Annotated in this window: 59 protein-coding genes (1 of these 59 only partly in view); 41 read left to right on the plus strand and 18 right to left on the minus strand. The window is 64.7% G+C overall.

What is annotated here, in order from left to right:
• Positions 1-152: 152 nt before the first annotated feature.
• The 8 genes from O7A05_RS20320 to O7A05_RS20355 all read right to left on the minus strand — a co-directional run bounded on the left by O7A05_RS20320 (position 153) and on the right by O7A05_RS20355 (position 7,436).
• Positions 153-686: an NADPH-dependent FMN reductase gene (locus O7A05_RS20320; RefSeq protein WP_337094763.1), complete on the minus strand. Its 534-nt coding sequence runs from the start codon at positions 684-686 to the stop codon at positions 153-155.
• A 36-nt stretch (positions 687-722) separates the two neighbouring features.
• Positions 723-1,343 carry a pyridoxamine 5'-phosphate oxidase family protein gene (locus O7A05_RS20325; protein WP_337094764.1) on the minus strand — a complete coding sequence of 207 codons (621 nt, stop codon included), beginning with the start codon at positions 1,341-1,343 and terminating at the stop codon, positions 723-725.
• Positions 1,344-1,396: 53 nt separating this feature from the next.
• Positions 1,397-2,053, minus strand: coding sequence for a septation protein A (locus O7A05_RS20330; protein ID WP_337094765.1), 657 nt, complete (start codon positions 2,051-2,053; stop codon positions 1,397-1,399).
• Between the two features lie 62 nt (positions 2,054-2,115).
• Positions 2,116-3,912, minus strand: a complete 1,797-nt coding sequence (gene ftsY / locus O7A05_RS20335; RefSeq protein ID WP_337094766.1) for a signal recognition particle-docking protein FtsY — start codon at positions 3,910-3,912, stop codon at positions 2,116-2,118.
• A gap of 13 nt (positions 3,913-3,925) precedes the next feature.
• A complete protein-coding gene (mtaB, locus tag O7A05_RS20340) occupies positions 3,926-5,251 on the minus strand; it encodes a tRNA (N(6)-L-threonylcarbamoyladenosine(37)-C(2))-methylthiotransferase MtaB (protein ID WP_337094767.1) in 1,326 nt (441 codons plus the stop codon).
• A complete protein-coding gene (gene dapF, locus O7A05_RS20345; protein WP_337094768.1) occupies positions 5,251-6,135 on the minus strand; it encodes a diaminopimelate epimerase in 885 nt (294 codons plus the stop codon). The genes mtaB and dapF overlap by 1 nt, the downstream gene beginning before the upstream one ends.
• A gap of 72 nt (positions 6,136-6,207) precedes the next feature.
• Positions 6,208-6,369 carry a DUF1328 family protein gene (locus O7A05_RS20350; protein ID WP_031195454.1) on the minus strand — a complete coding sequence of 54 codons (162 nt, stop codon included), beginning with the start codon at positions 6,367-6,369 and terminating at the stop codon, positions 6,208-6,210.
• Between the two features lie 29 nt (positions 6,370-6,398).
• Positions 6,399-7,436 carry an MBL fold metallo-hydrolase gene (locus O7A05_RS20355; RefSeq protein ID WP_337094769.1) on the minus strand — a complete coding sequence of 346 codons (1,038 nt, stop codon included), beginning with the start codon at positions 7,434-7,436 and terminating at the stop codon, positions 6,399-6,401.
• A gap of 127 nt (positions 7,437-7,563) precedes the next feature.
• Between O7A05_RS20355 and O7A05_RS20360 the strand changes: the two genes are divergently transcribed.
• From O7A05_RS20360 to zapE, 3 genes are all read left to right on the plus strand, one after another.
• Entirely contained in the window at positions 7,564-8,001 is a 438-nt protein-coding gene (locus tag O7A05_RS20360; RefSeq protein WP_337094770.1) for a VOC family protein, read from the plus strand.
• 198 nt (positions 8,002-8,199) lie between these two features.
• Complete coding sequence (locus O7A05_RS20365) at positions 8,200-8,775, plus strand: protease inhibitor Inh/omp19 family protein (protein WP_337094771.1); 576 nt, start codon at positions 8,200-8,202, stop codon at positions 8,773-8,775.
• Between the two features lie 264 nt (positions 8,776-9,039).
• Entirely contained in the window at positions 9,040-10,239 is a 1,200-nt protein-coding gene (zapE, locus tag O7A05_RS20370) for a cell division protein ZapE (RefSeq protein WP_337094892.1), read from the plus strand.
• A 58-nt stretch (positions 10,240-10,297) separates the two neighbouring features.
• On the opposite strand, the gene O7A05_RS20375 is transcribed toward zapE, so the two are convergent.
• On the minus strand, positions 10,298-10,726 hold the full coding sequence (locus tag O7A05_RS20375) for a GNAT family N-acetyltransferase (protein WP_337094772.1): 429 nt from the start codon (positions 10,724-10,726) through the stop codon (positions 10,298-10,300).
• Positions 10,727-10,937: 211 nt separating this feature from the next.
• Between O7A05_RS20375 and mdh the strand changes: the two genes are divergently transcribed.
• The 11 genes from mdh to lpdA all read left to right on the plus strand — a co-directional run bounded on the left by mdh (position 10,938) and on the right by lpdA (position 22,877).
• Positions 10,938-11,906 (plus strand): malate dehydrogenase, encoded by a 969-nt coding sequence (gene mdh / locus O7A05_RS20380; protein WP_040996351.1) that lies wholly within the window; start codon positions 10,938-10,940, stop codon positions 11,904-11,906.
• 36 nt (positions 11,907-11,942) lie between these two features.
• On the plus strand, positions 11,943-13,136 hold the full coding sequence (gene sucC, locus O7A05_RS20385; protein WP_337094773.1) for an ADP-forming succinate--CoA ligase subunit beta: 1,194 nt from the start codon (positions 11,943-11,945) through the stop codon (positions 13,134-13,136).
• Positions 13,137-13,141: 5 nt separating this feature from the next.
• Positions 13,142-13,513, plus strand: coding sequence for a cupin domain-containing protein (locus O7A05_RS20390; protein WP_337094774.1), 372 nt, complete (start codon positions 13,142-13,144; stop codon positions 13,511-13,513).
• Positions 13,514-13,516: 3 nt separating this feature from the next.
• Positions 13,517-14,014: a DUF1579 family protein gene (locus O7A05_RS20395; RefSeq protein WP_337094775.1), complete on the plus strand. Its 498-nt coding sequence runs from the start codon at positions 13,517-13,519 to the stop codon at positions 14,012-14,014.
• Positions 14,015-14,026: 12 nt separating this feature from the next.
• Positions 14,027-14,929, plus strand: coding sequence for a succinate--CoA ligase subunit alpha (gene sucD / locus O7A05_RS20400; RefSeq protein ID WP_337094776.1), 903 nt, complete (start codon positions 14,027-14,029; stop codon positions 14,927-14,929).
• 126 nt (positions 14,930-15,055) lie between these two features.
• Positions 15,056-18,043 carry a 2-oxoglutarate dehydrogenase E1 component gene (locus tag O7A05_RS20405; protein ID WP_337094777.1) on the plus strand — a complete coding sequence of 996 codons (2,988 nt, stop codon included), beginning with the start codon at positions 15,056-15,058 and terminating at the stop codon, positions 18,041-18,043.
• Between the two features lie 62 nt (positions 18,044-18,105).
• Entirely contained in the window at positions 18,106-19,392 is a 1,287-nt protein-coding gene (gene odhB / locus O7A05_RS20410) for a 2-oxoglutarate dehydrogenase complex dihydrolipoyllysine-residue succinyltransferase (RefSeq protein ID WP_224633947.1), read from the plus strand.
• 16 nt (positions 19,393-19,408) lie between these two features.
• Positions 19,409-20,182: a DUF4241 domain-containing protein gene (locus tag O7A05_RS20415; protein WP_337094778.1), complete on the plus strand. Its 774-nt coding sequence runs from the start codon at positions 19,409-19,411 to the stop codon at positions 20,180-20,182.
• Entirely contained in the window at positions 20,182-20,694 is a 513-nt protein-coding gene (locus tag O7A05_RS20420; RefSeq protein ID WP_337094779.1) for a hypothetical protein, read from the plus strand. Before O7A05_RS20415 ends, O7A05_RS20420 begins: the two co-directional genes overlap by 1 nt.
• The gene (locus O7A05_RS20425; protein WP_337094780.1) at positions 20,691-21,446 is read left to right on the plus strand and encodes an SDR family oxidoreductase; all 756 of its coding nucleotides are present in this window, start codon (positions 20,691-20,693) and stop codon (positions 21,444-21,446) included. The genes O7A05_RS20420 and O7A05_RS20425 overlap by 4 nt, the downstream gene beginning before the upstream one ends.
• A gap of 24 nt (positions 21,447-21,470) precedes the next feature.
• Entirely contained in the window at positions 21,471-22,877 is a 1,407-nt protein-coding gene (gene lpdA, locus O7A05_RS20430) for a dihydrolipoyl dehydrogenase (RefSeq protein ID WP_337094781.1), read from the plus strand.
• Positions 22,878-23,587: 710 nt separating this feature from the next.
• On the opposite strand, the gene O7A05_RS20435 is transcribed toward lpdA, so the two are convergent.
• Together O7A05_RS20435 and O7A05_RS20440 are read right to left on the minus strand one after the other, a co-directional pair.
• Entirely contained in the window at positions 23,588-24,652 is a 1,065-nt protein-coding gene (locus tag O7A05_RS20435) for a TraB/GumN family protein (RefSeq protein ID WP_337094782.1), read from the minus strand.
• A gap of 101 nt (positions 24,653-24,753) precedes the next feature.
• Positions 24,754-25,692 carry a tyrosine recombinase XerC gene (locus O7A05_RS20440; protein ID WP_337094783.1) on the minus strand — a complete coding sequence of 313 codons (939 nt, stop codon included), beginning with the start codon at positions 25,690-25,692 and terminating at the stop codon, positions 24,754-24,756.
• A gap of 113 nt (positions 25,693-25,805) precedes the next feature.
• Here O7A05_RS20440 and rimM point away from each other — a divergent pair, with 113 nt between their 5' ends.
• Positions 25,806-26,405: a ribosome maturation factor RimM gene (gene rimM / locus O7A05_RS20445; protein ID WP_337094784.1), complete on the plus strand. Its 600-nt coding sequence runs from the start codon at positions 25,806-25,808 to the stop codon at positions 26,403-26,405.
• Positions 26,402-27,100 (plus strand): tRNA (guanosine(37)-N1)-methyltransferase TrmD, encoded by a 699-nt coding sequence (gene trmD, locus O7A05_RS20450; RefSeq protein WP_337094785.1) that lies wholly within the window; start codon positions 26,402-26,404, stop codon positions 27,098-27,100. Before rimM ends, trmD begins: the two co-directional genes overlap by 4 nt.
• Here the strand turns inward: trmD and O7A05_RS20455 are convergent.
• Positions 27,082-27,834, minus strand: a complete 753-nt coding sequence (locus O7A05_RS20455) for a sulfite exporter TauE/SafE family protein (RefSeq protein ID WP_337094786.1) — start codon at positions 27,832-27,834, stop codon at positions 27,082-27,084. The two genes, trmD and O7A05_RS20455, sit on opposite strands and share 19 nt — an antisense overlap.
• A 343-nt stretch (positions 27,835-28,177) precedes the next feature.
• On the opposite strand from O7A05_RS20455, the gene rplS reads away from it, so the two are divergent.
• From rplS to leuC, 7 genes are all read left to right on the plus strand, one after another.
• Complete coding sequence (gene rplS, locus O7A05_RS20460) at positions 28,178-28,699, plus strand: 50S ribosomal protein L19 (protein ID WP_337094787.1); 522 nt, start codon at positions 28,178-28,180, stop codon at positions 28,697-28,699.
• Positions 28,700-28,853: 154 nt separating this feature from the next.
• On the plus strand, positions 28,854-29,273 hold the full coding sequence (locus O7A05_RS20465) for an organic hydroperoxide resistance protein (protein ID WP_337094788.1): 420 nt from the start codon (positions 28,854-28,856) through the stop codon (positions 29,271-29,273).
• Complete coding sequence (locus O7A05_RS20470; protein WP_337094789.1) at positions 29,270-29,770, plus strand: MarR family winged helix-turn-helix transcriptional regulator; 501 nt, start codon at positions 29,270-29,272, stop codon at positions 29,768-29,770. Before O7A05_RS20465 ends, O7A05_RS20470 begins: the two co-directional genes overlap by 4 nt.
• Positions 29,771-29,940: 170 nt before the next feature.
• A complete protein-coding gene (locus O7A05_RS20475) occupies positions 29,941-30,738 on the plus strand; it encodes a transporter substrate-binding domain-containing protein (protein WP_337094790.1) in 798 nt (265 codons plus the stop codon).
• Between the two features lie 260 nt (positions 30,739-30,998).
• Positions 30,999-31,808 (plus strand): amino acid ABC transporter permease, encoded by an 810-nt coding sequence (locus tag O7A05_RS20480; RefSeq protein ID WP_337094791.1) that lies wholly within the window; start codon positions 30,999-31,001, stop codon positions 31,806-31,808.
• Between the two features lie 121 nt (positions 31,809-31,929).
• A complete protein-coding gene (locus O7A05_RS20485; RefSeq protein WP_337094792.1) occupies positions 31,930-32,580 on the plus strand; it encodes a class I SAM-dependent DNA methyltransferase in 651 nt (216 codons plus the stop codon).
• Between the two features lie 462 nt (positions 32,581-33,042).
• Positions 33,043-34,452, plus strand: coding sequence for a 3-isopropylmalate dehydratase large subunit (gene leuC, locus O7A05_RS20490; protein WP_337094793.1), 1,410 nt, complete (start codon positions 33,043-33,045; stop codon positions 34,450-34,452).
• Positions 34,453-34,515: 63 nt separating this feature from the next.
• Here leuC and O7A05_RS20495 read toward each other — a convergent pair whose 3' ends face one another.
• Entirely contained in the window at positions 34,516-34,821 is a 306-nt protein-coding gene (locus O7A05_RS20495; RefSeq protein ID WP_337094794.1) for a hypothetical protein, read from the minus strand.
• Between the two features lie 160 nt (positions 34,822-34,981).
• Here O7A05_RS20495 and O7A05_RS20500 point away from each other — a divergent pair, with 160 nt between their 5' ends.
• Entirely contained in the window at positions 34,982-36,178 is a 1,197-nt protein-coding gene (locus O7A05_RS20500; protein WP_337094795.1) for a GGDEF domain-containing protein, read from the plus strand.
• A 163-nt stretch (positions 36,179-36,341) separates the two neighbouring features.
• Here O7A05_RS20500 and O7A05_RS20505 read toward each other — a convergent pair whose 3' ends face one another.
• Complete coding sequence (locus tag O7A05_RS20505; RefSeq protein ID WP_337094796.1) at positions 36,342-36,695, minus strand: hypothetical protein; 354 nt, start codon at positions 36,693-36,695, stop codon at positions 36,342-36,344.
• 360 nt (positions 36,696-37,055) lie between these two features.
• Between O7A05_RS20505 and O7A05_RS20510 the strand changes: the two genes are divergently transcribed.
• The 7 genes from O7A05_RS20510 (at position 37,056) to O7A05_RS20540 (ending at position 42,389) form a co-directional block, all read left to right on the plus strand.
• Entirely contained in the window at positions 37,056-37,583 is a 528-nt protein-coding gene (locus O7A05_RS20510) for a hypothetical protein (protein WP_337094797.1), read from the plus strand.
• A gap of 226 nt (positions 37,584-37,809) precedes the next feature.
• The gene (gene sdhC, locus O7A05_RS20515) at positions 37,810-38,232 is read left to right on the plus strand and encodes a succinate dehydrogenase, cytochrome b556 subunit (RefSeq protein ID WP_140846371.1); all 423 of its coding nucleotides are present in this window, start codon (positions 37,810-37,812) and stop codon (positions 38,230-38,232) included.
• Positions 38,232-38,627: a succinate dehydrogenase, hydrophobic membrane anchor protein gene (gene sdhD, locus O7A05_RS20520; RefSeq protein WP_337094798.1), complete on the plus strand. Its 396-nt coding sequence runs from the start codon at positions 38,232-38,234 to the stop codon at positions 38,625-38,627. The genes sdhC and sdhD overlap by 1 nt, the downstream gene beginning before the upstream one ends.
• 4 nt (positions 38,628-38,631) lie before the next feature.
• On the plus strand, positions 38,632-40,467 hold the full coding sequence (gene sdhA, locus O7A05_RS20525; protein WP_337094799.1) for a succinate dehydrogenase flavoprotein subunit: 1,836 nt from the start codon (positions 38,632-38,634) through the stop codon (positions 40,465-40,467).
• Between the two features lie 2 nt (positions 40,468-40,469).
• Positions 40,470-40,904, plus strand: a complete 435-nt coding sequence (locus O7A05_RS20530; RefSeq protein ID WP_337094800.1) for a DUF3052 domain-containing protein — start codon at positions 40,470-40,472, stop codon at positions 40,902-40,904.
• Entirely contained in the window at positions 40,904-41,683 is a 780-nt protein-coding gene (locus O7A05_RS20535) for a succinate dehydrogenase iron-sulfur subunit (protein WP_224518034.1), read from the plus strand. Before O7A05_RS20530 ends, O7A05_RS20535 begins: the two co-directional genes overlap by 1 nt.
• A gap of 73 nt (positions 41,684-41,756) precedes the next feature.
• Positions 41,757-42,389, plus strand: coding sequence for a YceH family protein (locus O7A05_RS20540; RefSeq protein WP_337094801.1), 633 nt, complete (start codon positions 41,757-41,759; stop codon positions 42,387-42,389).
• A 219-nt stretch (positions 42,390-42,608) separates the two neighbouring features.
• Here O7A05_RS20540 and O7A05_RS20545 read toward each other — a convergent pair whose 3' ends face one another.
• Complete coding sequence (locus tag O7A05_RS20545; RefSeq protein WP_124998336.1) at positions 42,609-43,034, minus strand: OsmC family protein; 426 nt, start codon at positions 43,032-43,034, stop codon at positions 42,609-42,611.
• 95 nt (positions 43,035-43,129) lie between these two features.
• Here O7A05_RS20545 and O7A05_RS20550 point away from each other — a divergent pair, with 95 nt between their 5' ends.
• The 3 genes from O7A05_RS20550 to O7A05_RS20560 all read left to right on the plus strand — a co-directional run bounded on the left by O7A05_RS20550 (position 43,130) and on the right by O7A05_RS20560 (position 44,492).
• On the plus strand, positions 43,130-43,465 hold the full coding sequence (locus tag O7A05_RS20550) for a hypothetical protein (protein ID WP_337094802.1): 336 nt from the start codon (positions 43,130-43,132) through the stop codon (positions 43,463-43,465).
• Positions 43,462-43,818 (plus strand): YciI family protein, encoded by a 357-nt coding sequence (locus tag O7A05_RS20555; protein ID WP_337094803.1) that lies wholly within the window; start codon positions 43,462-43,464, stop codon positions 43,816-43,818. The genes O7A05_RS20550 and O7A05_RS20555 overlap by 4 nt, the downstream gene beginning before the upstream one ends.
• Positions 43,819-43,961: 143 nt before the next feature.
• Positions 43,962-44,492: a hypothetical protein gene (locus O7A05_RS20560; RefSeq protein WP_337094804.1), complete on the plus strand. Its 531-nt coding sequence runs from the start codon at positions 43,962-43,964 to the stop codon at positions 44,490-44,492.
• A gap of 164 nt (positions 44,493-44,656) precedes the next feature.
• Here O7A05_RS20560 and O7A05_RS20565 read toward each other — a convergent pair whose 3' ends face one another.
• Complete coding sequence (locus O7A05_RS20565; RefSeq protein WP_337094893.1) at positions 44,657-45,934, minus strand: ubiquinone biosynthesis hydroxylase; 1,278 nt, start codon at positions 45,932-45,934, stop codon at positions 44,657-44,659.
• Between the two features lie 103 nt (positions 45,935-46,037).
• Between O7A05_RS20565 and tesB the strand changes: the two genes are divergently transcribed.
• From tesB to xth, 7 genes are all read left to right on the plus strand, one after another.
• Positions 46,038-46,901 (plus strand): acyl-CoA thioesterase II, encoded by an 864-nt coding sequence (gene tesB / locus O7A05_RS20570; RefSeq protein WP_095769566.1) that lies wholly within the window; start codon positions 46,038-46,040, stop codon positions 46,899-46,901.
• Positions 46,902-47,148: 247 nt separating this feature from the next.
• A complete protein-coding gene (locus O7A05_RS20575; protein ID WP_127280023.1) occupies positions 47,149-47,487 on the plus strand; it encodes a P-II family nitrogen regulator in 339 nt (112 codons plus the stop codon).
• A 49-nt stretch (positions 47,488-47,536) separates the two neighbouring features.
• Positions 47,537-48,865, plus strand: coding sequence for an ammonium transporter (locus O7A05_RS20580; protein WP_415927037.1), 1,329 nt, complete (start codon positions 47,537-47,539; stop codon positions 48,863-48,865).
• 265 nt (positions 48,866-49,130) lie between these two features.
• On the plus strand, positions 49,131-49,406 hold the full coding sequence (locus O7A05_RS20585; RefSeq protein WP_140753940.1) for a hypothetical protein: 276 nt from the start codon (positions 49,131-49,133) through the stop codon (positions 49,404-49,406).
• Positions 49,407-49,613: 207 nt separating this feature from the next.
• Positions 49,614-52,292: a DNA translocase FtsK gene (locus tag O7A05_RS20590; protein ID WP_337094805.1), complete on the plus strand. Its 2,679-nt coding sequence runs from the start codon at positions 49,614-49,616 to the stop codon at positions 52,290-52,292.
• Between the two features lie 192 nt (positions 52,293-52,484).
• The gene (locus O7A05_RS20595; protein ID WP_337094806.1) at positions 52,485-53,153 is read left to right on the plus strand and encodes an outer membrane lipoprotein carrier protein LolA; all 669 of its coding nucleotides are present in this window, start codon (positions 52,485-52,487) and stop codon (positions 53,151-53,153) included.
• A gap of 103 nt (positions 53,154-53,256) precedes the next feature.
• A complete protein-coding gene (gene xth, locus O7A05_RS20600) occupies positions 53,257-54,063 on the plus strand; it encodes an exodeoxyribonuclease III (RefSeq protein ID WP_337094807.1) in 807 nt (268 codons plus the stop codon).
• Between the two features lie 35 nt (positions 54,064-54,098).
• Here xth and O7A05_RS20605 read toward each other — a convergent pair whose 3' ends face one another.
• Both O7A05_RS20605 and O7A05_RS20610 read right to left on the minus strand, forming a co-directional pair.
• Complete coding sequence (locus tag O7A05_RS20605; RefSeq protein ID WP_337094808.1) at positions 54,099-54,554, minus strand: Crp/Fnr family transcriptional regulator; 456 nt, start codon at positions 54,552-54,554, stop codon at positions 54,099-54,101.
• A 263-nt stretch (positions 54,555-54,817) separates the two neighbouring features.
• Positions 54,818-54,861 carry the final stretch of a response regulator transcription factor gene (locus O7A05_RS20610; RefSeq protein ID WP_112128661.1) on the minus strand. It continues 640 nt past the right edge of the window, so the window shows 44 of its 684 coding nt (coding positions 641-684); the start codon falls outside the window, past its right edge; its stop codon occupies positions 54,818-54,820.

A 54,861-nucleotide genomic window follows, 5' to 3' on the forward strand; every position in this document is an offset into this window, starting at 1 on the left:
TGCAAGCTTCTGGCCCAGAAATGCTTCCGCCAGGCTCAACTGCCCCGTCTGCTTCACCGCCATTGCGATTCCCTCCGAGCTTCCTTCTCAGGGAATCACAACCAGCCAATTACGCAACAGGCCCACAAGGGGAGAAGGGGAAGTCGCGCCACTCATCGTCCGCCTATAAACCCCACAAAACCCCGCACCGCCTCGCGCATCGCCTGCCGCTTCGTGTCCTCCCTGAGGATCGCCTCCACCTCCGCCGGCTTCTTGCCGAGCAGCGCGATCTCCAGTGCCGTCTCCTCATACATCGCGAACGACATCGTCCGCATGATCTCGGCAAGTGCTGCCCGCGCATAGAGCGAGCGGGGCGAGGCATGCACCAGCATTGCCGGCTTGCCCACCGCCGCGTCGCGCGACACCAGCCAGTCCAGCGCGTTCTTCATGCCGCCGGGCACGCCATGCGCATATTCCGGGCAGGAGACGATGACGCCGTCTGCGCGGGTGATCATCTCGATCAGCTCTGCCGCTTCGGGCGGCGTGCGCTCGCCCTCGTCGTCGGGGTTGAAGATCGGCAGCCGGCCGAGGCCATCATAAACCTGGACACGGCAGCCCGCGGGAGCGTTGGCGGCTAGCGCCGCCACCAGGGCCGAGTTGGTCGAGGCGGCCCGCAGGCTGCCTGAGATGGCGATGATTTCGGTCAAGGGAGAGCCGGACGAAGAGTGAGTCGTCCGGCAAGCCTACCACATGGTCTGGCGGTAATCGTCGTCCAGCTCGCGGTCGATCTCGCCGGCGCTTTCGCTGAGCGCCAGCTGGTCGCGGATGATCTGGCCAAGCGTCGGCAAGGTCGCGCGGTCGTACCAGGTTTCCGGCTTCCACAGATCGGAGCGCATGAAGGCCTTGGCGCAGCGCATATAGGCGGCCTTGACCGTCACCACGATCACGCTCTGCGGCTCCTTGCCGTCGACGGCCAGGCGTTCGCGCAAGGCGGGATCGACGGTGATGCGGGCGTCGCCATTGACGCGCAGGGTCTCGTTCATGCCGGGAATGAGGAAGAGCAGCCCGACCGACGGATTGCGGATGATGTTTTCCAGCGTGTCCAGCCGGTTGTTACCTGGACGGTCGGGGATGGCGATGGTGTAGTTGTCGAGGATGGCGGTGAAGCCGGGCTTGTCGCCTTTCGGCGTCACGTCGGCATTGCCGGCGCCGTCGGAGGAGCCGATCAGTACGAAGGGGCTCTTGCCGATGAAGGAGCGGCAATGGCCGTCGAGGGCTTTGAGCTCTTTGCGGATCGAGCCGTCGGTCGGCCGGGGCGTCTTGTAGATCGTCCTCAGCTCGTCATGCGTGGTGAGGAATTCCATGCTGCCCCCTCATTCTGGCGCAATTCCGGCTGCACGCTTTTCCTGGAACTGCTTTAATTCCCGGCCTTCTCTTCCTTGGCTTTTTCCTCCAGCGAGTGGCGCATGATCAGCGGCATCTGGCTGAAGGTGAACAGCAAAGTGATCGGGATCGTGCCCCAGACCTTGAAATAAAGCCAGGTCGCCTCGGAAAAGTTGCGCCAGACGACCTCGTTGAGCACAGCGAGGAACAGGAAGAACAGGCCCCAGCGGAAGGTCAGCTTGCGCCAGCCCTCGGCATCGAGCTGGAAGGCGGAATCGAAGACGTAGCCAAGCAGCGACCGGCCGAAGGCGAGCCCCCCGAGCAGTGTGACGCCGAACAGCGAATTGATGATCGTCGGCTTCATGAAGGCGAAGGTCTTGTCCTGCAGGTAAAGCGCCAGCGCGCCGAAGACGAAGACGACAATCGCCGAGACCAGCGGCATCAGCGGCAGGCTGCGCGTGAGCAGCCAGGAGGCGCCGAGCGAAAGCGCGGTCGCCACCATGAAGAAGGCGGTGGCGATCAGGATCGGCTCGCCGAGATGGGCGAGCACCGGGAACTTCTCGGCCAGCCACTCGCCGCGGATGGTGGTGAAGAAGAATACCAGACCCGGGCCCAGTTCGAGCAGGAACTTCAAGCCGGGATTCATCGGCTTGCGGCGTGGATCGGACGGGTCGCGTTCGAGGATGTTCATAAAAGTCCTTCTTGCGCATGATCTGGCCGAAAAGCAGGCGGCCTCCAAGATCACGCCTTTGTTCAGGCGACGCCGGCGATCGCTCTCGCAAACTCGCTGGCGGAAAACGGTTCGAGGTCGTCGACCTGCTCGCCGACGCCGATGAAATAGACCGGCAGCCGGTGCTTGGCGGCGATCGCCACCAGAATACCGCCGCGCGCCGTGCCGTCCAGCTTGGTCATGACCAGCCCGTTGACGCCGGCGACGTTGCGGAAAATCTCGACCTGGTTCAGCGCATTCTGGCCGGTGGTGGCGTCGACCGTCTGCAGCACCGTGTGCGGCGCTTCGGGATCGAGCTTGCCCAGTACGCGCACGATCTTTTCCAGCTCGGCCATCAGCTCGGTCTTGTTCTGCAGGCGCCCGGCCGTGTCGATGATCAGCACGTCGGAGCCGGCCTCCTTGGCCTTCTCGAATGCGTCATAGGCGAGGCCCGCCGCATCGGCGCCGAGCTTGGTGGCAATGACGGGCGATTTCGTGCGCTCGCCCCAGATCTTGAGCTGCTCGATCGCGGCGGCGCGGAACGTGTCGCCGGCGGCCAGCATCACCTTCAGGCCGCCATCGGTGAGCTTGGCGGCAAGCTTGCCGATGGTGGTGGTCTTGCCGGTGCCGTTGACGCCGACGACCAGGATAACATGCGGCTTGTGGCTGAGGTCGAGCTCGAGCGGTTTTGCCACCGGCGTCAGCACCTTCTCCACCTCCGCCGCCATCACGGCGCGGACTTCCGCGTCGGAGACGTCACGACCATAGCGGCTGGAGGCAAGCGAATCGGTGACGCGAAGCGCGGTCTCCACGCCGAGATCGGCGCGGATCAGCACGTCCTCCAAGTCCTGCAGCGTGTCCTCGTCCAGCTTTCGTTTGGTGAAGACGCCGGCGATGTTGCCGGTGAGCTCGCGCGAGGAGCGGGCAAGCCCTTCGCGCATGCGCTGGAACCAGGAGCGCCGCGGCGCCGGCTCCGGCGCCTTTACCGGCTCGGCTTTCTGCTCGACCTTTTTTGAGACCGTTACCTTGCCGGCGGGGGGGGCGGGCATTGGCGGCGACGGCAAAGCCTCCGGCTCCGGCGCGATCTCGGCATGGATCGGCTGCGGCTCGACGGGCGCGGGCTGTCGAATAGGCGGCGAGATTTCCGCGTCAGCTTCGGCGGACGGTTCTACAGAGGGCGGCGCCGCTGGCGGAACCTCGATGGGCGCCGGCGTTTCGACCGGGACTTCGGCAGGCGGCGCCGGCACTTCGACCGGTGGCTGCTCAGGCTGCGGTTCCGGACGCGAAGGCTCGATGTCCGGCTGAGTGGGCGCGGGTGCGGGCACTTCCTGCGGAGCAGGTTCGGGTGTCGGCGCGGGCAAAGGCTCCGGTTGTACCGGCGGCACTTCCTCGGGCGCCGGCGGCTCCGGCTTCTCGGGCGCCGGTTGCGGCTCTTCTTCCGGCTCGGGCCGCGGCAGCGGTTCCGGCTCGGCGGGAACGATCGGCTCGGGCGTCGGCGGAATGGTCGGAGCAGGTTCGGGCTTCGGCTCTTCGGGGGCTGGTTGAGGGGTGGGCTCTACCTCCCCCCCGATGGGGGAGGTCCCGAGCGCAGCTCGGGGATGACCTACGTCGGCGCCGTCATCCCGCCTCGCCACTTCGTGGCGACCCTCCCCATCGAGGGGAGGGTAGGATGCAGGCTCCTGCTCGCGCGCCGAAACCTCCGGCGCGGCCTGCTCGGCCTCGGGCTTCAGCGTGTCCAGCGCGTCCCATTTGATCGGCGGCAGCGGAGCCGTTTCGTCGACGCGCTCCTCGACAACTTCTTTCTTGCCGAACGAAAATATCTTCTTGAAGAAACCAGCCATGCGTCTCGCAGTCTCAGGCGGCTTGCGCGGCAGAGGGCGCCGCAATCAGGCGGGCGCCGTCATGGCCGGTGATGGTGGCATCGACGATCTCGCCGGGCGTGCCCGTGTCGATCGCGGCCAGCGTAAAACCTTCGGTGCGGCCGAGCCCGTCGCGCTCGACCAGAATCGACTGCCGCGTGCCCGACAGCGACGACAGGTGCCGCCGATAGGCGGCCTCGCCGGCGGCGCGCAGCCTTGCGGCGCGCGCTTTCACCACCTCGCGGCGGACTGGCGGCATGCGTGCGGCGGGCGTGCCCTCGCGCGGGCTGAACGGGAAGACGTGGAGATGCGTCAGGCCGCATTCCTCGACGATCTTCTCCGAATTCTTAAACATGTCCTCGGTTTCGGTCGGGAAGCCGGCAATGATGTCGGCGCCGAAGACGATGCCCGGACGCAGCTTGCGCACGTCCTCGCAAAAGCGGATCGACTGGTCGCGCAAATGGCGACGCTTCATGCGCTTCAGGATCATGTCGTCGCCCGACTGCAGCGACAGGTGCAGATGCGGCATCAGCCTCTGCTCGGTGGCGATCGCGTCCAGCAGGTCGTCGTCGGCTTCGATGGAATCGATCGAGGACAATCTCAGCCGCTTCACGTCCGGCACCTGGCGAAGGATCGTCTTCACCAGTTTTCCCAGTTTTGGCGCGCCCGGCAGGTCAGCGCCGAAGCTGGTCATGTCGACGCCGGTCAAAACGATCTCGGCATAGCCGTTGCCCGCCAAACGCTTGACCTGCTCGACCACGGCGCCCATCGGCACGGAGCGCGAATTGCCGCGGCCGTAAGGGATGATGCAGAAGGTGCAGCGATGGTCGCAGCCATTCTGCACCTGCACGAAGGCGCGCGCCCGGCCCTCGATGGCATCAACCATATGGCTTGCCGTCTCGCGCACCGAAAAAATGTCGTTGACGCGCGCCTTTTCGGTGTCGTTGACGCCGAAATCGGGCAGCGCGCGATAGGAGTTCGCCTTGAGCTTCTCCTCATTGCCGAGCACGAGGTCGACCTCGTCCATGGCGGCGAAATTCTGCGGCTCGGTCTGCGCCGCGCAGCCGGTAACGATGATGCGGGCCGAAGGGTTCTCGCGGCGCGCCTTGCGGATCGCCTGCTTAGCCTGGCGCACCGCTTCCGCCGTGACGGCGCAGGTGTTGAAGACGACGGCGCCGCCCTGGAGCGCGCCGAGGCCGGCGTTTTCGGCCTCGCGGCGCATCACTTCCGATTCATAAGTATTGAGGCGGCAGCCGAAGGTGACGACGTCGATGCCTTTGCCGGCGGGGGCTTGGGGCGCACCTTTTTCAAGGGCGGACATCAGGCGGCGCTTTCGGTGTCGCGGGCCCAGGCACCGGTCGAGGGGTCGAAGCTGCCGGAAAATTCCCATTCGGCAGCACCGGTCAGGATGACATGATCGTCGTCGCGCCATTCGACATTGAGTTTGCCGCCGCCGGGCGCCAGCAGAGAGACGCTGCGGCCGGTGCGCCTGGTGCGGGCCGCCGCCACCACGGCGGCGCAAGCGGCCGAGCCGCAGGCCTTGGTGAGGCCGGCGCCGCGCTCCCAGGTGCGGATGATCATAGTTTCCGGCGAAGTCACCTGCGCGATGGTGATGTTGGCGCGTTCCGGGAAGATCGGATGGTTTTCGAGCAGCGGGCCGAAGCGATCGAGTTCATAGGACCAGACGTCATTGTCGACCCAGAAGATGACATGCGGGTTGCCCATCGACACCGCCGAGGGCGAATGCAGCACCGGCGCGTCGATCGGGCCGATCTGCAGTTCGATCATGCGGGTGTCGCGGAACTCTTCCGCCAGCGGGATCTCCTGCCAGCCGAAGCGCGGCTTGCCCATGTCGACCGAGATCAGGCCGTCGGCATGCTCCTCGGCATTCAAAATGCCGGCGCGTGTCTCGAAGGTGAAGCGCTTCTGCCCGGTCTCGGCAGCCAGAGCCTGCACGACACAGCGCGTGCCGTTGCCGCAGGCCTGCGCGCTGGTGCCGTCGGAGTTCAGGATGTCGATATAATAGGCGGTGCCAGGCGTCCGCGCATCATGGATGGCCATGATCTGGTCGAACTTGGTCGCGGCATCGGCGTTGAGCGCGATCGCCGCCGCCGCCGTCACCTTGTCGGCGCGGCCGCGCATATCGGCAACGATGATCTCGTTGCCGATGCCGTTCATCTTGGCGAAGGGGGCGGTGCCTGCCATATAACCGGTCATTCCAATCCGTTTGGGCGCTATATGGCGGAAACGGGCGGGAATTACCAGTCCGGCCAGGTCTTACGTGACAGCAAAGACGCCGAGCACGATCAGCAGGAAGATGATCAGCACGATGCCTATGAGGATGCGCGCACCGGTAGCGGCCGCACCTGCAAGCGCCGGCATGCCGAGCAGGCTCGCGGCGGCGGCAATGATGAGAAGAATGATGATCCACCTGATCATGGGAGGCTCCGGCGAATTGCGTCGGCGGATCAACGCGTTTGGCGGGTTTGGGTTCCTTTGTAGATGGCCGGTATATCCCAGACTTCACCGGGCCGCATGGCGCGGAAACGCTCCCGCGGCAGGTCTTCGGCGGCCAGCGCGTCGGCCAGTTTCTGCGCCGGTTCGTCGATCGGCTCGTCGGTAAGATGGAAGGTGCCCCAGTGGCAGCCGGCGGCGAAGGCGGCGTTGCAGAGCTTCATGCCCTGCACGGCCTCCTGCGGGTTCTGGTGCTGCGGCGCCATGAACCAGCGCGGCTCATAGGCGCCGATCGGCAGGATGGCGAGGCGGAAGCCGCCATGCTTTTGCGCCATCAGCCGGTAGTTGATGCCGTCATGGAAGCCGGTGTCGCCGGCGAAATAGATCTTGCTGCCCACCGCTTCGATGACGAAGCCTGCCCACAGGGCCATACGGCGGTCGCGTCCGCCGCGCGCCGACCAGTGATGCGCCGGCTCGACATGGATGGCGGCAGCGCCGATGTCGACCCGGTCGCCCCAATCATGCGCGCCGAGCCGCATGCCGGGCACGGCGCGGCCGATGACGGCGTCGTTGCCGAGCGGCGTGATCACCAGCGGGTCGTGGCTCTGCTTCAGCCGCTTCAGCGTGGCGAGGTCGAGATGGTCATAGTGATTGTGGCTGACCAGGACCAGATCGATCGGCGGCAGGTCGGCAAAGGCAATGCCCGGCGCATTGACCCTTCTCGGGCCGGCAAAGGCGAAGGGCGAGGCGCGCTCCGACCACACCGGATCGGTCAGAATGTTCAACCCGGCGGTCTGGATGAGAAGCGAGGCATGGCCAGCCATGGTGAGCCTGAGCGCGCCACCATCCAGCCGTCGGTCCGGTTTTGCCGGCGGATGGGGGCTTGGCCAGGCGGCCGGCCATTTCGCCCGCTTGCCGCTGAACTGCCATCTCAGGAGGTCGCCGAAGCGCCCGGGCGGCTTGCCGCCGGGGTTGAAGAACAAGCCGCCGTCGAAATGATCGCTGGGCGGGCCGCTGTAATAGCGGTTGGCGGTTCTTTTTCTCGCGGCCATTCACTCTCCCGCCGGCTCGGTCTCTCCTGAGATAAGGACGCGCCCGCCTGGCGCAAGCATTTTGCCGGCGAATGCCAACGGGCGAAGGCCGCTTCATTTAGGATCGGGAAAGAGGGGGATAACCGCCATGGCGATGAAGCGAACCAAGACACCGTGGATGAAGGCCGAGGATTTCGGCCGCTCGCTGCCGTTTGGGGTCGGCGTCAACCTTCTGGTCACCGACATGGCGGCGATGGAGGCTTTCTGCCGCGACGTGCTCGGCGCTCGGATCATCTATGCCGACGAGGATTTCGCGGCGGTCGAGCTTTTGGGCTCGGTCTTCATGCTGCATGCCGACCATTCCTATCTCGACAATCCGATGACCGGTATCACTTCCGGCGCCGAGACACGCGGCGCCGGTATAGAGCTGCGCCTTTACGGCGCCGATCCGGATGCGGTCGAGAAAAAGGCGGCGGCGCTCGGCCACATCGTGCTGGCCGGCTCGATCGACAAGCCGCATGGCCTGCGCGAATGCTACATCGTCGGCCCGGACGGCTATGTGTTCGTACCGAGCGCCCGGATTTGATGGCGATATTTCAATAGCTTGAGTGACCGAATCGAGCGTCGCCCCCGGTGGCTGTCCGCTCGCTGCGATAAATTTGCAACAGCCGGCTCGAAAACCCTATTTTAACCATATCGGGTTGAAATTCTGCCACCTTCGCCGTCTTGGTGAAGCGAAGATTACGCGGATGGCTCCCCCCGGCCGGATCCGACGGAGGTTTTGATGAATTTTTCGATGACCCGCCCCTTTTCGCGGCCCCGCCTCTTTTCGAAGAGCAGCCTTGTGGCCGTATCGCTGGCCGCGCTGGTTGCGAGCGGCTGCTCGACCTCGCGCTTCTCGTCGATGGACGACCAGCAGCCGGCGCCGCTGACGCCGGCGCCCTCCGGGACGGTGACGCAGAATCAGCTGCCGCCGCCGGCTTCCCCCGGCACCACCGATCCGTCGCAATTTCCGACCGCGCCGAAGAACACCCAGGTCGCCTCACTGCCGCCGGACGGCGCGGCGCCCGCCGGCGCCACCGATCTCACCGCGACCAGCGTCGCCGGCGTGTGGAACGTCAATGTCTCCGGGCAGAGCTGCAAGGTGGCGACGCCACAGACCAAGTTCGGTGCCGGCTACCGCGCCGGTCCGCTGCACTGCCCGGCGCCGATCGACGGCATCAAGTCGTGGAATGTCGCCGGCAAGCAGCTGACGCTCTACGACGAAAATGGCGGTACGCTGGCCAGGCTCTATTCGTCCGGCGGCGAAAAGTTCGACGGCCAGACTTCCAACGGGCAGCCGATCTCGCTTACAAGATAACGCGAGGGTGTGCTGATATTCAGGCGAGGCCGGCCTGCAAATGCCGGCTTCCTGCGCTTCCGGCCTTCGCCGGCCGAAGCACTTAGGAGTGGCGTGGCAGTTAAATTAAGGCTATGGCCGGCGAAGGCCGGTGCTCTCGTACTTCAAGTACGCTCCGCTCCGGTTCTCGGAACCCGCCATTTTCGACTCGGCCTGACCTGAATCTCAACACACCCTGGCCCTTCCTCAGGCGTTCCGCGCAAAAAAATGCAAAAGACCGGACCCATGCATCTGCGCGACGGTATCCAGACCCACGCGACCGTCAGGCAGCGCTACGACCATCTCGTCCAGAGCGGGGCGGTCGGGCGCGACCCGGCGCAGGAGCGGATCGTCGCCGCGCTCGACCGGTTGATCGACGAGATCTCGGCCAAAAGGCTGGCGCATAAATCGAGCGCGCTGGGCTGGCTGTTCGCGGCCAAGCGTCAGCCGCGCGATCCGGTCAAAGGCCTCTACATCCATGGCGGCGTCGGTCGCGGCAAGACCATGCTGATGGACATGTTCTACGAGCTGTTGCCGGTCCGGCGTAAGCGCCGCGTGCATTTCAACGACTTCATGGCCGATGTGCAGGACCGCATCCAGAAGCACCGGCAGGCGCGTAAGGAAGGCGCGGTCAAGGAAGACGACCCGATCCCGCCGGTGGCGCGGGCGCTGGCCGATGAAGCCTGGGTGCTGTGCTTCGACGAGTTCTCCGTCACCGACATCGCCGACGCGATGATCCTGTCGCGCCTGTTTTCGGCGCTGTTCGCCAACGGCGTGGTGCTGGTCGCCACCTCCAATGTGGCGCCGGAGAACCTTTATCGCGACGGGTTGAACCGCCAGCTCTTCCTGCCGTTCATCTCGCTGCTCGAGCGCAATGCACATGTGATGACGCTGGATGCCGAGAAGGACTACCGCCAGGAAAAGCTCAACCGCCAGCCGGTCTATGTCACGCCGGACGACGCCGCGGCCGAGCGCGCGCTCGACGAGGCCTGGAAGGCGATGACGCATGGCCAGCCGACCGGCGAGGTGACGCTGACGCTGAAAGGTCGCCAGCTTGTCGTGCCGCGCGCCGCCGGCGAGGCCGCGCGCTTTTCCTTTGTCGACCTCTGTGAAAAGCCGCTCGGCGCGCGCGACTATCTGGCGATCGCCGGCCGTTTCTCGACCGTTTTCATCGACCATGTGCCGGTGCTCGGCGAAGGCAAGCGCAACGAGGCCAAGCGCTTCATCCTTTTGATCGACACGCTCTACGACCACCGCGTGCGGCTGGTGATGAGCGCCGCGGCGCCGCCCGAACGGCTCTATACGGCCAAGCGCGGCACGGAAGTGTTCGAATTCGAGCGCACAGCCTCACGCCTGGTCGAGATGCAGAGCCGCGACTGGCTGGACGGCTGGGCGGAGCGGCGGCAGGTCGAGGCGTCGGTGGAGACAACACAGGCGCAGGCATAGGTCTTTATGCCGAAGGCCGATTCTACAAACGTTCCGTCACCCCTCTGTCCTGCCAGCGTCAAAGCCTGTAGACATACATCACGAAATCCTCCGCCCTCCCGTGCGGCTCCTTCCGCGTCTCATACAGCGCCCGCGCCGGCTCGTTATCGGGCTCGGTGCCGACCCAGGCTTCCTCGCAACCGTGGGCGCGGCCGATCTCGAACATGGCGTCGAGCATTTTTTGCGCGATACCCTTCCGCTGGAAGGGCGGCGCCACGCCGACCTCATCGATATAGAGCTCGCTCATCTTGTCGGGATGGCGATGAATGACAGCGGCGCATTGGCCGACGACAATGCCGTCGACCATGGCCACGATCATGAAATGGCCGGGCGAGTTGAGATAGGCAGCGAGACGGTCCGGTCGCACCGGCTCGTCGAACACTTCCTCGGCGACCCGCATCACAACAGCGTCATCGCCGGGATGAAGCCTTCGGATTTCGACGTTCATTGTTTAAATTCTCCTCAGTCGGTTCATGAATTCTGACGTTTACGTAATTCCCGAAGCATCTAACCGATTGAAAACACTGAGGTCAAAATAATCGTTTGAATTTTTCTTTGGCCGGCGTTATTCGGTGCGGCCAAATCTCGCGGTTTCCCGCATCCTTTCGGCCTCCCCGGCCCGTCACGACTTCGTCACAGACAAAGGAAAACATCCTCACATGGCACGCAACAAGATAGCGCTCATCGGCTCGGGCATGATCGGCGGCACGCTCGCCCATATGATCGGCCTCAAGGATCTCGGCGACGTGGTGCTGTTCGACATCGCCGAGGGTATTCCGCAGGGCAAGGGTCTCGATATCGCGCAGTCTTCGCCGGTCGACGGCTTCGATTCCCGGCTGACCGGCGTCAACGACTATGCCGGCATCGAGGGCGCGGATGTGTGCATCGTCACTGCCGGCGTGCCGCGCAAGCCCGGCATGAGCCGCGACGACCTTCTCGGCATCAACCTCAAGGTGATGGAACAGGTCGGCGCCGGCCTGAAGAAATATGCGCCGAAGGCCTTCGTCATCTGCATCACCAACCCGCTCGACGCGATGGTGTGGGCGCTGCAGAAGTTCTCCGGCCTGCCGACCAGCCATGTCGTCGGCATGGCCGGCGTGCTCGACAGCGCCCGCTTCCGCTACTTCTTGGCCGAGGAGTTCAAGGTCTCGGTCGAGGACGTCACCGCCTTCGTGCTCGGCGGCCACGGCGATTCGATGGTGCCGATGATCCGCTATTCGACCGTGTCCGGCATCCCGCTGCCCGACCTCGTCAAGATGGGCTGGACCTCGAAGGAGAAGCTCGACCAGATCGTGCAGCGCACTCGCGACGGCGGCGCCGAGATCGTCGGCCTGTTGAAGACCGGTTCGGCCTATTACGCACCGGCGGCGTCCGCGATCGCGATGGCCGAATCCTACCTCAAGGACAAGAAGCGCGTGCTGCCCTGCGCCGCGCACCTTTCCGGCCAGTATGGCGTCAAGGGCACCTATGTCGGCGTTCCAGTGGTGATCGGCGCCGGCGGCGTCGAGCGCGTCATCGAGATCGATCTGTCAAAGGCCGAGCAGAAGATGTTCGACAATTCGGTCGCGGCCGTCCAGGGCCTCACCGAGGCCTGCACTAAGATCGCCCCGCACCTCGCCGGCAAATAATCTCGCGGCTAGCAACCCTCCCCGGAGACCAAGCGCATGAACATCCATGAGTATCAGGCCAAGGCGCTGCTGAAGACCTTCGGCGCGCCGGTCGCAAGCGGCGTTCCGGTGTTCAAGGCCAGCGAGGCGGAAGCCGCCGCCAAGGCGCTGCCTGGCCCGCTCTATGTCGTGAAGAGCCAGATCCATGCCGGCGGCCGCGGCAAGGGCAAGTTCAAGGAACTCGGCCCCGACGCCAAGGGCGGCGTGCGGTTGGCGAAGTCGGCGGCGGACGTCGTGGCCAATGCCAACGAGATGCTCGGCCACACGCTGGTCACCAAGCAGACCGGTCCGGCGGGCAAGCAGGTCAACCGCCTCTATATCGAGGACGGCGCCGACATTGCCCGCGAGCTCTATCTGTCGATCCTAGTCGACCGTTCGGTCGGCCGTATCGCCTTCGTCGTCTCCACCGAGGGCGGCATGGACATCGAGACGGTCGCGCATGACACGCCCGAAAAGATCGTCACCGTCGCCATCGACCCGGAAAAAGGCGTGACGGCGGATGACGTCAAGAAGCTCAATGCCGCGCTAAAGCTCGACGGCGATGCGGCGAAGGATGGCGGCACGCTGTTCCCGATCCTCTACAAGGCCTTCGTCGAGAAGGACATGAGCCTGCTCGAGGTCAACCCGCTGATCGTCATGAAGGACGGGCATCTGCGCGTGCTCGATGCCAAGGTGTCGTTCGACAACAATGCGCTGTTCCGCCACCCGGACGTGATGGAATTGCGCGACACGACCGAGGAGGACGAGAAGGAGATCGAGGCGTCGAAATACGACCTCGCCTATGTCGCGCTCGACGGCAATATCGGCTGCATGGTCAACGGCGCCGGCCTTGCCATGGCGACGATGGACATCATCAAGCTCTACGGTGCTGAGCCGGCTAATTTCCTCGACGTCGGCGGCGGCGCCTCCAAGGAAAAGGTCACGGCGGCGTTCAAGATCATCACCAAGGATCCGGCGGTCGAAGGTATCCTGATCAACATCTTCGGCGGCATCATGAAATGCGACGTCATCGCCGAGGGCGTGATCGCCGCGGTCAAGGAAGTGGGGCTGAAGGTGCCGCTGGTCGTGCGGCTGGAAGGCACCAATGCCGAACTCGGCAAGAAAATCATCAACGACAGCGGCTTGAACGTGGTGTCGGCCGATGATCTGGATGACGCGGCCAAGAAGATCGTCAAGGCGGTGAAGGGTTAAAGCGGATGCCTCCGCGCAAGATAAACCTGGTCGAGGCTGCGGATCAAAAGATCGCCAAGGTTTTCGATCCGCATGTCGCCGGCGACGTCAATGACAGCCAGGCCAAGGTCGCCAAGTTCGGCGAGGTCTTCGACTGGCACGCGCACGACAATGAGGATGAGGCCTTCCTGGTGCTGCGCGGCAGGATCGCCATCGATTTCCGCGACGGGCCGGTCGAGCTCGGCGAGGGCGACTTCATCGTCGTGCCGCGCGGCGTCGAGCACCGGCCTCGCTCGCTGACAACCGAACCTGTCGTGTTGATGTTCGAGCCGGCGACGACGCTCAACACCGGCAATGCCAAGAGCGACCTCACCGTCACCGATTTGAAGCGGCTCTGAGCCATGAACGCGTCGCCCTTCTCCTCCCTCTCGGACGGCTCCCAACGCCTGCAGGCGCTGGTCGGCGCGTGGCGCGGCGAGGAAGAGGTCGCGGCCACGCAATGGACCGACGCCGGGACGGCGACTTCGGAAGTTCAGACCGAGGCTGAGTTCGGCGGCCTGTTCGTGGTCCAGCGCTATCGCCAGCGCCGCGACGGCACGGTCTCGTTCGGCGCGCATAATGTGTTCGGCTTCGACCAGCAGAACGATGTCGTCACCATGCACCAGTTCGACTCGATGGGGTTCGTGCCGATGTCGCCGGCTACCGGCACGTGGAACGGCAGCGAGCTGATGCTGGAACGGTCGTCGCCGCGCGGCGCCGCGCGCGCGGTGTACAGCTTTGACGGCGCTGACGCCTACCGCATGAAACTTCAGTTCAAGCCCGCCGGCAGCGATGCATGGCAAGACATGGTGAGCGGCCTCTACCGGCACATTCCGCCTTCCTCGATCAACGGTTTTTAGAAAAGGGCCACGATGTCCATTCTCGTCGACAAGAATACCAAGGTGCTGGTCCAGGGTCTGACCGGCAAGACCGGCACGTTCCACACCGAGCAGGCGCTGGCCTATCACGGCACCAAGATGGTGGGCGGCATCAACCCGAAGAAGGGGGGCGAGACCTGGACAGGTTCCAAGGGCGAAAGCCTGCCGATCTTTGCTACCGTGGCCGAGGGGAAGGCAAGGACCGGCGCCAACGCCTCCGTCATCTATGTGCCGCCAGCGGGCGCGGGCGAGGCCATCATCGAGGCGATCGAGGCCGAGATCCCGCTGATCGTCTGCATCACCGAAGGCATCCCGGTGATGGACATGGTCAAGGTCAAGGCGCGGCTCGACCGCTCCACCTCGCGGCTGATCGGCCCGAACTGCCCGGGCGTGCTGACGCCCGACGAATGCAAGATCGGCATCATGCCCGGCAACATCTTCCGCAAGGGCTCGGTCGGCGTTGTTTCGCGCTCGGGAACACTTACCTATGAGGCAGTCTTCCAGACCACCAATGTCGGCCTCGGCCAGACCACGGCGGTCGGCATCGGCGGCGACCCGGTCAAGGGCACCGAATTCATCGATGTGCTGGAGATGTTCCTCACCGACGACGAGACCAAGTCGATCATCATGATCGGCGAGATCGGCGGCTCGGCCGAGGAAGACGCCGCGCAGTTTCTCAAGGACGAAGCCAAGCGCGGCCGCAAGAAACCGATGGCGGGCTTCATCGCCGGGCGCACCGCGCCGGCCGGCCGAACCATGGGCCATGCGGGCGCGGTGATCTCGGGCGGCAAGGGCGGCGCGGAAGACAAGATCGCGGCGATGGAATCGGCCGGCATCAAGGTATCGCCGTCGCCCGCACGTCTCGGCACGACGCTGGTCGAGGCGATCAAGGGTTAAAGGGAGTAGGGAATAAGGGAATAGGGCAGTAGGGAAAGATCAGCGGCAAAAATGCCCTACTCTCCTACTGCCTTACTCCCCTACTCCCTTCCACAAAAGGAGACGGAGCCAGGCTCCGCAGACAAAATGGCAAGACAAGATCAGGCCAACGACCAATTCTCGCTCACCTCATTCCTCTATGGGGGCAATGCCGGCTATATCGACGCGCTCTATGCCGCCTATGAGGACGATCCAGCCTCCGTCGACCCGGAATGGCAGGATTTCTTCGCCGCACTGAAGGACGACGCGGGCGATGTCCGCAAGAACGCCAAGGGCGCGTCCTGGGCGAAGCCTTCCTGGCCGCTGCAGGCCAATGGCGAGCTGGTCTCGGCGCTCGACGGCAATTGGGGCCTGGTCGAAAAGGCGATCGAAAGAAAGGTCAAGGAAAAGGCTGTCGTCAACGGCGCCGTGCTTTCCGACGCCGACGTGCACCAGGCGACGCGCGATTCCGTGCGCGCCATCATGATGATCCGCGCCTACCGCATGCGCGGCCACCTGCACGCCAACCTCGACCCGCTCGGCATCGCCAAGCCGCTCGAGGATTATAACGAGCTGTCGCCCGAGAATTACGGCTTCACCGAAGCCGATTACGACCGGCCGATCTTCCTCGATAATGTGCTGGGGCTCGAATTCGGCACCATTCGGCAGATGCTGGACATCCTGACCCGCACCTATTGCTCGACGCTCGGCGTCGAGTTCATGCACATCTCCGACCCGGAAGAGAAGGCCTGGATCCAGGCGCGCATCGAAGGTGCCGACAAGGAGATCACCTTCACCGCGACCGGCAAGAAGGCGATCCTGTCGAAGCTGGTCGAGGCCGAGGGCTTCGAGCAGTATATCGACGTCAAGTACAAGGGCACCAAGCGTTTCGGCCTCGACGGCAGCGAGTCGCTGATCCCGGCGCTGGAGCAGATCGTCAAGCGCGGCGGCCAGCTCGGCCTGAAGGAGATCGTGCTCGGCATGGCGCATCGCGGACGCCTCAACGTGCTTTCCCAAGTGATGGCCAAGCCGCACCGTGCCATCTTCCACGAATTCAAGGGCGGCTCGGCGGCTCCCGACGAGGTCGAAGGCTCGGGCGACGTGAAGTACCATCTCGGCGCCTCGTCGGACCGCGAGTTCGACGGCAACAAGGTGCATCTGTCGCTGACGGCCAACCCCTCGCATCTGGAAATCGTCGACCCCGTCGTGATGGGCAAGGCGCGCGCCAAGCAGGATCAGTTGTCCGGCCGCGAGCGCGGCGAGATCGTGCCGCTGTCAGAACGCGCCAAGGTCATGCCGCTGCTTTTGCATGGCGACGCCGCCTTCGCCGGCCAGGGCGTGATCGCCGAGATCCTCGGCCTGTCGGGCCTGCGCGGGCATCGCGTCGCGGGCACGCTGCATTTCATCATCAACAACCAGATCGGCTTCACCACCAATCCGCGCTTCTCGCGCTCTTCGCCCTATCCGTCGGATGTGGCCAAGATGATCGAGGCGCCGATCTTCCACGTCAACGGCGACGATCCGGAAGCGGTGGTGCATGCCGCGAAGGTCGCGACCGAGTTCCGCATGAAGTTCCACAAGCCGGTGGTCGTGGACATGTTCTGCTACCGCCGCTTCGGCCACAATGAGGGCGACGAGCCGTCCTTCACCCAGCCGATCATGTACCGCAATATCCGCAACCATAAGACCGTGGTGCAGATCTATGCCGACCGGCTGATCGCCGAAGGCCACGTCACCCAGGCCGAGGTCGACAAGATGCGGGCCGACTGGCGCGCGCATCTCGAAGCCGAATGGGAAGTCGGACAGCACTACAAGCCCAACAAGGCCGACTGGCTGGACGGCGCCTGGTCGGGCCTGCGGACCGCCGACAACCAGGATGAACAGCGGCGCGGCAAGACCGCCGTGCCGGTGCGCACGCTGAAGGAGATCGGCAAGAAGCTGACCGAGGTGCCGAAGGATTTCGAGGCGCACAAGACGATCCTGCGCTTCCTCGAAAACCGCCGCCAGGCGATCGAGTCGGGCGAAGGCATCGACTGGTCGACGGCCGAGGCGCTGGCCTTCGGCGCCATCCTGCTCGACGGCAATCCGATCCGGCTGTCCGGCCAGGATTCGGAACGCGGCACCTTCTCGCAGCGCCATTCGGTGCTTTACGACCAGCGCGACGAGACCCGCTACATCCCGCTGAACAATCTCTCGGCGGCGCAGGCCGGCTACGAGGTCATCAACTCGATGCTCTCGGAAGAGGCGGTGCTCGGCTTCGAATACGGCTACAGCCTGGCCGAGCCCAAGGCGCTGACGCTCTGGGAAGCGCAGTTTGGCGACTTCGCCAATGGCGCCCAGGTGGTGTTCGACCAGTTCATCTCGTCGGGCGAGCGCAAGTGGCTCCGCATGTCGGGTCTCGTCTGCTTGCTGCCGCATGGCTATGAGGGCCAGGGGCCGGAGCACTCGTCGGCGCGGCTGGAGCGCTTCCTGCAGCTCTGCGCGGAAGACAATATGCAGGTCGCCAACGTCACCACGCCGGCTAATTATTTCCATATCTTGCGCCGACAGCTGAAGCGCGACTTCCGCAAGCCGCTGATCCTGATGACGCCTAAGTCGCTGCTGCGCCACAGGCGCGCGGTGTCGACGCTGTCGGAGATGTCGGGCGAAAGCTCGTTCCACCGACTGCTTTGGGACGATGCGCAGCTCTTGGCCGACCAGCCGATCAAGCTGGCGAAGGACTCCAAGATCCGCCGCGTCGTGCTGTGCTCGGGCAAGGTCTATTACGACCTCTATGAGGAGCGCGAGAAGCGCGGCGTCAACGACATCTATCTACTGCGCGTCGAACAGCTCTATCCGTTCCCGGCCAAGGCGCTGATCACCGAGCTGTCGCGTTTCCGCAATGCCGAGATGGTGTGGTGCCAGGAGGAGCCCAAGAACATGGGCGCCTGGTCGTTCATCGATCCCTATCTCGAATGGGTGCTGGCGCATATCGACGCCAAGCATCAGCGGGTGCGCTACACCGGCCGGCCGGCCTCGGCCTCGCCGGCGACAGGGTTGATGTCGAAGCATCTCAGCCAGCTGGCCGCGCTGCTCGACGACGCGCTCGGCGAATAAGGGCGCTGGGCGGGTAAGAAGACCGGACGAAACAGACCTCAAGAAGACAACGGACAGGCACAATGGCTACCGAAATCCGCGTCCCCACTCTCGGCGAATCCGTCACCGAGGCGACTGTCGGCAAGTGGTTCAAGAAGGTCGGCGACGCGATCGCCGCCGACGAGCCCCTGGTCGAGCTCGAAACCGACAAGGTGACGGTGGAGGTGCCCGCCGCGGGCGCCGGAACGCTGGCCGAGATCGCGGTCAAGGAGGGCGAGACGGTCAATGTCGGCGCGCTACTCGGCTCGATTTCGGTGGGCGGCGCGGCTTCCGCTCCCGCGACGAAGCCGCAGGCGGTGGCGCAGGCCTCCAGCCCGGACGCCGCGTCCACCACCAAGCAGGCCGCGGCCGAAACCGCCAAGATGGCCGGCGACGCCGGTCCGGTCGAGCCGCGCACCATGCCGCCGGCACCGGCCGCGGCCAAACTGATCGCGGAACATAATCTCTCGGTCGACCAGCTGTCAGGTTCGGGTAAGCGCGGCCAGGTGCTGAAGGGCGATGTGCTCGACGCCATCGCCAAGGGTGCGCCGTCGCAGCCGGCCGAGACGCCGAAGGCAGCTCCGGCGCCGGCGCCCGTCGCGGCCCGCGCGCCGTCCACGGCCGAGGATGCGCCGCGCGAGGAGCGCGTGCGCATGACCAAGTTGCGCCAGACCATCGCGCGCCGCTTGAAGGAAGCGCAGTCCACCGCCGCCATGCTCACCACCTTTAACGAGGTGGATATGAGCGCGGTGATGGCGCTAAGGGCCAAATACAAGGACGTGTTCGAAAAGAAGCATGGCGTGAAGCTCGGCTTCATGGGCTTCTTCACCAAAGCGGTGACGCATGCGCTGAAGGAGATCCCGGCGGTCAATGCCGAGATCGACGGCACCGATATCATCTACAAGAACTTCGCCCATGTCGGCGTCGCCGTCGGCACCGACAAGGGCCTGGTGGTGCCGGTGGTGCGCGATGCCGACCAGATGTCCATCGCCGAGATCGAGAAGGAGATCGGCCGGCTGGGCCTCGCCGCGCGCGACGGCAAGCTGTCAGTGGCGGATATGCAAGGCGGGACGTTTACGATTTCCAACGGTGGTGTTTACGGGTCGCTGATGTCGACGCCGATCCTGAACGCGCCGCAGTCGGGCATTCTCGGCATGCACAAGATCCAGGAGCGGCCGGTGGTCGTCGGCGGCCAGATCGTCATCCGGCCGATGATGTATCTGGCGCTCAGCTACGACCACCGCATCGTCGACGGCAAGGAAGCCGTGACCTTCCTGGTGCGCGTCAAGGAAAGCCTGGAGGATCCCGAGCGGCTGGTGCTCGATCTGTGATCGGAGCAGATCCGCAATGAGCGGCTGGCTGGAACGGTTCGGGTTCGGACTCGGCCGGACGGCACGCGGCTTGCGGCGCAGCATCTTCGTGCTTGGCCTCTCCGCCGCCATCCCGTCGCCTGCAATGGCCGCCGACTGGGATCCGGCAACGGCCAGCAGCAATTTCGGCATCTTTGCGCTCAGCGACGCGCAATTGGCGGAGCGCAAGATCACCGTCACGTCGATCGGCGAGCTCGAACTCCCGACCGGCGAGATCATCGCCTGCGACCCTCTGATCACGACCGACGACTGGCCGGCGCGGGCCCGCAGGGTGAAGCCCGGGCACTATCCGGTCACGCTGTTCGAGGCGCAGGGTCGCGTGGCCGCAGCGTTCCTTCGCTTCCGACCCGGCATACCGGTGCGCTGGGAGCTCGCCACCTTGCCCGGCCAGGACGTTTCGACGCTGAACGGCGACGAGATCTTCGGCTATCCCGTCGACGCCGGCCTCGGCTCGTTCATGGACAAGGCGGCGATGGCCCTGATGTCGGCCGCGCAGGACAAGCTCAAGCCCGACCAGAACTATTATGACGATGTGCTGGCGGCCGAGTTCGCGCCCAACCAGGACCGGTTCGTCATCCACCGTCCGGCCGCCGGCAATCCGGTCAACATCGCGATGTTCTGGAGCGGCTGGGGCGATGGCTTCTACCCATCCTTCTGGGGGCTGGACGCGGCAGGGCAGCCGGTAGTCCTGATAACCGATTTCGGCGTGCTCGAAAACGCCGATGGCCGCGAGAGCGACCAGGCCAAGTGATGACGAATGCCGCCTCGCCCATGATCGGATTGATGGCCGGATCGCTGGCGCTCACAGCGGCGAATTCCAGCGCCCAGGCCGCCTGTCCGATCCAGCTTGCCGTCTATGGCGAGGCAAAGAGCGGCGCCGAGATCGACTTCACCCCGACTGGCAGCTCGGCGACGATCACCAACTCCTTTCGCATGATCCTCGACAACAATACCGTGCTCGACGGCATTGCCATGTGGACCGAGGGATCGGCCGCGCGGCCGCATGGCTCGCTGATGTACAAGTGCCCGACCGGCGACGTCACCGGCGAGGAGCTTGCCGCCTGCACGGTCTGGGAAGGCGTCGTCTACAGCGCCGACGACAAGGGCACGATCGGCCTGCTGCCGGCCGAAGGTGCCGACGCGCCGAAAAGCCTGATCTTTCCCGACCTCGGACCGTCGCTCGAAATGTCGGCCGCTTACGGTCCCGCCGGCTTCTCCAAGGTGCCGTGGGACGTCTTTATCCTGAAAGGCTGCCAGGAATGAGCACCGACAAGAAGACGCTGCTGGTCACCGGCGGCAGCCGCGGCATCGGCGCCGCCATCTGCCGGCAGGCGAACCAGGCCGGCTACCGGGTGGCGGTCAACTATGTTTCCAACCAGAACGCGGCGGACAAGCTGGTCGCCGAGCTGAAAGCCGTTGGCGGTGATGCTTTCGCGGTTAAGGGCGATGTCGGCAACGAGGCCGATGTCCTGGCGATGTTCGAAGCCGTCGACCGGGCCTTCGGCCGGCTCGACGCCTTCGTCAACAATGCCGGCATCGTCGACGTCAAGGCGCGGGTTGACGAGATGAGCGTAGCGCGGCTGGAGCGCATGATGCGCATCAATGTCGTCGGCTCCTTTCTTTGCGCCCGCGAGGCGGTGAAGCGCATGTCGACGCGGCACGGCGGCAGGGGCGGCGCCATCGTCAACCTATCCTCGGCGGCGGCCAGGCTGGGATCGCCCGGCGAATATGTCGACTATGCCGCCTCCAAGGGCGCGATCGACACCATGACCATCGGGCTGGCGCGTGAGGTGGTTCTCGAAGGCATCCGCGTCAACGCGGTCAGCCCCGGCGTCACCGAAACCGAAATCCACGCCTCGGGCGGCCAGCCCGACCGGGTGGCGCGGATGCAGGACGCGCTGCCGATGAAACGCGCGGGAACGGCGGACGAAGTCGCCAGCGCGGTTCTTTATCTAATGTCGGATGCGGCCTCCTATGTAACGGGCGCGATCCTGAATGTGAGCGGCGGCCGCTGAGGGCCAGACCAGAAGGACACCATCATGGCTTATGACGTCGCAATCATCGGATCGGGACCGGGTGGCTATGTCTGCGCCATCAAGGCTGCGCAGCTTGGGCTGAAGACGGCGGTGGTCGAGAAGAACGCCACCTTCGGCGGCACCTGCCTCAACATCGGCTGCATTCCCTCGAAGGCATTGCTCCACGCTTCCGAGATGTTCGCCGAGGCCGGCCATGCTTTCGATACGCTCGGCATCGAGCTGCCGGCGCCGAAGCTCAATCTGAAGAAGATGATGGCGCATAAGGACGCGACGGTTGCGTCCAACGTCAACGGCGTTGCCTTCCTGTTCAAGAAGAACAAGATCGATTCCTTTCGCGGCACCGGCAAGGTGATTTCCGCAGACAAGGTTTCGGTGACCGGCGAGGACGGCAAGGTCGAGGAGATCGAGACCAAGAACATCGTCATCGCCACCGGCTCGGATGTCGCCGGCATTCCCGGCGTCAAGGTCGATTTCGACGAGAAGGTAATCGTCTCCTCCACCGGCGCGCTGTCGCTGGCCAAGGTGCCGGCCACCCTCGTGGTGGTCGGCGGCGGCGTCATCGGGCTGGAGCTCGGCTCGGTGTGGGCCCGGCTCGGCGCCAAGGTCACGGTGGTCGAGTTCCTCGACAACATCCTCGGCGGCATGGACGGCGAGGTGTCGAAGCAGTTCCAGCGGCTGCTTTCCAAGCAGGGTTTCGAGTTCAAGCTCGGCGCCAAGGTCACCGGCGTCGCCAAGGCCAAGAAGGGCGCCAGCGTCACCTTCGAACCGGTCAAGGGCGGCGCGGCGGAAACCATCGAGGCTGATGTGGTGCTGGTTTCCACCGGGCGGCGGCCCTATGCCGACAGCCTGGGGCTGAAGGAAGCGGGCGTCGAGGTCGATGAGCGCGGCCGCGTCAAGACCGACGGGCATCTCAGGACCAATGTTCCCGGCATCTATGCCATCGGCGACGTGATCGCCGGGCCGATGCTGGCGCACAAGGCCGAGGACGAAGGCGTGGCGGTGGCCGAGACGATCGCCGGCCAGGCCGGCCATGTGAACTACGACGTCATCCCGAGCGTCGTCTACTCCAGCCCGGAAATCGCTTCCGTCGGCAAGACCGAAGAAGAGCTGAAGAAGGCCGGCATCGACTACAAGGCCGGGAAATTCCCGTTCAGCGCCAATGGCCGCGCGCGCGCCATGCTGCACACCGACGGCTTCGTGAAGATCCTGGCCGACAAGGCGAGCGACCGCGTGCTCGGCGTCCATATCGTCGGCTTTGGCGCCGGCGAGATGATCCACGAGGCGGCGGTGCTGATGGAATTCGGCGGTTCGTCCGAAGACCTGGCGCGGACCTGCCACGCGCATCCGACGATGTCGGAGGCGGTGAAGGAAGCGGCGCTGGCCACGTTCTTCAAGCCGATTCATATTTGACGTAGGTCAGGCGCCGAACGCATACGAGTTCGTCATCCTATGGCGAAGAGCGGAGCGACGCAGCGCAGACCATAGGATTCTGCCGTGACGCCAAGGCGTTGCGGCGGCTCAGAATTCTGCTGCGGTTGCACTCGATGGCAGCGGTCACGGCATGGATACCCGGGTCAAGCCCGGGTATGACGAAGGCGTAGTTGCCCCAAACAAAACGGCCCGCCTTTGGCGGGCCGTTTGTCGTCAAGCTGTAGCCAGATTACTGGGCCGGCGCAGGTGCCGGAGCCGGGGTCGGCGTAGGCGTAGGCGTAGGCGTAGGCGCCGGAGCTGGCGTGGGAGCCGGGGCAGGCGCCGGAGTTGGTTCGGGCGCCGGAGCGGGCGTTGCAGGCGCCGGGGCAGGCGTGCTGGCCGCCGGCGGCTCAGCCGGGGCCGGGGCATGCTCGCCGCCGCTTCTGCCAAAGACATAATACGCAACAATGGCCAGGATAATGACAACAAGGGCGATCAGCCACCCGCTGCCGCCACCACCGCCGCGCGATGTGGGAGGCGTGCTCGAAGGGGTGTAGGGATCGTTAGGGTTCGCCATGAAACGTGTCCTCCTTGGATGAAAGTCATCAAAATAACAGCCATCAACGCGCTGAGCCCGCAACGGGTTTCACGCGAACGGACGGAAAGCGCTGAAAGACCGGCGTTTTCAGGTCCGCCAGCCGCCAGACGACTCAGTTGACGGCGGTAACACTATACCCTGCCTTGCGAAAATCCTCGACCAGTCCTTCCGGACCGGGCAGATGCATGGCGCCGACGGCCATGAAGACATTGCCCTTGGCCAAAATCGGCCCGGCATGCGCCGCCATCACCTTGTTGCGGCTGGTGATCATGGTCTGCTCGAAGGCGGCATAGCCGGCCTGGTCGTCGGCGGCGTCGGGCAGCACCGCTTTGAAGAGCGGCCAGAACATGCCGACCTCGCCGCGCTGGTAGAGCACGATCATCGTTTCGTTGACGTCGTTCACCTTGTCGCCGAGCTTCATCGTCTCGACCAGGCTCTTCATGTGGAATTCGAGCGGCAGCGAGGCCATGGCGCGCAACTGATCGACGGCGGTCTCGAGCCCTTCGACGTCCTTGCCCGAGGCCTTGGCCTCCGAAGCCAGCTTGACGTCCAGCACGGGTTCGCCGGCGCTCTGGCGCGCCACCTCGCAGGCCGGCAACGCCATCATCGCCGAGAGGATCCACGGCTTCATCTTGGCGACCGTCCCCGGCGGAATGCCGCGCGCGTCGAGCCCCTTGTTCAGCGCCGCCGCATCGTCCGGCGACAAGAGCGACGACAGGGTGGTGTTGTCGGTGAACATCATCAGGCCGGGTTCGCTCGCCATCGCGGCCATCATCTTGGCCTTGTCCATCGCGTCGGTCGTCTCGATGACGACGGTGCCGGCGCCGTCATAGGCCTTTTGCGCGGCGGCCGGCAGCGTGGTGACGCGCGTATCGGTCATGTGCATGGTGCCGAACAGGTAGGACGGTTCTTCGCCCGCTTTCTCCAGCTTCCACAGCAAGCCCTTGCCATTGGGAACGGCCGCGGCTTCGGTCTCGACCTTCTTGAAGGCGGCGGGATCGTTCTTCTCCAGCGCGGTCAAAAGATCGGTGCCGGCGCAATTGGGCGCCTCGGCATGGGCCCGGCCGGCGAGCAGCAGAACGGCGAGGAAAGACAGGAAAAACAGCAGGTTCAGCGCTGCAAGCAGCTTCAACGAGACAAGGGCCGCGCGGTCGGCAATGGCGATGACGCGTTTCATGAAGAAGCGTCTTAGCGCTGAAAAGCGGCAAAACGGTTAATCAGGAGACTGAAATTGTCTCTGGTCCGGTGAGCCGCGGGCTTCGCGTCACCCCAGCGGTTTCACGCTCTTGGATGCGCCTTCTCATAGATATCGAGCAGCCTCGCAGTGTCGACGCCGGTGTAGATCTGGGTGGTCGACAAGCTAGCGTGGCCGAGCAGCTCCTGGATGGTGCGCAGGTCGCCGCCGCGGCCGAGCAGATGGGTGGCGAAGGAATGCCGCAGAGCGTGCGGCGTGGCCGTGTCCGGCAGGTTGAGCGCCGAGCGGAGCTTCGCCATCTCGCGCTGGACAATGGCCGGGTTGAGCGGGCCGCCACGGGCGCCGCGGAACAGAAGGCCCTCGGGACCGATATGGAAGGGGCAGAGCCGGCGATATTCGGCGACCGCCCTGCGAGCCACCGGCAGCACCGGCACCAGCCGCGTCTTGCCACCCTTGCCGGTGACGCGCAGCACGGTGCCGGCTTCTGTCGCCAGATCGGCGCCGGTCAGGCCGAGCGCTTCGGAGATGCGCAGGCCGGAGCCGTAAAGCAGCGTCAGCACGGCGGCATTGCGGGCGGCGATCCATGGCTCTTCCGCGAGCTGGCCCTCCACCGCCACGACTTGTTTCGCGTCGTTTGCCGTCAGCGGCTTGGGCATTGACTTCGGCTGGCGCGGCGCGCGCAATGCCGCAGCGCCCGCCGCGTTGACCATCCCGCGTTTTTCGAGAAAGCGAAGCAGCGAGCGGATGCCAGCAAGGCCGCGTCCCAGCGTGCGGGCGCCGGCGCCGGTATTGCGCCGCGCGGCGAGGAAGCCGCGCAAATCGGCCGGCCGCAGGTCGGCGATGTCGGAGATACCCGGCGGGCCGCCGCAATGTCCGGTCAAAAAATGCAGGAATTGACGCGTGTCGCGCTCATAGGCCTCGACCGTCTCCGGCGATAAGCGGCGCTCATGCGCCAGCGTCTTCAGCCAAGTCTCGCGCGCCGCCTGGAGGTCGGGTTTGGCCGGGATGAGGAATTCCTGCATGGGCTTTTTCCGTTTTTTGGCAGTTTCGGACGTGCGGGTTAGGAAGCGGTGAAGAGGCCGTCATTGAAATGACGGCTTGAGGGGATTAGAGCAGGGCAAAGGAAGCGCCGCCGATGTCGAAGCTCGAAAACCCCGTACAGATGGCCGTGATCGGTGCCGCGCACGGCATCAAGGGCGAATTGCGGGTGAAAACCTTCACCGGCGATCCGCTGGCGCTGGCCGATTACGGCCCGCTCCACGCCAAGGACGGACGCACCTTCCATATCACCGATATCAGGTCAGCCGGCACCGTCGTGGTCGTGCGCTTCAAGGGCATCGGCGACCGCAACGCCGCCGAGGCTTTGGCCGGCACCGAGCTTTTCGTCGACCGTTCGGTACTGCCCGACGACGGCGAGGAAGACGAGTTCTATCACGCCGATCTCATCGGCCTTGACGTCAAGGATGATACGGGTGTCATCGGCAAGGTCGTCGCCGTGCACAATTTCGGCGGCGGCGACATACTCGATGTCACCCTTGCCGGCCGCAAAGGCGTGCTGATCCCGTTCACGCAGGCCGCGGTGCCGCATGTCTCGATCGCCGACGGATTCGTGGAGGTCAACCCTCGGGCGGCGGGGCTGGTGGAAGACGAAGAAGACGACGAAGCGCTCAGGGATGCCGGCTTCGACCCAAAGGGTCGGCCGCGCGGGCCGAAGGATGCCGGGGGCAACCGTTGAGCTTTGCCGCTTCGGTGTTGACGCTCTATCCGGAGATGTTCCCGGGCGCGCTCGGCCTGTCGCTCGCCGGCCGCGCTTTGGAGGCCGGGACTTGGTCGCTCGAAGCGATCCAGATCCGCGATTTCGCCACCGACAGGCATCGCACCGTCGACGACACGCCGGCCGGCGGCGGCGCTGGCATGGTGATGCGCGCCGATGTACTGGCGAAGGCGATCGACCATGCCTCGACGCCGGGCGATAAACGTCCAAGGCTGCTGATGAGCCCGCGCGGCAAACCGCTGACGCAGGCGCGCGTGCGCGAGCTCGCCGCCGGCCCGGGAGCGGTCATCCTGTGCGGCCGCTTCGAAGGCGTCGACCAGCGGCTGATCGAGGCGCGGGGACTGGAGGAAGTCTCGATCGGCGATTTCATCCTATCGGGCGGCGAGCCGGCAGCCCTTGTGCTGCTCGATGCCGTGGTGCGGCTCTTGCCCGGCGTCATGGGCAATGCCGTCTCGGGCGAGGAAGAAAGTTTCGAGAACGGCCTGCTCGAACACCCGCACTACACGCGGCCGCAGGAGTTCGAAGGCAGGCCGATTCCGGACGTGCTGATCTCCGGCAACCACAAGAAGATTGCCGAATGGCGGCGCGCCGAGGCCGAGAAGCTGACACGGGAGCGGCGGCCGGATTTGCTGCGCGCTCAGCCCTTGGTGAAATAGTAAAAGGCCAAGAACAGGCCGACGGCGACTACGAAGCCGCGCACGATGCCTTGCGGCACGCGCTTGGCCATCCAGACGCCGGCATAGCCGCCCAGCGCGCCGCCCGGGATCATGACGATCGCCTGCGGCCAGGCGACGACGCCGCCCGAAACGAAAACCAGGATGGCGATGGCGGCGATGACCACGGCCAGCATGTTCTTCAGCGCGTTGAGCCGGTGATAGTCGCCGGCCTGCGTCAGGCCGAGCGTCGCCAGCATCATGACGCCCATGCCGGCGCCGAAGAAGCCGCCATAGACGGACGTCGCGAACTGGGCGAGCGATCCGGCGAATGAGCCGACCTTGGCTTCGGCGCCAGGTTTGGGCGCCGGTTTCAACCATGGCCCGGCCGCGAAGAGCGCGGTCGCGGCGATTAGCAGCCAAGGCACCAGCGCGCGGAAAGACGGATTGGAGAGCGCAAGCAGGATGAGCGAGCCGGCCAGCGCGCCGAAGGCGGAGATGACGCAAAGCAGCAGCGCCTTGCGCCAGAAATGCCTGATGTCATCGAGATAGGCGAGCGTCGAGGTGATGTAGCCGGGAAACTGCGTTACCGAGGAGGTGGCATTGGCGACGATCGGCGGCACGCCGACCAAGCTCATGGCGCCGAAGGTGACGAAGGTGCCGCCGCCGGCGACGGCATTGACCGCGCCGGAGACAAAACCTGAAAGAAAGAGCAAGGCGGCATCGAAAAAAGTCATTTCCCCGCTTAGGAAGCTTGCAAGCCGTGCGCAACCCGGCACGGCCGCAGCAAACATGGGGCCATGGACGCAAAATATGCCCCAAAGCCCTTGTTTCGGTGCATGTCGTCATTCCGGAACCGCGCACACTTCCGGGCGACATGCATTAGGGCGTGACAAAGCGGCAAAATGGCTGTATGTGCCCGCCCGAACCGGAAGAACGATCTTCTGGACCCGTCAACAAGTGCGGTGTAGCCGTCCCTGCCCGATGTTTCGACAAAGGGCATAGCCGAGCGGTCGTTGGAACTGCAAGGCGAGCTGAGGACGCTCTGACTGTCGGAAGAACAAGAAGTGGATATTTGAGATGGATATCATCCGTCAGCTCGAGGCCGAACAGGCCGCCAAGATCGAAGCCAAGCGCAAGCTGCCCGAATTCCAGCCCGGCGACACCGTGCGCGTCCAGGTGCGCGTCACCGAAGGCACCCGCACCCGCGTCCAGGCCTATGAGGGCGTCGTCATCGCCCGCGCCGGCTCGGGTTTCCAGGAGAATTTCACTGTACGCAAGATTTCCTACGGCGAAGGCGTGGAGCGTGTTTTCCCGGTCTACTCGCCGATGGTCGAGGGCGTCGAGATCGTGCGCCGCGGCAAGGTCCGCCGCGCCAAGCTCTATTATCTGCGCGACCGTCGCGGCAAGTCGGCCCGCATTTCGGAAAACACCGGCGTGCGTGCCCGCAAGCTGAACGATGAAGAGCGCGATGCGCTGAACGCCGAGCGCGCCCGCATCGAGGCCGAGAAGGTCGCCGCCGCCCAGGCGCTGGCCGCCGAGACGGCAGCCAAGGAAGCCGCCGAGAAGAAGGCTGCCGCCGAGGCCGCTTCGGCCGAATAAGGTTTTTGCCAGACAGGTGTTGGAAAGGCGGCTTCGGCCGCCTTTTTCGTTTTCACTGAGCTGTGATCGCGCGCCTCGAGAAAACCGATCCGGCGGGTTGACGGTATTATCTTGTACACTAAATAATCGTGTACAATATAAATGGAGATTGAAAATGTCTGCACTCTATACGGCCCAGGCTCACGTCAGCGGCGGCCGCAACGGTCACGGCGAGACCAGCGACGGCCTGCTCAAGGTCGATCTGGCGATGCCGAAGGAACTTGGCGGCAAGGGCGGCGCCACCAATCCCGAGCAGCTTTTCGCCGTCGGCTATGCGGCCTGCTTCGAGAGCGCGGTGCGTTTTGTCGCCCGCCAGCAGAAGCTGCCGCTGCAGGACGCTTCCGTCACCTCCACCGTCAGCCTTTATCCGAACGACCAGGGCGGCTTCAGGCTCGGCGTTTCGCTGGCGGCGGAGATCAAGGGGCTTGATCAGGCGGGCGCCGAGGCGCTTGTATCGGAAGCGCACAAGATCTGCCCTTATTCCAACGCCGTCCGGGGCAATATCGACGTGGCGCTCTCGGCAAAGGCTGCATGACAACGAAGGCCGAAACAAGGACCAAGCAAACCCCGGCGCAAGACGCCTGGGCGATCGAAGTGCCGCGCCTCGACCAGCAGCTCTGCTTCGCGCTCTATTCGGCAAGCGGGCTGATGACCAAGCTTTACCGGCCGCTGCTTGATCCGCTCGGCCTCACCTATCCGCAGTATCTGGCGATGCTGGCGCTGTGGCAGCATTCGCCGAGCACGATCGGAGAACTCGGCGCAGCGCTGGGGCTCGATTCGGCGACGCTGACGCCGCTGATCAAGCGGATGGAAGCGGGCGGCCTGGTGACGCGCCGGCGCGATAGCGCCGACGAGCGCCGCGTGCTGGTCGAGCCGACCGCGAAGGGCGAGGCGCTGCGGGCGAAGATGAAGGACGTGCAGGAGGGGCTCAACTGCGGCATGCCGCTGGAGCGGGCCGAGCTGAAAGCCCTGCACGGCACGCTGACACGATTGGTCGCCGGGTTGCGCGGGGCCACGGCCGATCGGGACTGATCGCGACAAAGGCCGTCCTCGAAACCATCCTTGAAGAGCACCGGATTGCGCATTCACGCGCCGCGGCAGTGCGGAGCGGCTTGCAAGGCGCTTGCGGCAAGCTAAAGTCGGCGCCGGATTTTTCCCGGCCGCGAGATTGTAGCGCAGCCGATCACCTTTGGAGATTTGTCATGACCAAGTCGAAACTGCTGCTGGCCGCCATGGTGGCCTGGCTTCTCGCGCCTGTCGCGGCGCTCGGCGGCAACCTGCCCGATCTCGGCGGCAAAAAGGTCGTGGTGGTGACGGAAAACGCCTATCCGCCGCTGCAGTTCATCGACAAGAAGACCGGCAAGCAGATCGGCTGGGAATATGACGCGATGGACGAGATCGCCAAGCGGCTGAATTTCAAGGTCGAGTACCAGAACACCTCCTGGGACGCGATGATCCAGGCCGTCTCCGACAACCAGTACAACATCGGCATGACCGGCATCACCATCAAGGACGACCGCAAGGAGAAGGTCGACTTTTCCGATCCCTATATGCGCTCGGAGCAGTTCATGCTGGTGCGCGGCGACGAAAGCCGCTTCACCGACGCCAAGAGCTTCGCCGCCTTCAAGGACGGGCTGATCGGCGCCCAGCCCGGTACCACGCCCTTCTACACCGCCGTCTACAGCGTGCTCGACGGCAATGAGCAGAACCCGCGGATAAAGCTGTTCGAAACGTTCGGCGCGACCGTGCAGGCGCTGAAATCGGGCGACGTCGACGTGGTGCTGACCGACGGCACCGCCGGCAAGGGCTATGTCGATGCCTCCGAAGGCAAGCTGAAGCTGATCGGCGGACCGCTCGGCACCGAGGATTTCGGCTTCATCTTCCCGAAAGGGTCGGACCTGGTAAAGCCGGTGAATGCCGCGATCGCTTCGCTCAAGGCGGACGGCACGTTGGACAAGCTCAACAAGAAGTGGTTCCTCGATTACAAGATGGGGCAGTGAGCTCGTCTTGTTGCGCGCAGTGAGTTTGCAGGAATTGCGCTGACATTGCGCCCAGGCCCCCCTCTCTGCCCTGCCGGGCATCTCCCCCTCAAGGGGGAAGATTGGCAGCTCCGCCGACGGTGCTCCTCATTCAACGTTGGTGATTGGCGAAAGCCCACGCGAAGTTCGATCTCCCCCCTTGACGGGGAGATGGCCGGCAGGCCAGAGAGGGGGCCCTGGGCGCTACCTTCTCGAGACGTCCGCTCCATCGGCATCGCCTGATGCCACCCGCGTCCACCTCCAAACCCGAATTCCCCTGGTGGCTGGCCGCTGCCCTCGTGCTTGCATTGGCCGCCGCTGTCGCCATCGCCTCCAGCGACCTCTATGCGCAAGTCTTCGCTACCGTCGCCAAGGGTATCGGCGTCACCATCTTCGTCACGGCAGTCGCGTTCGCGCTTGCCTCCGCGCTTGGGCTTGGCATGGCGCTGATGGCGCTGTCGGGATCGCAGTGGCTGCGCCAGATCGCGCGTTTCTATGTCGAGATCATCCGCGGCGTGCCGATCCTGGTGCTGTTGTTCTGGATCGCCTTTGCCGGCGCGCCGGCCTTCGTCGCCGCCTGGAATGCGCTGACCGCGCCGCTGCAGAGCGCCGGCCTGATGGGCGAGCTCCTGGTGCGCGACGTGTCGCTGCTCTGGCGCGCCATCATGGCTTTGACCATCGGCTATTCGGCCTTCATCTCGGAAGTGTTCCGCGCAGGCATCCAGTCGGTCGAGAAGGGCCAGATCGAGGCGGCCAAGGCGCTCGGGCTCAGCCGGGTTCAGCGCTTCCGGCTGATCGTCTTCCCGCAGGCGATCCGTACCATCCTGCCGCCGCTCGGCAACGACTTCGTCGCCATGGTCAAGGATTCCTCGCTGGTCTCGGTGCTCGGCGTCGCCGACATCACCCAGATGGGCAAGGTCTATGCCGCGGGCTCGTTCCGCTTCTTCGAGACCTATTCGATCGTCGCTTATATCTATCTGATCCTCACCGTCGGCCTGTCGCTGGCGCTGCGGTCGCTGGAACAGCGGTTGCGCCGCCAGCATCAGGAATAGCCGGCAGCAAAAGTCCGCGCTGCCTCTTTGTTTTTGACGCAATTCCGGACGGAAAACCGGTTCCCACTTTTCCTGGAATTGCTCTAGCTTGGGTCATGTGCATCCGGCGGAGGAGACGCCCATGAATTTCGACAAGGCCAATGCGGCGCTGGATTCCGTCTATTCGGCCGACTCGCCGGAAGGGCTCGCCAAGGCCTATGCCGACTGGGCGGCGACTTACGATAGCGAGACTGCTTCGCTCGGCTACCTTCTGCCGTTCCTCATCACCGCCTGGGTGGCCCGGCACGTGCCGGCGGGCGAAGGTACGTTGCTCGACGCCGGCTGCGGCACGGGCCTGTCGGGGCCGTCGCTGAAGGCTCTGGGCTACGGCGACATCGCCGGGCTCGACCTCTCCGACGACATGCTGAAGATCGCCGGCAGCCGCCAGGCCAATGGCAAGCCGGCCTATAGCGAGCTGAAGAAGGCGATGCTCGGCGGCCCGCTGCCCTGGCCCGACCGGCATTTCCGCGCCTTCTTCTCCACCGGCGTCTTCACCATCGGCCACGCGCCGGCGTCGGGGCTGCACGAACTGGTGCGCATCACCAAGAGCGGCGGCCACGCCATCTTCACCGTGCGCGACCAGGTTTTCGAGAGCGGCGGCTTCCAGGCAGTGTTCGACGAGCTGACACAGGCGAGGAAATGGCGGCTGGTCGAGGAAAGTCCGTGGTTCCGCTGCTATGCCATCGGCGACCCGGAAGCGCTGGTGAAGACCTTTGTGTTCGAGGTGGTTTGAATAAGCTTGGCGCCCGTTCCTCGCCCCCGCGGAAGCGGGGGAGAGGTGGCCCGGCGAAGCCGGGACGGAGCGGGGGACGACCTCCGCGACGTCAAAACCGTTATGAGATTTAAACTCGGGAGAGGGTCCTCGGACAGGGACTCCTTCCAGGCGCCGCGCAGGCCCCTCTCCGTCCCGGCTTCGCCGGGCCACCTCTCCCCACTTCGTGGGGCGAGGAACCAGGTTCCGGCCGCTAATTGCCGAAAAGCCAAAACATTGCTATCTACCCGGCCATGGAAAAGCTTTTCAGCGATCCGGCCTATAAGGGTTTCGTGCTGCAGGACAGAAAGCGCCTGCCGTCGCGTTTCTCTGCGCGCGTCTGTGGCGCGCTCACCAGCCGACTTCGCTGAACCGACCGATCGCAGTCGTCGCGCCGGATTGCCGGCGTCCTTTTCCCATTCTCATATCGACGGATTTACGCACATGAGCGCACCGCGCACCCTCTACGACAAGATCTTCGACGACCACACGGTCGATCGCCAGGACGACGGCACCTGCCTGCTCTATATCGACCGCCACCTCGTGCACGAGGTCACCAGTCCGCAGGCCTTCGAGGGCCTGCGCATGAGCAACCGCAAGGTCCGCCATCCGGAAAAGACGCTGGCCGTGGTCGACCACAACGTGCCGACCTCGCCCGAGCGCAAGTTCGGCATCAAGAACGAGGAGAGCCGCATCCAGGTCGAGGCACTGGCCAAGAACGCCAAGGATTTCGGCATCGAATATTATTCCGAGAACGATATCCGCCAGGGCATCGTCCACATCATCGGGCCCGAGCAGGGTTTTACGCTGCCGGGCATGACCATCGTCTGCGGCGATAGCCACACCTCCACGCACGGCGCGTTCGGCGCGCTTGCGCATGGCATCGGCACGTCTGAGGTCGAGCATGTGCTGGCGACGCAAACGTTGATCCAGCGCAAGGCCAAGAACATGCTGGTGCGCGTCGACGGCCAGCTGCCGGAAGGCGTCACCGCCAAGGACATCATCCTCGCCATCATCGGCGAGATCGGCACGGCGGGCGGCACCGGCTACGTCATCGAATATGCCGGCGAGGCGATCCGCTCGCTGTCGATGGAAGGCCGCATGACGATCTGCAACATGTCGATCGAGGGCGGCGCCCGCGCCGGCCTGATCGCGCCGGACGAGACGACCTTCGCCTATGTCAAGGACAAGCCACGCGCCCCGAAGGGCGCTGCCTGGGATGCCGCGCTCGCCTATTGGAAGACACTGCAGTCCGACGAGGGCGCGCATTTCGACAAGGTCGTCGTGCTCGACGCGCAGAAGCTGCCGCCGATCGTCTCCTGGGGCTCCTCGCCCGAAGACGTCGTCTCGGTTCAGGGCACCGTGCCCGATCCGCAAGAGATCGCGGATGAGAACAAGCGTACGTCGAAGATCCGCGCGCTCGACTATATGGGGCTGACGCCGGGGACCAAGATCATCGACATCGCGCTCGACCGCGTCTTCATCGGCTCCTGCACCAATGGCCGCATCGAGGACCTGCGCGCCGCCGCCAAGGTGGTCGAGGGCAAGAAGGTCAATCCGCGCGTCAACGCCATGATCGTGCCGGGTTCAGGCCTGGTCAAGGAACAGGCGGAGGCCGAGGGCCTCGACAAGATCTTCGTCGCCGCCGGCTTCGACTGGCGCGAACCAGGCTGCTCAATGTGCCTTGCCATGAATGACGACCGGCTGAAGCCGCATGAACGCTGCGCCTCGACCTCGAACCGCAATTTCGAGGGCCGGCAGGGCTTCAAGGGCCGCACCCACCTGGTGTCGCCGGCCATGGCAGCGGCAGCCGCGATTGCCGGCCATTTCGTCGACATCCGCGACTGGAAGTAACAGCCGGCTGCGTCTCTCAACGAAGGCCCGGACAGGACGTCCGGGCCTTTTGCTTTCAGCGATCTATCTGCGAACGATTTCGTGAAACTCCTCGCGCCGGCCGGGCTCGTCGGCGGCGACGACCAAGGCCAGCTCCCGCTCGTCGAAAATCCTGAACCACTCGTCCCACTCGACGAGCTCGTAGCCGCCGGCGTTGATCGGACGCTCCGGGCGGTCGGTGTCTTCATAGGCCTGCTGCCCAAAAACCAGCCGCAGCATGGGCTGCGTACCCGCCTCGGGCGAGACGTCGACGATGGCCGGGAAGCCGGCACGCGCCGCCGCCCAGGAGCGGATTTCATCGTGGTTCGTCAAAGTGATCGTGCCCGCCATCTCGATCGTCTCCTGTCTGGCGTCTCCTGTCTGGCCGGACAACGCCGCTCCGGCAGGCCGGTTCCGCGTGGCATGCGATGTATCTATCGAGACTTAACCGCTTGTTTGGGCTTGCGTCCTAATGTCTCCCCTTGGGTAAGTTGGGGAAAGTCGCAGTCCTTTGGACACCGGTCTGCTCATAGCGCTGCTCAATCCGACGATAGCGCTGGCGCTCGGCGCTGCGTTCCTCGTGCTGTGGTCCTATCAGCGCCATCGACCGTATCTGGCTGCGCTTGGCGCGAGCTACTGCCTGTCGGCGCCGGGTTTCCTGCTGCAATATTTCACGCTTCCGATCGGCGTGGCGCTGACCAAGCTCGTTTCCAACATCTGCTTCACGATTGCGGCCTGCTGCCTCTCCGGCGCGATCATCGCGCGCTACGGACGGCGCGTGCCTTATGTCGGTATCGCAATCATGACAGGAGGCGGGCTCGCATCCTTCATCTGGTTCATGTTCGTCCAGCCGGACCTCACCTGGCGCGTGCTTGTCATGAATTTCGGTTTCGGCGCGCTCAGCCTGCTGGTCGCCGCGGAACTGAGAACGGTGCGCCACAATGGTCCGACCGAAAAGATCCTGCTCGCGCTGTCGCTGCTATCGGGGCTGAATTTCATTGCCCGCACGCTGCTCGTCATCATCGCGCACGGGCCGTTCCCCGGCTATGACGGCTTCTACGGCTCCTCCTACTGGACGACGGCGCTGCTTTCGCACGCGCTTTTGTCGCTGCTGATCGCGCTTAGCCTGTTCACGGCCGCGGCGCTCGACGTGATGAAGACCTTGAAGGCTGAGACCCATACCGATCCGCTCTCCGGCATCCTCAACCGCCGCGGCTTCGAGGAGAAAGCGACCCTGTTGCTCGACCAGTGCGGCAAGGCCGGCTTTCCCGTTGCGCTGGTGCTTGCCGATCTCGATCACTTCAAGGCGCTGAACGACCAACATGGACATGAGGCCGGCGACCGTGTGATCGCCGACTTCGCTTCCAAGCTGCGCTCCGCCACCGGCGCGCGCGGGGCCGCCGGCCGCATCGGCGGCGAAGAGTTCGCCGTGCTTCTGCCGCTCAGCGACCTGGGGGCGGCAAGGCTCTTTGCCGAAGCGATCCGCGCCTTCTATTCGGCCGGCGCAATCGAGGGCCTGCCGCCCGGCGTCAGGGTGACCGCGAGCTTCGGCGTCGCCGCTCGCTCCGGCAGGGAAGGGCTGATGCCGCTGATGCGGCGCGCCGACGAGGCGCTCTACAAGGCCAAGAAGAACGGCCGCGACAGCGTGCGGCTTTCCTATGAGAGACCTGAGACCGCCTTCGCTGCCGAGCCGCTCGCCGTTGGCTGATCGCAGGCAGACGCGGACCGTCCGATGAAGGAGGATGTGGGCAGCGCCGACTTCAGCCTGATGGATCAACCTGCTTGTCGCGAGGCTGCTGGGGCGCCGCGCGGTTGCCGTCCATGACACCAAGCGCGTGTCAGGCTGTGGCGGCGCCAAACGCCGACGGCCTTCAGCGGCAAGGGTTGAGATTGGGCATCTCGCCGTCGGAAAGCCCGTACATATAGGAGCGGCCCTTGACCAGCACCGGCGGCTGGTAGCAGCCGGGCGTGCCGGCCTCGTCCGCATCGTCGTAGATCACATCCGGCTGGCCGCCGGTGTACTCGGAAAGTTTTTTCGCGAGCTTGCCCTCGCCGACAATGATGCGCTTGTAGCCGGCGGCGCTGTCGATGACGAGATTGCCGAAGGAATCGGCATAGACACGGTCATGGTGGCGCAGGCCCGCTTCGGCCGGCGCGGCGATTGCCGTCACCAGCCCCGCCAGCGCCGCGGCGGCAACGCTTGCCCGCACTGAATTCGAACGCATGTCGCTCTCCCTTGAAGGCGCAATGGATCGCGCCCGGATTCCGGTTCGAATCGGAAGTTAACCCTTTCTTAACCTTTGTTAAGAGGCGGGAGGCTTTCGGCGCGGCTTCTTAAGGGACATGGTTAATTTTCGAGGGCGGGCCTTCCCGGCGGCAGGGCGGCCTGGCGCAGGGCTGACTCCGGGTCAACTTGATCTTGCGTCGCCGCGTGGCTACAGCGGTCCACCGTTTCACGGAAAGGCAAACCGCCTCTCTCTTTGTTTCGACGCAATTCCGCGGAAGGCTACGGCGAAGGCGCCCGACCCGACCGTTCACACTTTTCCTGGAATTGCTGTAGCGTGCCGCACACGAAAGGGCAGCGCATGAGCTTTGGCCACACGGTTCGGGTGTCGATCACCATCCCGCTGCTTCTCGCGGCCGCGGCGTGCGTGCCGCAGGATGGCGCGCCGAAGGTGGCGAATGCCGCGCCGCCCGCCGCCTCGCCTGCTCCGGCCCCTCAGTCCGCCGCACCCGTGGCGCCAACGGCAGCTGCAACGCCCCCGATACCTGCACCGGCCCCGGTAGCCACAACCGCGCCGGCACCTGCAACGACCAAGACCCCCGCAACGCCCGCGCCCGCAACCAAGATCGTCACCGACCTCACCGTGCCGCGTTCCGGCATCGGCACGGCCAGCTATAGATGCGGCAATGGCGGCATGATCACCATCCAGAATCTCGGCTCGTCGTTGCGCGTGGTCCGCCCGGATGGCTCGACCGAGGAGTTCGCGGCCTCGCCGGCCAACCAGAGCAGCCGCTACCAGGAAGCCGCGACGCATGACGCAATCGTGATCGACGGACGCGAAGCGCTGGTGATGAAGAGAGGGTCCACGCCGCAGACCTGTCGGAGATAGCGCTCTTTGTTGCACTGCAACGAAACATTGCACCGACTTCGAAACAGCCGCTAATCGATTGAAGCGCGCGACGGCCAATTTGTCAGACTAAATGATGTTTCTAAAACGATTTTCCGGCTTTGACGCGGTGCAAAAAGCGCATTAGAAACCGGCTGTCCGGAGCCATATATGAGGGCGGCAAAGCCGCATTCCCATCGCGGTTCCAGGATGCCGATCTGGGGGAGCCATGAGCAAATCACCAGCCACCCGCGCAGTTGCCAGACGTGAACGGCCGCTCTCGCCGCATCTGACGATCTACCGGCCGCCGATCACGATGACGATGTCGATCATCCATCGTATCACCGGCGGCGCGCTCTATTTCGGAACGCTGCTGGTGGCGGCGTGGCTGATCGCCGCTGCGAGCTCGCAGGCCGCCTTCGACTGGGTCAACTGGGCCTTCGGCTCCTGGCTCGGCCGGCTGGTCCTGTTCGGCTACACCTGGGCGCTGATGCACCACATGCTGGGCGGGCTGCGCCATCTTATCTGGGACACCGGCGCGGGACTGGAAAAACACACCGCGTCCAGGATCGCCTGGGCGACGCTCGCCGGTTCGATCGTGCTCACGCTTCTGATCTGGATCGCCGGCTATATGGCGCGGGGAGCATTCTGATGGCCGCCAACAATTCGGACATGCGCACGCCGCTGGCGAGGGTCCGCGGCCTCGGTTCGGCCCGCGAGGGCACCGGTCATTTCTGGCGGCAGCGGCTGACCGCCATCGCCAACATTCCTTTGATCCTGTTCTTCGTCGGCTTCCTGATCGCGATCAACGGCCATGACTACGCGGATGTGCGGGCGGCGCTTGCGAACCCCTTCGTGGTGGTCATGCTCGGGCTGGTGCTGATCTCGCCGCTTTACCACATGCGCATCGGCATGCAGGTGATCATCGAGGATTACGTGCATGGCGAGGGAATGAGACTGGCGCTGATCGCGCTCAACACCTTCTTCTGCGTGGCAGTCGGCGTCGCTTCGCTGTTTGCTCTGCTCAAACTCGCATTCGGAGGCTGACGTCTTGGCCAACGCAAATACAGCCAGCACGGCTTCCGCCTACACTTTTGTCGACCACAAATTCGACGTCGTGATCGTCGGCGCCGGCGGCGCCGGGCTGCGCGCCACGCTCGGCATGGCCGAGCAGGGGCTGCGCACCGCCTGCATCACCAAGGTTTTCCCGACGCGCTCCCACACCGTCGCGGCGCAAGGCGGCATCGCCGCCTCGCTGTCGAACATGGGGCCGGACTCCTGGCAATGGCACATGTACGACACCGTCAAGGGCTCGGACTGGCTGGGCGATGTCGACGCCATGGAATATATGGTGCGCGAGGCGCCGGCCGCCGTCTACGAGCTCGAGCATTACGGCGTGCCGTTCTCCCGCACCGAGGAAGGCAAGATCTATCAGCGGCCGTTCGGCGGCCATATGATGAACTATGGCGACGGTCCGCCGGTGCAGCGCACCTGCGCGGCCGCCGACCGCACCGGCCACGCCATCCTGCACACGCTCTACGGCCAATCGCTGAAGAACAATGCGCAGTTCTTCATCGAGTATTTCGCGCTCGACCTGATCATGGAGCCGGACGGCACCTGCACCGGCGTCGTGGCCTGGAACCTCGATGACGGCACCATCCACCGCTTCTCGGCCAAGATGGTGGTGCTGGCGACCGGCGGCTATGGCCGTGCCTATTTCTCCGCCACCTCGGCGCATACCTGCACCGGCGACGGCGGCGGCATGGCGGCCAGGGCCGGGCTGCCGCTGCAGGACATGGAGTTCGTGCAGTTCCATCCGACCGGCATCTACGGCGCCGGCTGCCTGATCACCGAAGGCGCGCGCGGCGAAGGCGGCTATCTCGTCAATTCCGAGGGCGAGCGCTTCATGGAGCGCTACGCGCCGTCGGCAAAGGACCTTGCCTCGCGCGACGTGGTCTCGCGCTGCATGACGCTGGAGATCCGCGAGGGCCGCGGCGTCGGCAAGAAGAAGGACCATATCTTCCTGCATCTCGACCACCTCGATCCGGCCGTGCTGCACGAGCGGCTGCCGGGCATATCGGAATCGGCCAAGATCTTCGCCGGCGTCGACCTCACCAAGGAGCCGATCCCGGTGCTGCCGACGGTGCACTACAATATGGGCGGCGTGCCGACCAATTACTGGGGCGAGGTGCTCAACCCGACGGCCGAGAATCCCGACCGCGTGTCGCCGGGCCTGATGGCGGTCGGCGAGGCCGGCTGCGCCTCGGTGCATGGCGCCAACCGGCTCGGCTCAAATTCATTGATCGACCTCGTCGTGTTCGGCCGCGCGGCGGCCATCCGCGCCGGCCAGGTGATCGACCGCAAGTCGGCGATCCGGTCGCCCAACGAAGCTTCGGTCGAGAAGATCATGGACCGCTTCGACCGGCTGCGCCATGCCAACGGCTCGACGCCGACGGCTCTGCTCCGCGAGAAGATGCAGCGCGCCATGCAGGAAGACGCCGCCGTGTTCCGCACGCAGGAATCGCTCGAGAACGGCTGCAAGCGCATTTCGGAACTCTGGGGCGAGCTCAAGGACATCAAGGTCACCGACCGCTCGATGATCTGGAATTCCGACCTCGTCGAGACGCTGGAGCTGGAAAACCTGATGGCCAACGCCATCACCACCGTCTACGGCGCCGAGGCGCGCAAGGAGAGCCGCGGCGCACATGCGCGCGAGGATTTCGACAAGCGCGACGACGCCAACTGGCGCAAGCATACGCTTGCCCATCTGAGCGAGGACGGCAAGGTGACGCTCACCTACCGGCCGGTGCACACCGAGCCGTTGCTGGCGGAAAAGGACGGCGGCATCAGCCTGGCCAAGATCGCGCCGAAGGCGCGGGTGTACTGATCATGGCGCTCGCGGCCACCGGATATTCCGGCACGCCCCTTCCGGCCAAGCTAGGCCTGAAGGACGGCATGGTCGCCGCTTTCATTGCGTTGCCGCCGGAGCTCAATGAACTGACCGAGGCGGTATCCTTTGCCGGCATCGACCGGCTCGCCGAGTGGTCGGGGATCTCAGGTCGCCAGAAATATGACGCCGTGCACGCCTTCACCCGGCGGCGGGCCGAGATCGAGGACGGCCTGGCTGGCATCGAGACCGCGATCAAGCGCGACGGCATGGTCTGGGTCTCCTGGCCGAAGAAGGCATCGAAAGTGCCGACCGACGTCACCGAGGGCGTCATCCGCGCCGAGGCGCTGAAGCGCGACCTGGTCGACGTCAAGGTCGCCGCCGTCAACGAAATCTGGTCCGGGCTGAAGCTCGTCATCCGAAAGGACCGCAGGTAATGGTCGAACTCACGCTTCCCAGGAATTCCAAGGTCCAGCAGGGCAAGACCTGGCCAAAGCCGGAAGGCGCGACGAACCTGCGCGAATACCGCGTCTACCGCTGGTCGCCGGACGATGACGCGAATCCGCGCATGGACACCTATTTCGTCGACATGGACGATTGCGGGCCGATGGTGCTCGACGCGCTGTTGTGGATCAAGAACAAGATCGATCCGACACTGACTCTGCGCCGCTCCTGCCGCGAAGGCATTTGCGGCTCCTGCGCCATGAATATCGACGGCTCCAATACGCTGGCCTGCACCAAGGGCGCCGAGGACATTTCGGGCGCGGTGAAGATCTATCCGCTCCCGCATATGCCGGTGATCAAGGACCTGGTGCCGGACCTCACCAATTTCTATGCCCAGCACGCCTCGATCGAGCCCTGGCTGAAGACGGTCTCGCCGACGCCTGCCAAGGAATGGCTGCAGAGCCACGAGGACCGCGAGAAGCTCGACGGGCTCTACGAATGCATCCTGTGCGCCTGCTGCTCGACATCCTGCCCGAGCTATTGGTGGAACGGCGACCGCTATCTCGGCCCGGCCACCTTGCTGCAGGCCTATCGCTGGCTGATCGACAGCCGCGACGAGGCGACCGGCGAACGGCTCGACAATCTCGAAGACCCGTTCCGGCTCTATCGCTGCCACACCATCATGAACTGCGCGCAGACCTGCCCGAAGGGGCTCAATCCCGCCAAGGCGATCGCCGAGATCAAGAAGATGATGGTGGAGCGGCGCGTTTAGAGTTGGAGGGTTCGCTCGCGACGACGTCGAACGCAGGTGCTGTCCCTCCAGTGTCGAAAAGGATAGCCAACCGATGAGTGAAGATCTCCCCATCCTCTCCCCCGTCGAAGCGCGTGTGCTGGGTTCCCTGATCGAGAAGAAGGAGCTGACGCCGGACGTCTATCCGCTGACACTCAACGGCGCGCATCAGGCAGCCAACCAGAAGACGGCGCGCGAGCCGGTGATGGCGTTGGAATTGACTGAAATCCGGCGTGCCTTGGGCACGCTCGAGCAGAAAGGCCTCGTGCGCCAGGCCTTCGCTTCGCGCGTCGAGCGCTACGAGCATCTGATGGCGCAGCGCTTTTCGCTGACCACGCCGCAGATCGCGGTGATCGGGCTGCTCCTGTTGCGCGGCGCGCAGACGGCGCATGAATTGCTCGCCCGTTCGGAACGTATGGCGCGCTTTGCCTCGATCGAGGAGCTGCGCGACAATCTCGACCTTATGATCGGCCGCCGGCCGCCGCTGATCCAGCTGCTCGAACGCGCGCCCGGCCAGCGCGAGGAGCGCTATGTGCATCTCTTGAGCGGCCCGGTGGAGGCGGCTGCGACGGCGGGACCCTGGCAGCCGGCGGCGACATCTTCGGATTTCGGGCTTGAGGTTCGGGTCAAGGCACTGGAAGAAGAGGTCGCTGCGTTGCGCGCGAAAATCGAGGCGCTGGGCGGCTAGACTGGCTCTCACCAGAAACGTTGGCGCGAGGCACCCCCCTCTGTCCTACCGGACATCTCCCCTCAAGGGGGGAGATCAGATGTCACGCCGGCTTTCGCCAATCGCCGACGCCGCCGGATGAGTGAGGCGCGGAAGCTGCCAATCTCCCCCAGAGCGGGGGAGATGCCCGGTAGGGCAGAGGGGGGCGCGAAGGATCACTAGCCTCCGCGGAGAAGCTTCTCACCCCAGCCTTGCATCCAGCGACACCTTGATTGCCCCCAGCGCCTTCGACACCGGGCATTCGGCCTTGGCCTTCTCAGCGAGTTCCTTGAACTTCGCCGCGTCGATGCCCGGCACCTTGCCGACCAGGGTGATGGCGCTGCCGGTGATGCCGGTGCCGGGGACCAGCGTCACCACTGCCTTGGCGTCGAGCTCGGCGGCCGGCGTGCCGTTTTCGGCGAGGAAGTGCGACAGCTGCATGGCGTAGCAGCCCGCATGCGCCGCGGCGATAAGCTCTTCCGGATTGGTGCCGGATTTGCCGCTCTCGTCCTCGAAGCGCGCCTTGAACGAATAGGGCGTGCCCTTCAAGGTGCCGCTCTGGGTGTCCAGCGTGCCGTTGCCTTCCTTCAGATTGCCTTTCCAGACGGCGTTTGCGGTGCGGTCCATGGAGTCCTCCTGCCTTGTCGGGGTTTGCGCCGGCGGGCGCCGGCGTTCCCGAAGACTATAGCGCGGGCCGGCCGGAAGACCATCCATGGCCCGGCATGATTGTGCTCGCGCAAGCGCTTCGAAAATCTCCAAAAAAAGCGCGTGCAAAAATGTCGACTTACCGCTTGCCCGACCGTCCTGCGGGCGGCCACTCGCGGCCGATGGAGGTTAAGATGGACAATCTGTTTCTTGCGATCTGGGGAAAGCCCGAGCGAAAAGGGAGGCGACTTGAAGAGTTCTGGCTAAATCCGCCGGCGCCCGCCTTCGGCCGGCTGGCGGCGGCCATCGCCATCATCGGCGTCGCGACATGCCTGCTCGACCATGCGGCGACGGGAGGCAAAACCGACACCGTCGCCTCCTATAACGTGTCAACGAAAGGAAGCTCGAAATGAAATATGTCCTGCTGGTCTATGGCGAGGAAAAGGACCTCTACGCGATGACCCCCGAGCGGATGGCCAAGCTCGATGCCGACTCGCTCGGCTATGACCGGGAGCTCGACCGGCAAGGCAAGCTGGTCATCGCGCAGGCGCTGCAGTCGGTGAAGACGTCGAAATCGCTCCGGCGGCGCAATGGCAAGGTGCTGGTGACCGACGGTCCCTTCGCCGAGACCAAGGAGCAGTTGCTCGGCTTCGTCATGGTCGAGGCGGCGGATCTCGCCGAGGCGCTCGACATTGCGGCCAAGATCCCGCTGGCGGAACTCGGTACGGTTGAGATCAGGGCGATCTACGACGTGCCGGAGTCATAGCCGCCGGTCAGCATCGGCGCGACACCGGTTGAAGCTGTCTCTTGCGGGAAACATCTTCAGGGTTTCTTCACGGACGCAACCGTTGCTTGTTGAAGCGATGCCGCGCTTCTCTTATCGTTGCCGCGATTTCGGGGGAATTCGGCATGCCTTTCCTGATCGCTTTGCTTGGCGTGCTCGGCGCGGCCGCCATCTGGTGGTACCGGCTGAAATATATGAGCGACGCCGCGCGCGAGGTTGCCGACGTCGTCGGTCGCGTCCAGGGCAATATGCGGCGCAAGAAATTACGCAATCAGGCCGCGCTCTCGCCGCTGACGGCGATCGACGATCCGGTGGTGGCGGCGGCAACGCTGATCACCGCCATCGTTGCCGAGCATGGCCCGATCCTGCCGCGGCGCGAGGCGATAATCCGCGAGGTGATCGCGCAGATCGCGGAAAGCCAGAAGAAGACCGACGAGGCCGTGGTCTACGGCAAATGGGCTGCCGCGCAAATCGACGACACCACGATCGTCATCGACAAGCTGGCGCCGTTCCTGCGCGAGCGCCTCGATCCGCATGAGCGGGACGACCTGCTCAGGATGCTGAACCGCGTCGCGCAAGGCGGCGAGCAGAGCCTCAGGATCGCCGACCAGCGGATGCTGAGGCTGCGGCAGAAGCTCGGGTTCGAGGTGAATTAAGGTTTGCCGATGTTCAGGTGAGGCCGGCCTGCAAATGCCGGCTTCCTACGCTTCCGGTGCTCACGTACGGAAAGTACGCTCCGCTCCGGTTCTCGGAAGCCACCATTTTCGACTCGGCCTGACCTGAATCTCGACAAACCCTACCGCGTCGCGAACCAAGATCGTTAGATCGCCTCGCCCTTCAACAGCCTCGGCGTGTCGCCGGACAGGCCCGAGGCCTGGCGGATGAAGAAATCCTTGAGCCGGGGCATGCGCTCGACGAGCCCGAGGCCGAGATCGCGCGCGGCGCGCAACGGGCCGATGTCGTTGGAGAAGAGGCGGTTCAAGACGTCGGTGGTGACGCCCATCTGCAGCGTATCGAAGCGGCGCCATTGCTGGTAGCGCTCGAGCACATCGAGGGCGCCGATATCCTGGCCGAGCCGGTCGGCCTCGACCACCACTTCGGCGAGCGCCGCCACGTCCTTGAAGCCGAGATTGAGGCCTTGGCCGGCAATCGGGTGGATGCCGTGCGCGGCATCGCCGGCGAGCGCGATGCGCGGCGCAACGAAGGCGCGGGCGAGCGTCAGGCCAAGCGGCCAGGCGCGCGGCTTGTCGGCAACGCGGATCTCGCCCAGCTTCAGGCCGAAGCGCTGCTCCAGATCGTGCTCGAAGACGAACTCGTCGCCCTCGACCAGCGCCTTGGCATCTTCCGTGCGCTCCACCCAGACGATCGACGAGCGGTTGGTCCCGTCCTTGTCGGGCTTCAGCGGCAGCGTGGCGAAGGGACCCGCAGGGAGGAAATGCTCCTCGGCGCGGCCGTTATGCGGGCGCTCATGCGCCACCGTGCAGACGATGCCGGACTGGCCGTATTCCCATTTGACCGTCTTGATGCCGGCCATGTCGCGCAATTTCGAATTGACGCCATCGGCGGCGACCAGCAGTCGCGCCTTCAGCGTCGCGCCGTCCGCCAGATGCACGGTGATGCCGGCGCCATTCGCGTCGAAGGCGCTGACCGCCATGCCTTCGATGATGTCGACGCCAAGCTTTTCGGCGCGCCGGCGCAGCGCACCGTTGAGGTCGCGGTTGGCGACCATGTGGGCGAAAGGCTCGCCGGGCGCCACCTCGCCGTCGAAGGTCAAAAACACCGGACGCACCGGGTCGGCGGCGCGCGAGTCGGTGATGATCATTTCGGTGATCGCCTGCGCTTCCGGCGCGATCTCTTCCCAGACGCCGAGCAGTTGCAGCATGCGGCTGGCGGCCGCGGCAACGGCCGAGGCGCGGCCGTCTTTCTGCCAGACCCCGGCGGGGGCGGCATCGACGATGGCGATGGCGAGGCCCGGCCGCGCCTGCTTCAGCGACACGGCCGCCGTGAGGCCGACATAGCCGGCGCCGGCGATGAGCACGTCGAGCGGCGCCTCGCGGCTCCCGTTCGCCTCTGCTCCATTCGGCTTGCGGTCGACCATGGCATCATCCTTTCGCGGCTTCAGCCGGCTGCCGTTTGCGGCCTTGACTGCCTGCGCGTCCTGTCCGAAACCGGCCATGGCACATCCTTGAAGGATTTCAAACATGACCGCGGCCATGGACGAGCTTCTCGACATTCTCGACCTCGAGCAGCTCGAACACAATCTGTATCGTGGTCGCAGCCCCAAGGTCGACTGGCAGCGCGTCTTCGGCGGCCAGACCATCGCCCAGGCGCTGGTCGCCGCGCAACGCACCGTGGAGCCGGAACGCCACGTGCATTCGCTGCACGGCTACTTCATGCGGCCGGGCGACACCAAGCTGCCAATCGTCTACGAGGTCGACCGCATCCGCGACGGCGGCTCCTTCACCACGCGCCGGGTCGTGGCGATCCAGCATGGCCAAGCGATCTTTTCGCTGGAAGCGTCCTTCCAGCAGGATGAGGTCGGGCTCGAGCATCAGCTGCCGATGCCACGCGACGTGCCGGCGCCCGACACGCTGCTCACCCAGCGCGAGCTGCTCGGCAAGTTCGGCGAGGCGGTGCCGGAAGGCATCAGGCGCTACTGGGAGCGCGACCGGCCGATCGAGATGAAGCCGGTGATGCTGAAGCACTATACGAGCCGCGAGAAACTGGAGCCGCAGCAGAACATCTGGATCCGCACCACCGGCCCGGTGCCGGAAGACCGCGCCATTCAGGCGGCGGTGCTTGCCTATCTTTCGGACATGACGCTGCTCGACACCTCTACCTTCGCGCACGGCCGCGCCATCTTCGACCGCGACATTCAGGCCGCCAGCCTCGACCACGCTATGTGGTTCCACCGCAGCCATTCGCTGGACGACTGGATTCTCTACAATCAGGACAGCCCGTCGACGCAAGGGTCGCGCGGCTTCACCCGCGGCTCGCTGTTCGCGCGCGACGGTACGCTGATCGCCTCGGTCGCCCAGGAAGGCCTCATCCGGCTGAAACGCTGAGCCGGCTTCAGGCAATTGCCTGGAATACGAGCATTTTATAATTTTTGCCTATTTTATAGGCAAGTACGCCGCCATGCCTGTGCGCGAATGATGTGCACCGGTCGCCCATTCTCTTTGTTTACAACAGGTTAACACCCTGCTTCGGCAACTGGCACGGAGCTTGAATCCTGTCGGGCACTCTCCGGCTCCTCGGGATCGGTGAAGGTGTGCAAACGCGGGGGACCGCAACAGCAAAGGGTGAAACCTTATGAAAATCGTGATGGCAATCATCAAGCCGTTCAAGCTCGACGAGGTGCGCGAAGCGCTCACCGCCGTCGGCATCCAGGGCCTGACCGTCACCGAAGTCAAAGGCTACGGGCGTCAGAAGGGGCATACCGAAATCTATCGCGGCGCGGAATACGCGGTCAGCTTCCTGCCCAAGATCAAGATCGAGGTCGCGGTCGCCGCCGACATGGTCGACAAGGCCGTCGAAGCCATCACCGCGGCCGCCAAGACCGGCCAGATCGGCGACGGCAAGATTTTCGTCTTCGGCATCGACCAGGCAGTGCGCATCCGCACCGGCGAAACAGACACCGACGCGCTCTAAGCGGCGACCATCCATTCCAACGGAGAGTTCAATGAATATTCCTTCCCCCTTGAAGACGACGGGACGCGCGGCCGCTTCGCTCGCGCTCGTGGCCATGAGCACCGTCGCCGCCATCGCGCAGGAGGCCGCCCCGGCAGCCACGGCCGCGGCGCCCGCCGCGCCGGCGCCCGCGCTCGACACCGGCAACACCGCCTGGATGCTGACCTCGACGGCGCTGGTGCTGATGATGACCATCCCGGGCCTGGCGCTGTTCTACGGCGGCATGGTGCGCAAGAAGAACGTGCTCGCCACCATCATGCAGAGCTTCGCCATCACCTGCCTGGTGACGGTGCTGTGGTTCATGTTCGGCTATTCGCTCGCCTTCTCCGACGGCGGCGCCACGAACGCCTATCTCGGCGGCTTCTCGAAATTCTTCCATCACGGCATCACCGTCTCGACGCTGTGGGCGCCGGGCGTGGCGAACATTCCTGAATTCGTCTTCTCGATGTTCCAGATGACCTTCGCCATCATCACGCCGGCGCTGATCGCCGGCGCCTTCGCCGAGCGTATGAAGTTCTCGGCGCTCCTGATCTTCATGGGCCTGTGGCTGGTCTTCGTCTATGCGCCGATCGCGCATTGGGTCTGGGGCGGCGGCTTCCTCGGTTCGGCCGGCGTGCTCGACTTCGCCGGCGGCACGGTCGTCCACATCAACGCCGGTGTCGCCGGCCTGGTCTGCGCGCTGGTTCTCGGCAAGCGCGAGGGCTACGGCACCACCAACATGGCGCCGCACAACCTGGTCTACTCGGTCATCGGCGCTTCGCTGCTGTGGGTCGGCTGGTTCGGCTTCAACGCCGGTTCGGAACTGGCGGCCGACGGCCTTGCGGGCGCGGCGATGATGAACACGCAGGTCGCCACCGCCGCCGCGGCGCTGGCCTGGATGTTCGCCGAATGGATCGTCGCCAAGAAGCCTTCGGTGCTCGGCATCATCTCGGGCGCCGTCGCCGGCCTCGTCGCGGTCACGCCGGCTTCCGGCTTCGTCAATCCGACCGGCGCCTTCATCATCGGCATCATCGCCGGCGTGGTCTGCTACCTCTCGGCGGTCAAGCTCAAGCATGCTTTCGGCTATGACGACTCGCTCGACGCTTTCGGCGTCCACGGCGTCGGCGGCATCGTCGGCGCGCTGCTCACCGGCGCGCTGGCAGATCCGGCGATCAACGCGCTCGGCAAGGACGCCTCGGTCGCCAAGCAGCTCTACGGCATTGCCTTCACCATCCTGTGGACGGCGATCGCCACCTTCGTGATCCTCTACATCGTCAAGGCTCTGGTCGGCCTGCGTCCGTCGACCCAGGAAGAGGTCGAAGGCCTCGACGTCACCCAGCACGGCGAAGTTGTGCCGTAAGGCAGACTTCGCCAGGGCCGGCGGATCCTCCTCCCGCCGGCCCGGAATTCCTCCCAAGATCCCGTCGTGACGCTCTCGAAAGGGGCTCACGCCTTGAGGCCCGGAACATCCTTCCGGGCCTCCTTTTTTGTCGGGCGGCCATCCAAGCCATTTCGATCACATTCACTTGATCCGTCGGCATGAAACATCGGCCCGTCAGTTTCCGTACTGGGATAGCGAGCGTCATCAAGGCGTCCGTCAAAACAAGAGGGAAGGAAACCGCCTGATGAACATCAAGAACATCGTCCTGGGAGCAATGGCTCTTTCGATGATCAGCGGCGTTGCACTCGCCGGTGCTCTCGATGAGCCGTCCAACATGGCCCCGTTCTTCACCGACTCCAGCATGAAGACCATGAAGCCGGAAGCCGGCTTCAAGGCGGCCTGGGCTTCGATGCCCAAGGACAAGCAGGACATGATGATGAAGGAGTGCCAGGACGCGGCGATGAGCAAGCCTCACGCCGAATTCTGCGCAAACCTGAACATGTATGCCGGCCACAAGTGATCAACGGATGGGTCGGGTCGTGACGGGCCCGATCGTTTAGCCGTTTCAGGCAAAGGGTGGCGGGCCGCGAGGCCTGCCATCTTTGTCGGCGACCAAGCCGTAAAGGGCCATGGTTAATGCGGCCTTAACCTTCCCCCCGATAGTCTGACGTTCGAATCTGCCGGAATGCGCCATGCGCCCGGCCAGGCAACGATTACGGGGAAGAGCATGCGTTCAGGCGCCTCAGCACCGCTCGCGCTGACCGATACGGGGCACGGCATCCAGGCTTTCGCGCGGCGGCAGGTCGGGCGGCTGGTCGGCGCCGGGCTGTTCCTGTTCACTGCTTTCGGCATCGCCGCGTTGGCCACATGGAACGTCGCCGATCCGAGCTTCTCGCACGCCACCAGCAACGTCGTCACCAACGCCATGGGCTATGCCGGCTCGGTGTTCTCCGACCTTGCCATGCAGTTCTTCGGCCTCGCCGCCGTCGCGGGGCTGGTTCCGGCGGTGATCTGGGGCTTTCTTTTGTTTTCCGCGCGCGGCGTCGACAAATTGCCGAAGCGCGGCTTCGCCTGGTTCGGCTTCGCATTGCTTGCCGCGGCCATCGCCGGCTGCGTGACGCCGCCCAACACCTGGCCGCTGCCGACCGGCCTCGGCGGCGTCTTCGGCGACATGGTGCTGAAGATCCCGGGCATCGCGGTCGGCGGTTATCCGAAAGGCCTCTTCGCGACGATCATAGCGGTCATCCTCGCCGCGCCCACCTTGTGGCTGTTCGCCTACGGCTCGGCGCTGATCGCACGCAAGAACGGCTTTGCCGTCATGGAGCGCGCCGCCCAACCCGATCCGCGCGAGCAGGACGAGATGCTGTTCGACGAGGATGAGAACGAAGGTGACGAGGGGATACTTGCGCTCGGCGCCGTCACCCATTGGTGGCTGTCGTTCCGCGCCTTCCTGCACCGCCGCGCCGAGCGGCGCAGGCGCGAGCGCGACGAGTTCGAGCCTGCGATGGAGCCCAAGGCCAGCGCCTGGCGTCGCGCCGCCGAGCGGGTGGAATCGGCCGAGTTCGCCGAAAGCCGGATGAGCCCGGGCGGCCGCGCCCGCGTCGAGCCGGAATTCTTCGCCGCCATGGTCAATGACCGCAGCGTCTCGGTCGATCCGGCCGACCAGGATATATTCGACGACGAACAGGACGAAGACGTCGAGCTCGACGACTTCGACGACGAGGCGCCTGTCCAGCGGCGCGGCGCGCCGGCGGCCAAGGTACGGAACTTCCGCTCCGATGCCGCGACCCGCGTCGAGGCGCCGGCGGCGCGACCGGTGCCGGGCGCCCGCGTCCAGCGCGAGGCGCAGACCTCGCTGATCGGGTCCGACACGTTCGAGATGCCGTCGCTGCATTTCCTGTCCGAGCCGAAGAACATCGCAAAGGATCCAAGCCTGTCGAAGGATGCGCTGGAGCAGAACGCGCGGCTGCTCGAAGGCGTGCTGGAGGATTTCGGCGTCAAGGGCGAGATCATCCATGTCCGGCCGGGCCCCGTCGTAACGCTCTACGAGCTGGAGCCCGCGCCCGGCATCAAGTCCTCGCGCGTCATCGGCCTTTCCGACGATATCGCCCGCTCGATGAGCGCCATCGCCTGCCGCGTCGCCGTCGTGCCGGGACGCAACGCCATCGGCATCGAGCTGCCCAACGCCAAGCGCGAGACGGTCTATCTCAGGGAGATCATGGCCAGCCGCGACTTCGAGACGACCAAGGCGAAGCTGGCGCTGGCGCTCGGCAAGACGATCAATGGCGAGGCGGTTATCGTCGACATCGCCAAGATGCCGCACGTGCTGGTCGCCGGCACCACCGGCTCGGGCAAGTCGGTCGCCATCAACACCATGATCCTGTCGCTGCTCTATCGGCTGACGCCGCAGGAATGCCGGCTGATCATGATCGACCCGAAGATGCTGGAACTCTCGGTCTATGACGGCATCCCGCATCTGCTGACGCCGGTCGTCACCGATCCCAAGAAAGCGGTCGTCGCGCTGAAATGGACGGTGCGCGAGATGGAGGACCGCTACCGCAAGATGTCCAAGGTCGGCGTGCGCAACATCGATGGTTTCAACGCGCGCGTCCAACAGGCCGAGAAGAAGGGCGAAAAGATCTCGCGCACGGTGCAGACCGGCTTCGACCGCCAGACCGGCGAGGCGATCTACGAGACCGAGGATCTCGATCTCGAGCCGATGCCCTATATCGTGGTCATCATCGACGAGATGGCCGACCTGATGATGGTGGCCGGCAAGGACATCGAAGGCGCGGTGCAGCGCCTGGCGCAGATGGCGCGCGCCGCCGGCATCCATGTCATCATGGCGACGCAGCGCCCGTCGGTCGACGTCATCACCGGCACGATCAAGGCCAATTTCCCGACCCGCATTTCCTTCCAGGTGACGTCGAAGATCGACAGCCGCACCATCCTTGGCGAGCAGGGCGCCGAGCAGCTGCTCGGCATGGGCGACATGCTCTACATGGCCGGCGGCGGCCGCATCCAGCGCGTCCACGGCCCGTTCGTCTCGGACGACGAGGTCGAGAAGGTCGTCGGGCATCTGAAGCTGCAGGGCGTGCCGGAATATCTCGACGCCATCACCGAGGATGACGAGGAAGAGGACGAGGACGGCCCGTCGGGCAAGGGCGGCTCCGGCGGCGGTGGCGGCGGCAATTTCGAGGATTCCGACGACCCGTACGACCAGGCGGTGGCGGTGGTGCTTCGCGACGGCAAGGCCTCGACCAGCTACATCCAGCGCCGGCTCGGCATCGGCTACAACCGCGCCGCCTCGATCATCGAGAAGATGGAGAAGGAAGGCATTGTCGGCCCGGCCAACCATGCCGGCAAACGCGAGATTCTGGTGCCGACAGAAGAGGATAAGTTCTAGCCCGGCCAGCTTTCGGCTCCCGGCCGCAGGCAACCAGACATCGCCTGGCGCGTTTGTGCGACGGACTGTCGTCCGCGCCTTTGCGACGGGCTGTCGCCCGCGCATATCCGACGGGCCTCTCGCACCCGCCAAACTTAGGCCCTACTGGGAGTCCAGATACTGCCACCACACGAATCACAGGAAGTGACCGGCATGAAGACCCAGACCGAATTCGCCCTCACCCGCCGCCAGGTCCTTGGCCTCGGCCTGATGCTTGGCGGAGCCGCCGCTCTCAATCTCGTGCCGGGCTATCAGCTCGTGGCCGCCGCGCAAGCCGCCGTGCCGCCGGCGGCGCAGAAGATCGCCGACCATTTCTCCTCGGTGAAGTCGATGAGCGGCGAGTTCGTCCAGTTCGGGCCGAAAGGCGAGCAGACCGGCGGCAAGTTCTTCCTCGAGCGTCCGGGCAAGATCCGCTTCAACTATGACGGCTCCTCGAACTTCCGCGTCATCTCCGACGGCAAGTCGGTGGTGATCCTGAACAAGAAGCTCAACACCTCCGACCTCTACCCGCTGTCGAAGACGCCGCTGAAGCTTTTGCTCGACGACCGGATCGACCTCTCCGGCGGGCGCGTCAAGGCCGTCAAGGAAGAGGACGATCTCACCACGATCAAGCTTTCCGACAAGTCGGTCTTCGGCAATGCGACGATCACCATGATGTTCGATCCGAAGACCTACGAGCTGCGCCAGTGGACGATCACCGACGCTCAAGGGAAGGACACGACGGTGATGATCTTCAACGTCAAGGAAGGCGTCAGCTTCCCGGCCGACACTTTCGCGATCGACTATACGGCGAACAGAGAGCTGAATACGAAGACCCGGTAGGGCGGCAAGCCGGCGCCGAAGCCGCCGAAGGCGATTTGTCGAGCTTGTCTTTACCGCGCGCGGCTGGCACTAGATCGGCAATCTCTTGCCGGACCCCGCCTGAATGCCCTTCACCATCGCCACCTGGAACATCAACTCCGTGCGCCTGCGCATGCCGATCGTCGAGCGGCTGTTGAAGGAGCACGCACCCGACATGCTGTGCCTGCAGGAAACCAAGGTTCCCGACGAGCTGTTTCCGGAAAAAGTCTTCCGCAAGGCGGGCTACGAGCACATCCTGTTCCACGGCCAGAAGGGCTATCACGGCGTCGCAACGGTCGCTCGCCGCCCGATCGAGCTGGTCGAGAAGCGGCGGTTCTGCGAGATCGACGACAGCCGGCATCTGTCGGTCAGGGTGCAGGCGGGCGGCAAGTCGGTGCTGGTGCATAATTTCTACGTGCCGGCGGGCGGCGACGAGCCGGATCCGGAGATCAACCGCAAATTCCGCCACAAGCTCGATTTCGTCTACGAGATGAACTCCGTACCGGCGAGTGGGGACGAATCGTCCGCGTCAATCCTGGTCGGCGACCTGAACATCGCGCCGCAGGAGCATGACGTCTGGTCGCACAAGCAATTGCTCAACGTCGTCAGCCATACGCCGATCGAGACGACAAATTTCGAGGCGATGCGCAAGGCCGGCGGCTGGGTCGATCTGATGCGGCTCAACGTGCCGGCCGAGCAGAAACTCTACACCTGGTGGAGCTACCGCGCGAAAGACTGGCAGGCGTCGAACCGCGGCCGCCGCCTCGATCATGTCTGGTCGTCCCCCAACCTGGTGCCGGCTTTCGCCGGTTACGAGATTCTGCAGGCGGCGCGCGGCTGGGAGAAGCCGTCGGACCATGTGCCGGTCATCGCGAAATTCGAATTGGATTGAGCGCCCTCAATCGGCAGAGGGTTCATGCGGCGCTTCTATTCAGTAAACTTTGGCGCCAGTTCCTCGATGCGGGCGATCATCTGCTGGAATTCCTCCAGGATGCGCTCATGCAACAGCACCGCGATTTCCGGATATTCTTCGAGGATTCGGTGGAACATCTTGCGGCTCAATCGGATCACTTCCGAATCGACCGCGGCCGAGGCGCTGGTCAGCCGGTTAGTATCGGCGATCAGCGCCAGTTCGCTCAGCATGGTGCCTGGGCCTGCCGTACCGATCGGGACGCGTTTGCCGCCTAGCTCCCGATAGAGTGCGATCAAACCGCTGACCACGATATAGGCGGAGTCAGCGACGTCGTCCTCGCGGTAGAGCTTATGGTCGGCCTGGAGCACGGTGGTCTCAGCGCCGAAAGCGAGCAGGCGCAACTGTTCCTGCGTGAAGCCCTGGAAAAGCTTCACGCTGGACAGAATGCGGATGTCGTCATCCAGCGCCATCCTAGCTGTGTCCCCGAGCGGTCAGTCCAGTCCCTCCTTTGGAGCGGCGCGCCCTCGTGGGCTCGCGAGAAAACGCTCCACCGTGCATCGTGCGATGCGTGCAACGAGCCGATCCATCACCCTCCAGCACCAGGATCGTACCCGAAGCGGTCCCGCCCGACCGCTCTATCTCTTTGGCTCAATTCCGGACGGAAGGCTACGGCGAAGCCGCTGAGCCCAACCGTTTCACACTTTTCCTGGAATTGCTCTAGATCATGAAATGTTTAAGGAACCAGCTTGTAGCCGCCGCTTTCTGTCACAAGAATTT

It is taken from the genome of Mesorhizobium argentiipisi (SeqCode) (assembly GCF_037179585.1).
Taxonomy (GTDB): Bacteria; Pseudomonadota; Alphaproteobacteria; order Rhizobiales; family Rhizobiaceae; genus Mesorhizobium; species Mesorhizobium argentiipisi.

Bases quoted from the DNA above. Each gene is read 5' to 3' on its own strand.
- sucC (WP_337094773.1), top strand. From the start codon at position 11,943: ATGAACATCCATGAGTATCAGGCCAAGGCGCTGCTGAAGACCTTCGGC.
- odhB (WP_224633947.1), top strand. From the start codon at position 18,106: ATGGCTACCGAAATCCGCGTCCCCACTCTCGGCGAATCCGTCACCGAG.
- tesB (WP_095769566.1), top strand. From the start codon at position 46,038: ATGACCGCGGCCATGGACGAGCTTCTCGACATTCTCGACCTCGAGCAG.
- O7A05_RS20565 (WP_337094893.1), bottom strand. From the start codon at position 45,934: ATGGTCGACCGCAAGCCGAATGGAGCAGAGGCGAACGGGAGCCGCGAG.
- O7A05_RS20535 (WP_224518034.1), top strand. From the start codon at position 40,904: ATGGTCGAACTCACGCTTCCCAGGAATTCCAAGGTCCAGCAGGGCAAG.
- O7A05_RS20395 (WP_337094775.1), top strand. From the start codon at position 13,517: ATGAACGCGTCGCCCTTCTCCTCCCTCTCGGACGGCTCCCAACGCCTG.
- O7A05_RS20575 (WP_127280023.1), top strand. From the start codon at position 47,149: ATGAAAATCGTGATGGCAATCATCAAGCCGTTCAAGCTCGACGAGGTG.
- O7A05_RS20550 (WP_337094802.1), top strand. From the start codon at position 43,130: ATGATTGTGCTCGCGCAAGCGCTTCGAAAATCTCCAAAAAAAGCGCGT.
- O7A05_RS20585 (WP_140753940.1), top strand. From the start codon at position 49,131: ATGAACATCAAGAACATCGTCCTGGGAGCAATGGCTCTTTCGATGATC.
- O7A05_RS20605 (WP_337094808.1), bottom strand. From the start codon at position 54,554: ATGGCGCTGGATGACGACATCCGCATTCTGTCCAGCGTGAAGCTTTTC.
- O7A05_RS20435 (WP_337094782.1), bottom strand. From the start codon at position 24,652: ATGAAACGCGTCATCGCCATTGCCGACCGCGCGGCCCTTGTCTCGTTG.
- zapE (WP_337094892.1), top strand. From the start codon at position 9,040: ATGCATCTGCGCGACGGTATCCAGACCCACGCGACCGTCAGGCAGCGC.
- O7A05_RS20365 (WP_337094771.1), top strand. From the start codon at position 8,200: ATGAATTTTTCGATGACCCGCCCCTTTTCGCGGCCCCGCCTCTTTTCG.
- O7A05_RS20540 (WP_337094801.1), top strand. From the start codon at position 41,757: ATGAGTGAAGATCTCCCCATCCTCTCCCCCGTCGAAGCGCGTGTGCTG.
- xth (WP_337094807.1), top strand. From the start codon at position 53,257: ATGCCCTTCACCATCGCCACCTGGAACATCAACTCCGTGCGCCTGCGC.
- O7A05_RS20415 (WP_337094778.1), top strand. From the start codon at position 19,409: ATGAGCGGCTGGCTGGAACGGTTCGGGTTCGGACTCGGCCGGACGGCA.
- O7A05_RS20510 (WP_337094797.1), top strand. From the start codon at position 37,056: ATGAGCTTTGGCCACACGGTTCGGGTGTCGATCACCATCCCGCTGCTT.
- O7A05_RS20590 (WP_337094805.1), top strand. From the start codon at position 49,614: ATGCGTTCAGGCGCCTCAGCACCGCTCGCGCTGACCGATACGGGGCAC.
- dapF (WP_337094768.1), bottom strand. From the start codon at position 6,135: ATGGCAGGCACCGCCCCCTTCGCCAAGATGAACGGCATCGGCAACGAG.
- mtaB (WP_337094767.1), bottom strand. From the start codon at position 5,251: ATGTCCGCCCTTGAAAAAGGTGCGCCCCAAGCCCCCGCCGGCAAAGGC.
- O7A05_RS20560 (WP_337094804.1), top strand. From the start codon at position 43,962: ATGCCTTTCCTGATCGCTTTGCTTGGCGTGCTCGGCGCGGCCGCCATC.
- O7A05_RS20390 (WP_337094774.1), top strand. From the start codon at position 13,142: ATGCCTCCGCGCAAGATAAACCTGGTCGAGGCTGCGGATCAAAAGATC.
- O7A05_RS20595 (WP_337094806.1), top strand. From the start codon at position 52,485: ATGAAGACCCAGACCGAATTCGCCCTCACCCGCCGCCAGGTCCTTGGC.
- sdhC (WP_140846371.1), top strand. From the start codon at position 37,810: ATGAGCAAATCACCAGCCACCCGCGCAGTTGCCAGACGTGAACGGCCG.
- mdh (WP_040996351.1), top strand. From the start codon at position 10,938: ATGGCACGCAACAAGATAGCGCTCATCGGCTCGGGCATGATCGGCGGC.
- O7A05_RS20420 (WP_337094779.1), top strand. From the start codon at position 20,182: ATGACGAATGCCGCCTCGCCCATGATCGGATTGATGGCCGGATCGCTG.
- rplS (WP_337094787.1), top strand. From the start codon at position 28,178: ATGGATATCATCCGTCAGCTCGAGGCCGAACAGGCCGCCAAGATCGAA.
- O7A05_RS20355 (WP_337094769.1), bottom strand. From the start codon at position 7,436: ATGGCCGCGAGAAAAAGAACCGCCAACCGCTATTACAGCGGCCCGCCC.
- sucD (WP_337094776.1), top strand. From the start codon at position 14,027: ATGTCCATTCTCGTCGACAAGAATACCAAGGTGCTGGTCCAGGGTCTG.
- O7A05_RS20375 (WP_337094772.1), bottom strand. From the start codon at position 10,726: ATGAACGTCGAAATCCGAAGGCTTCATCCCGGCGATGACGCTGTTGTG.
- O7A05_RS20350 (WP_031195454.1), bottom strand. From the start codon at position 6,369: ATGATCAGGTGGATCATCATTCTTCTCATCATTGCCGCCGCCGCGAGC.
- O7A05_RS20405 (WP_337094777.1), top strand. From the start codon at position 15,056: ATGGCAAGACAAGATCAGGCCAACGACCAATTCTCGCTCACCTCATTC.
- O7A05_RS20555 (WP_337094803.1), top strand. From the start codon at position 43,462: ATGAAATATGTCCTGCTGGTCTATGGCGAGGAAAAGGACCTCTACGCG.
- O7A05_RS20505 (WP_337094796.1), bottom strand. From the start codon at position 36,695: ATGCGTTCGAATTCAGTGCGGGCAAGCGTTGCCGCCGCGGCGCTGGCG.
- leuC (WP_337094793.1), top strand. From the start codon at position 33,043: ATGAGCGCACCGCGCACCCTCTACGACAAGATCTTCGACGACCACACG.
- O7A05_RS20485 (WP_337094792.1), top strand. From the start codon at position 31,930: ATGAATTTCGACAAGGCCAATGCGGCGCTGGATTCCGTCTATTCGGCC.
- O7A05_RS20465 (WP_337094788.1), top strand. From the start codon at position 28,854: ATGTCTGCACTCTATACGGCCCAGGCTCACGTCAGCGGCGGCCGCAAC.
- O7A05_RS20480 (WP_337094791.1), top strand. From the start codon at position 30,999: ATGCCACCCGCGTCCACCTCCAAACCCGAATTCCCCTGGTGGCTGGCC.
- O7A05_RS20360 (WP_337094770.1), top strand. From the start codon at position 7,564: ATGGCGATGAAGCGAACCAAGACACCGTGGATGAAGGCCGAGGATTTC.
- lpdA (WP_337094781.1), top strand. From the start codon at position 21,471: ATGGCTTATGACGTCGCAATCATCGGATCGGGACCGGGTGGCTATGTC.
- O7A05_RS20425 (WP_337094780.1), top strand. From the start codon at position 20,691: ATGAGCACCGACAAGAAGACGCTGCTGGTCACCGGCGGCAGCCGCGGC.
- sdhD (WP_337094798.1), top strand. From the start codon at position 38,232: ATGGCCGCCAACAATTCGGACATGCGCACGCCGCTGGCGAGGGTCCGC.
- O7A05_RS20530 (WP_337094800.1), top strand. From the start codon at position 40,470: ATGGCGCTCGCGGCCACCGGATATTCCGGCACGCCCCTTCCGGCCAAG.
- O7A05_RS20325 (WP_337094764.1), bottom strand. From the start codon at position 1,343: ATGGAATTCCTCACCACGCATGACGAGCTGAGGACGATCTACAAGACG.
- O7A05_RS20330 (WP_337094765.1), bottom strand. From the start codon at position 2,053: ATGAACATCCTCGAACGCGACCCGTCCGATCCACGCCGCAAGCCGATG.
- O7A05_RS20545 (WP_124998336.1), bottom strand. From the start codon at position 43,034: ATGGACCGCACCGCAAACGCCGTCTGGAAAGGCAATCTGAAGGAAGGC.
- O7A05_RS20475 (WP_337094790.1), top strand. From the start codon at position 29,941: ATGACCAAGTCGAAACTGCTGCTGGCCGCCATGGTGGCCTGGCTTCTC.
- ftsY (WP_337094766.1), bottom strand. From the start codon at position 3,912: ATGGCTGGTTTCTTCAAGAAGATATTTTCGTTCGGCAAGAAAGAAGTT.
- O7A05_RS20440 (WP_337094783.1), bottom strand. From the start codon at position 25,692: ATGCAGGAATTCCTCATCCCGGCCAAACCCGACCTCCAGGCGGCGCGC.
- O7A05_RS20495 (WP_337094794.1), bottom strand. From the start codon at position 34,821: ATGGCGGGCACGATCACTTTGACGAACCACGATGAAATCCGCTCCTGG.
- rimM (WP_337094784.1), top strand. From the start codon at position 25,806: ATGTCGAAGCTCGAAAACCCCGTACAGATGGCCGTGATCGGTGCCGCG.
- O7A05_RS20455 (WP_337094786.1), bottom strand. From the start codon at position 27,834: ATGACTTTTTTCGATGCCGCCTTGCTCTTTCTTTCAGGTTTTGTCTCC.
- O7A05_RS20470 (WP_337094789.1), top strand. From the start codon at position 29,270: ATGACAACGAAGGCCGAAACAAGGACCAAGCAAACCCCGGCGCAAGAC.